We start from the raw sequence: 54,252 nt of genomic DNA on the forward strand, positions 1-54,252 counted from the left end.
AAACTACGGTGCTCAACCACCCGGATCACCAAACTCGTCCAGGCTGTCCTGACCCTTCATCTGACCAGCTCAGGGTAAGGATGGAAAAGGCTCACTGAATGTCTTCCAACCTTGTTTCTGTGAAGGTCAGTTGGGCCGACAGCGCGGTGAAGCCCCTGGTAGATGGGTTTTCGACCAAGAGAACCATCTCCACCAGAGGCTTCACATGCTTGTCTACCCGTCGGGGATCGACGTGTCGAGCTCCGCTCTGCGCTTGCTGTCCGCACAGCTGCGTGCCCACCGTCGCCAGCGCGGCACCCGCTGGCGACGGCTGACCACAGGCCGCCAGGCCCTGTTGGCCCTGGCCCACCTGCGGTGCGGTCACACCTATGCCCAACTTGCGGCCGGCTTCGGCGTAGGCATTACCACCGCCTACCGGTACATCGCCGAGGCCGTCGAGGTCCTGGCCGCGCTCGCCCCCGATCTGGCGAGTGCGGTCAAGGCCGCATCCCGCAAGGCGTTCGTGATCCTCGACGGGACACTGCTGGCGATCGACCGGATCGTCGCCGACCGCCCGTTCTACTCCGGGAAGCACACGAAGCACGGCATGAACGTGCAGGTCCTCGCCGATCCGTTCGGCCGCCTGCTATGGGCCTCGCCCGCTCTGCCCGGCGCCGTCCACGACATCAAAGCGGCCCGCAGCCACGGCATCATCGATGCCCTTACCGACGCCGGCCTGGCCTGCTGGGCCGACAAGGCCTACCAAGGCGCCGGCGGCACCGTCCGGGTGCCTTCCGCGGCGGGTGGGAGCGACTATCCGCAGGACAGCAAGCCGTCAACATTGCCCACGCGCGCATCCGGGCCCTGGGCGAGCACGCCATGGCCACCCTCAAGACCTGGCGCCTGCTACGCAAACTCCGCTGCAGCACCAATCGCACCACCAGGCTCGTCCGGGCCATCCTCACCGTGCACCTGAACTGCACCAACTGAGGTAGGCCGTCGTCCTTCACCACGCCTCGACCTGAGGATAGAAAAGACTCCATGAGTTTCGACATCTTCGTGCGCCGGTTCGAGAACGGTGAGCCGGCACCGTTGGACATGAGTGCTGCGCACGAGGTCCTCGACCCCTATGGGGTGGCACGGGATCCCCGGACGAACTTCCTGCAGATCCGTACGGCGGAAAGGGAGGAGGCGGATGTGTTCTTCTCCAGCCCGGACAACATCACCTTCAACCACTTCGGAGGCGACGGAATCACGGACCTTATAGCCGTCCTGCTGCGCCGACTGGACGCCGTGCTCGTCGTCCCGGGCGGACCAACCATGATTCAGCGAGACGAGGACCGCGACCTGCTGACTGCCGCTCTCAGGGACGAGTAGCCCGTCGTCGTGGCCCTCACCGGCGCGGAGATCGATTGGGCAATCCGGGCTTCCTGAACGAACGGACGATGGGCCCACCCCTGGTACGTACCACCGGGAACGGCCTCGTGAAGACCACTCTCGTCCTTCACCGACCTGAGGTTGGAAAAGGCGCTCTGTCGCGACTGAGAACCCACCCTCCACAGGTATTGACGATTGCTCATGGTGGGGAGCCATTTGGCCTGGGAGGTTGTGCCACGGGGTCGGGTCGGGATGCTGCATGTCGTTGGAAGTCGCGTGGAGTGCTGTTGCGAGGGTGTCCACGTCGTTCGTTATAGGACGAAAATTGGACGCACTCGTTCTCGTCTCCGCAGGCACCCCTTGGATCACACCACCAGGAGGAACCAGTGTCGTCACACCCGCAACCGCTCACCCCCGAGGAAAAGCTCGCCGACGCGAAGGAGCAGCTGGGCCTCCCGCGTATCGTCGTGATCTGCGGCTCCACCCGTTTCATGACCGAGATGACTGAGGCTGATCTGCGGGAGACCACAGCCGGAAAGATCGTTGTCAAGCCGGGTTGCGACATGAAGTCGCCGCACGCACTTTGGTCCGATCCTGTCGAGGCCGAGGCGCTGAAGGTTCGACTCGACGATCTGCACCGAGCGAAGATCCGGCTCGCTGATGAGGTGCTCGTGGTCGGCGACTACATCGGAGACAGCACCCGAGCCGAAATCGCCTACGCCCGGTCGCTGGGCAAGCCCGTGCGGTTCACGCACCCCGAAGTCGACCCCGACGCCTGACCGCCCACCCCGCACGCACCGCAGGCACCCCTTGGAATCGATCACCGAGGGGCCATCCCGGAAATGATCCACGACATGCAGTTCGACCAGCGACGCTGCGCCTCATCCGGCGGGGGCGGGGCGCGACCGAGATACGCGCCAAGGGGGCAACGGGACGATCTCAGCTCCCTGAGCGTCGGTCCCGCCCCGTATGTCAGTGGGACACCTGCGCCGTTCTGCCAGCGGCAGAACACCGGCCGGTCCAGGCTCGACGATCACTACAGTCCAGTCTCATGGCGACGACGATTACGACGCGTACGGTCGAGTACCCGGCCGACGGTTTGACGATGATCGGGTACCTCGCGCTCCCGGCCGGTGTCGACCGCCGGCCCGCAGTGCTGCTCGGACCAGAGGGCATGGGGCTCAGCGACGTCGAGCGCCGCCGCGCCGATGCCCTTGCCGAGCTCGGATACGTAGCGCTGGCCTTCGACCTTCACGGCGGGCGCTATTTGGGCGACCCCGAGGAGATGCTGGCCCGTTGCATGCCGCTGCTCGCTGATCCCGACCGGATGCGGCGTATCGGCCACGCGGCACTCGACGAGTTGCGCACCGAACCGCGGACCGACCCCGACCGGATCGCCGCCATCGGCTACGGCACCGGGGGTGCCATCGCGCTGGAACTCGGCCGCGACGGCGTCAACCTGCGTGCGATCGGGACCGTCAACGCAACTACCACCGGCCGACCGGGCGAGGCAGCGCGCATCCGCTGCCCGGTGTGGGCCGGGGTCGGGTCGGAAGACCCGATCATGCCGCCCGCGCAACGAAACGCGTTCACCGCCGAGATGCAGACCGCGGGCGTCGACTGGCGCCTCTCGGTCTACGGCGGCGCCTTGCACGCCTTCCACCACCCGCCGGTCGACCACCCGACGGTCCCCGGTGTCGGCTACCACCCACAGCACGCGCAGCGAGCCTGGCGCGACGTCGTCGATCTGCTCGCCGAATGCCTGTCGTGACGGTGGACGAGGGGCATGACCCGGGCAGACATGCCGGTGTCAGGACTGGTCAGCGTCGCGCGCGCTGACAGTCTCCTCCCGCATGCCGAGCACGTTGCGGTGAGCGTCTTCGAGTTGAGGCGGCGGTCAGGGAGGATCTTGCAGAGAACGAAGGGGGCTGTCGCGACTGCGTGCCAGTGGGGATCCTCTGTCCCGCTTCGGGGAGGAGCAAGTCTGAGGCACCCCACCCACGTGCGGCATCGCGGATACTCCGAGAGTGCCGTTCGGGTCATCTCGTCACTTCCGCGGCAGCGCTCGCCTGCGGCCGGGTCCGCATACCCCAGCGGGCGAGAGACGGGCCGGCAGCGCCCAGCGCAGCGAAGAACAGCGCCAGCAGAAGCCACCCCGCCGTGCCGAGGCCGAGTACCACCGTGGTGAGGATCGCGGGGGCAAGAGCCTGGCCCGCGTTGAAGCCGAGGCCGAGGACACCTTGGTACTGGCCCTGGGCATGTTCGGGGGCAAGACCGAAGCCGAGAGCGAAGCCCGCCGAGGACTCCCAGACCTCTGCCAGGCTATGGACGAAGATCGCGGCCAGGATCAGCCCTGCTGCCGCCCAGACAGGGGTGTACGCCGCCAGCGCCATCATCGGGCAGCTAACGAGGAAGAGCAGTCCCGCGGTGCGGAACGCCCTGCCGCCGTCGTGCGGGGTTTCGATACGGGACCCGATCCTGGTCTGCATCAGCACGCAGAAGGCGGAATTGACGCCGAACAGCGCGGCCACCGTCCAGCGCGGCGCTTGCGTGTGTTCGGAGATCCAGATCGGCAGGAGCAGGGAGACCACCGGGTATTGCAGTCCCATGGCCCCGTAGAGGGCGGTGAACGTCAGGAACGGGCGGTCCGTGAGAGCGACCCAGCGACGCTGCTGCGACGGTGCGGCCAGCACCGGGTAGCGGGGGAGCAGGAGCAACAGCACCGCGCACAGGGCGAAGCTCGCCGCGTTGCCGAGGATGAGCGTGACATAGGCGCCGCGGGTGTCCACGGCCAGGGCCAGCCCTGCACCCACCGTTCCGAGAATGACGCCCAGGTTGACGAACGTGCGCAGCTTCGCCCGGAACATGGCCGGGCGCTCACCCCCGACCCGGGCCACCAGGGCGCCCGCCGCCGCCCCGCCGGCCGCCGCGGCGATCTGGTCGACCGTCGCGATGATCGTGAGCGCGGTCCAGCTCTCGACGAGGACGAGGGCCGCCATCGAGATCGCCTGAACGACGAGGGCCAGCATCATGATCGTGCGCGCCCCGCGTCGATCGGCGAGCTGCCCTCCGGGTATCCCCGCGCAGAGGCCGATCACTCCGGCGATGGTGAGCGCGGCGCCGACCTGCACCGCGGGCAGGCCCACGACCGAGGTGAAATAGAGTGCCGACGCCGCATTGAACAGACCGTTGCCGACCCGGTTGACGAAAGTGGCGGCGATCAGCACGCGCTCCGGCCTGCTGTCCCCCGCCATGCGGCCTATTCGGCCTGCCAGACTGCCCTTGATCATGGACGCACGCTAGCAGCGGTCGCACAACCCGCCGCCGTTGTACCAAGATCGCGTGCCTGGATTGCGACGTGACCCTGACGCGTGTTCCTTCCCCCAGAAGGCCGGTGTCGTCAAACGAACGAATGCCGACAGGCGCGCCTGGCGTCCAATGAACCCGCACTTACCGGGCCCGACGGCGGCGCCGATCCAAAGACCGACGCCGTGCGCACCGCCTATCTGGAGCGCCGCTCCACCGCAGCCCTCGCCCGCGACCACGACGTCAGCCGCGGGGCCATCCGCACAGCCGTCGCGGACCTCCTGCCCGACCGCACCGTCGCCGCCGAGGACTCCCCGGCCTCGGAGCTGCTGGTCACGCTCGATATGCCAGGCAAGAGGTCGCCCCCGGCGCATGCGAGCGATGGGGCCTATTTGCGGGTGCTGCTGAGTTGCAGGCCGGCGAGGACGACGGTCTGGGCGATGATGAGGCGGCGGTCGAGTACGGGCTCGTCGATGTCCACGATGCAGCGTCCTTCGAGGATCGCCCATTTCCTGTGACCGTGAATCCTGCGCCCAGCTTGCCGGTGAAGACGAAGACGTAAGGGAGGTCGCTGCCGCCGACCCAGCTGGAGTTCGAGAACAGGGACCAGATGCGGCGGACGGAGCCCATCGCGGGGTTGTCCTCGCGTCCCTGGAAGCGGCCGAGTCCGGGCTGCTCGAGCTGCCAGGTCGCGGTCACGACGGACCGCTTCAGGTCCCGGCCGAACGTGCCGACCGGCTGCTCCGCGGTGTCGGTGCGGAGGTGGTGCTCACGTCGTAGACGAGGCCGGCGTGGTGTCCGTCCTCGCCGTTGCTGAGGGTCGTGATGCCGGTGAATCCGGCTTGCACACCGTCCTCGGGGTGGGGGCGAGGACGCGCAGAACTTCGTATGGACGGCGCCGTGCGGCTTGCCTTGCTCGGCCGCTCGGCGAACGCCTGCGTAAGCCACTGCTGTGCGGCGACGTCGCTCACGTGCGTACTCCTGCCGGCGTCGTGCGCCCTTCCCTACGAAACAATGAGGGCATTCGGGCGGCGACCGGGGTGCGCCATGCGCGGGTGGGGGAGTACTGAGCTGACCTCGCTCAGCGGCAGCCCCGTACGCTCAGTCACTCAGGGGAGTGCGAGTGAGAGCTCGGTCCGGCGCCCTGCCGACTGGTCGCTGAGCGGCTCGCGGCTTGTTTCGAGGGCTGCAGACGGATGATAAGCGCGGGCGATGGAGCAGTGCTTTCGTTGAGGAGAGCATCGCCTCGACTGCGTGGAGACGCACGAAAAAAGGAACGCGCACCTCAGGCCACCCGGCCCTGTGCCACGCCCTCATCCAGTACCGGTGGATCGACGTCTGTGACCCGGCTGTACGGGCACGCAGTCCGTCATGCTTCCCGTGATCCGGACTGGCATCGGCATCGGTGGTGGGCGTCGACATCAACGCGCTGCAGATCCGGAAGGCTCGCGATGTGTGGGCTCGATTTCGGTCGGCTGCACCAGTTTCCAGCTCTCGCGAGCAGCGACGATTGCCACTGTGGCGGCGAACACCGAGAAGAGGCCAGCCGAGATGGGGCTCCTGCACATGGCCGCGGTCGCGGCCATGTAGGCGCTGACGGCCCAGTCCGCCCAGTTCTGCCTCAAGATCATCACCACGCCGCTCACGGCACCTCCCGGCGGGATAGACCATGGGGCGAAGCACGCCACTCAATGAGTGCAGCCCGGCGTCGGTGCTGGGGGCGGGACGCTGTAGAGGAATGGACGGGGGCTGCGCTGCCGGGCCGTCGCATGGGAACGGTCACGGGTGAAACCGAGTGTCCGTGTGGTGCGTCGTACCGGCAGCGCCCCTCACCCGCGACAGCCGGTTCTTACAGCCGTTCAGGTATGCGGGTGCTCGTCATCGGTGCGGTTCTTGGACGACTGCCCCCGGCCGGGGGTACGCGATCCGGCCGGGCCAGAGCGGGTCAGACGGTTGCGGCGAGCCAACCGATGGTCTCGGTGGTGTGCTTCCCGTCGCTCTTGGTGGCACCGGCGTACACCTCGTTCAGGCGGATGAGGAAGCCGGTCGTTGTGACGTCGTGGATGCGGATACCAGGCGTTTCAGGACCGTTGAAGGTTTGGGTCAGCGGCAGAACGACGACGCTGGAGCCAGGCGGGAACGGGGTCGGGAACGTGACGCGGGTGAAGGTCGACGTGTTGCCGCCGGCCGTCTCGATCGCGTTGTCGGACTTCAGGTCGATCTTGCCGGTCTGGATGAAGCTCATCACTGACTTCCTGATCTAGGGGGTTGCTCGGCCGACGTCGTCGGCCGACACAAGGCTTGTCCGGTGACCGACCATGTATGCCGAAGTCCTGCGGACGAGTGATCGCGTTTCAGCCACAGCCCAAGTGCGCCGAGGGGCGGGCCGGACGACGCGGCGACCGACTCGGATGTGGACGTGCATATCTGTCACTCACCGCGTCCGACGCTCGGAAGTCGTGCCAGAACATGTCGTGAAAAAAGCCAGGCTTCTGAACCTTGACTGAGTGAAGTCGGTGCCGTTCGCCTGACGGCTGGATGTCCGTGCCGGTAGAGCTCTGGGGCGTGAGGACGCGCAGGGCGGTGGGCTGACCGATGCCGAGAGAGCCACACGCGAGCGGTTACGGCTCCGGGCCGTGGAGCGTTTCGAGGGCGGGCAGAAGAATGCTGAGATTGCCGCTGCCCTGCGAATCAGTGTGCGGTCCGTCGAGCGGTGGCGCCTAGCCCGGCGCGAGAACGGCGAGGCTGGGGTTGTCGCAGGGATCTCCGCGGAGACCACGGCTCAGCGAAGCCCAGATCACCAGGCTGGAGCGCGAGTTGGAGCGCGGACCACTGGCGCACGGCTGGGCGGACCAGAGGTGGACGCTGGCACGAATCAAGACTCTGATCGGTCGGCTGTTCCATACCTCCTACACGGTCGAAAGCACCTGACGACTGGTGAAGCGACACGGCTGGAGCTGGCAGCAGCCGTGTCGCCGGGCGATCGAGCGCGATGACGACGCCATCGAGGTCTGGAAGAAGGAGACCTGGCAGCGGGTGAGACCAACCGCGGCGGAGCGCGGGGCCTGGATCGTCTTCGAGGACGAAGGCGGGCAGTCGATGATTCCGCCGCGCGCCAGGACCTGGGGCCGGATAGGCCGGACCCCGGTCGTGAAGGTGAGAGGTCGGGGCTCTGGGCGGGTGTCGATGGCGGGCATGGCCTGCTACAAGCACGGCGAGAGGTCCCGGCTGATCTACACGATCCGCGAGTACCGGGGCCGCGAGGACGAACCGAAGGGCTTCGGCCGGCGCGACTTCCGCGACCTGATCGCCGGCGCACGCATCCAGCACGGCGGCCCGATCGTGCTTGTCCGGGACAACGTCCGCCTGCACCTCACTGTCGGCATGCGGGAGTTCATCGACGCAAACGCCGAGTGGCTCACTGTGTTCCAGCTGCCCACTTAGAGGTCATCTCATTTGGCCGACTCTGTAGGCTGCGGGCCGTGGTCGGGATCGTTGAACGGCTGGTGCCGGACGAGTTGTGGGAGCTGTTCCAGCGGGTGGTGCCGGAGGCACCGTCGCGGCCCCAGGGTGGTGGCCGGCGTCGGCACGGTGACCGGGAAGTGCTGGCGGCGATCGTGTTCGTGGCCACGTCGGGCTGCACGTGGCAGCAGCTGCCATCCGCATCGTTCGGACCATCAGGAGCGACGGCCCACCGGCGCTTCGCCGAGTGGACGAAGGCCAGGGTATGGGCCAAGCTCTACCGCCTGGTCCTCGACGAACTCGGCTCCCGAGGCGAGCTGGACTGGTCCCGCTGCGCGATCGACTCGGTGAACATGCGGGCCTTGAAAAGGGGGACCTGACGGGTCCGAATCCTGTGGACCGGGGCAAGTTCGGCTCGAAGATCGACTTGATCACTGAGCGGACGGGTCTGCCCATCTCTGTCGGGATCTCGGCGGTGAACCTGTACGACAGCCAGGCCCTGATCCCGCTGGTGAAGGGTATCCCGCCGATACGGTCCCGCCGCGGGCCCCGGCGGCGCAAGCCGGGCAAGCTCCACGGTGACAAGGGCTACGACTACTCTCACCTGCGGCAATGGTTGCGCAAGCGCGGTATCTCGCACCGCATCGCCCGCAAGGGTGTCGAGTCCTCGCAGCGGCTGTGCCGTCATCGCTGGACCATCGAACGCACCATGGCCTGGCTCGCCGGCTGCCGGCGCCTCCACCGACGCTACGAGCGCAAGGCCGACCACTTCCTCGCCTTCACCAGCATCGCCTGCACTCTCATCTGCTACCGCAGGCTCATGCCCACCTGGGGCGGCAAGGCTCAGGTGTTCGCGGCGCCATAGTGCAGGACGTCGCCTTGTGGAAGCAGGTATCCGATGTCACGCGTCTGCGGCAGCCTTCCCGCCAGCGTCGATACGTCAGTGCAGCCGGAGACCTCGAAACCGATGACCCCCAGGCTGAAGGAGGCGCTCTTGAAGGTTTCGGCCCCGATGGCAGCCAGCCATTCGTCCATCACGTCAGACCTGAAGAACGGCCGACCGCCCCAGTAGGCAAGGCCCGCCTGATCCAGCGCGCCGACGGGGACGTAAAAGTCCAGCCAGTCGCTGCTTTCATCGCCGCCCCGGATCGCCACACAACCGCAGACGACCAGTTGGCCCGTCGGTAGGCGGACCTGACCGTGCAGGTGTCCGAACTCGGCCAGTGATCCGACGGTGCACGGCATGGGATCCTGCTCCTCAGGTTCACGGTCTCTCCGCCCGAAGCACCCGTGAACGTCTGCGGCGGACCACAGAGCACTCAGGACGGCTTGAACCTGGAAATCATCACTCGATCCCACTTCTATGGCCAGCTCGTAGTAGCCGTCGGACCAGTTGGTCTGGTCCCGGAAGGCGGCAGGACTCGTCATGGCGTGATCATGCGGCAGTGCCATCCCTCAATGCCACCCGCATTCAGCGCGGCCGGACCAATTGAGATGGCCTCTTACGCACCCCACCTCAAGCCGGCCGAGGGCGTCTGGTCGGTGGTCAAGCGCGACATCGGAAACCGCGCCGCGGCCGACCTCGGCCAGATCACCGGGGCCGTGAAGCGCCGACTCAAACAGATCCAGTACCGGCCGCACGTGGTCGACGGCTGCTTCGCCGGCACGGGCCTCGGCTTCGGTACGGACGACCCGGAGAACCACGGTCAGCGCCCACCCCGCCGCCCCCCCGGATGAGCGGGCCACTGGTAGCGAACAGTTTGCTGCGCTTGTATAGGCGCCGTGAGCCCAGAACCCGCCTTCGAAGATGTAGCCAATCCCACGCCTGAGGAGATGACCGCCTGGGCCTACGCGCCCGGAGCGCAGTCCCCGGTCTCCCAGGACTGGGACCTCCTCGCAACACGCCCAGCCTTCGGCTCACTCTTCGTGACCCTGGCCGCCGACGGGCAGTGCCCCCACCGCCAGTTCTTCCTCGGTTGCCTGTATCTCCTGGCTGGCGACGCCGTGCGCACGCGCTTCCGGACGATGCCTGAAGCAGGCCTGCGCGCGCTGACCGACGAGGCAACGTCGACCGGAGAAGCCTGGGTCAGCACCTGGGCAGCACGCACTCGAGCCCTGTGTCGTACCCCTGAGTCCTTCGACTACGAGGACTGGTGCGAGTCACGCGGTCTGGCCAGCACGCCGACGTGATCAACTCGGCGCCGACATCACCAGTTCAACCTCAGTTGCTTACCGCCACACTCACGACGGCGTGGTTCCACCGTGTGCGGCTGCTCCGCTAGTTCTGTGACCGCGTTCCTTTGCCGGGTGGCCCGTTGAGCTGGTGACGACTTCGGCCGGCATGGGGAGGCGGGATGGCAGCACCGGTGAGGGTTCGTGGACTGTCTGAGCAGGAGGGGCAGAGGCTGCAGCAGATCGTGCGGCGGGGCAGTACCAACTCGGTGCGGTTCCGTCGGGCGATGATGCTGCTGGCCTCGGCCGGCGGCAGCACGGTTCCGGTCATCGCACGGCTGGTCCAAGCGGACGAGGACTCCGTCCGCGACGCGATCCACAAGTTCAACGAGATTCGGCTCGCATGCCTGGACCCTCGCTGGGCGGGAGGCCGTCCCCGCCTGCTCAGCCGTGACGACGAAGACTTCGTTGTGGCGACGGCCACCACCCGCCCCACCTCACTGGGCAAGCCCTTCACCCGCTGGTCGAACCGCAAGCTCGCCGATCACCCGCGAAGCAACATCGCTCGGCCCGTCCGGATCGGCCGTGAGGCCCTGCGCTGCTGTCACAGCCGGCCTGACCCTTCCCTGGAGCTCAGGCGTTGTGGAAGGCCACGCCAACCGCATCCAAATGATCAAGCGACAGATGTACGGACGCGCTGGCTTCAAACTCCTGCGCAAGCGGGTGCTGCTTGCCTCGTGACCACGTTGTCGGTGGCCAGTGCGACGATCCTCCAGACGGCCACGCAAGGAGAGACATGGGCACCTGGGATACCGGCCCCTTCGACAACGACACTGCCGCCGACTTCGGAGGTGATCTGGACGAGGCAGCGCGGGAAGAACGCGAACCCATGATCCGCGGCGTGCTCGTACGCGCCGCCAGCCTCGTGGACTTCCTCGGTATCTACGACGGCGAGCGGGCAGTGGCCGCAGCGGCCCTGGTCGTCGCCCAACTTCCTGACGGCGAGCCGGCGTGTTTGAACTATGGCCCATCAGAGCGGGTGCCGGAGTTGCCCGCAGACCTTCGAATGCTCGCCGTCGACGCCCTGGACCAAGTGGTCTCCGACCGGTCTGAACTCGCCGAACAGTGGGCCGAAGCTGCGAACTGGTCGAAGTGGCGTCAGGAGATCACCCGCCTCCGCGACCTCCTTGACCCTCCGATCCCGCCACAAGAGGAAGCCCTGTTCGAGATCTAATCGGTTATTCAAAGTCACAGACCATAGAAGTTGAGCCAGAACCCGAATTCCGGGAACACCTCGGTGCTTGCTTCGGGACCATGGTTGTGCCGCACCGACTCCTACCGCCTCGCCACCACTCGCGCTCGCGCAGAACAACAGTCCCTGGGCTGAGGGAACCGATCGAAGAGGCGAGAACGGTCAGGACTGCGCGGTCCGGAACGCGAGATACCGGTTGAAGGCCTCATGGCTGTCGGGAGTGAAGCGCCACTCCAACAGGGCCGAGTGAAGCTCTGACTCGGTCAGCCAGCCATGCCAGGCGACCTCGTCGGGGTCGCGGGTCACAGCGTCCGGAACCACGGCTTCATGCACGCCGAGCCAGTGAGGGCTCAGGCCGCTGCGGTTGATGAACGTGAACAGCAAGCGCGGCAGGCCACGAATGCCCAGCTCTTCGGCCAGCTCCCGCCCAGCAGCCTGCTCATAGGATTCACTGACACCCACGGCGCCACCGACCATGACCTCATAGAGCCCAGGGAAGCGCGACAGCTGCTCCGACCGCCGGTGGACGAGGAACCGGCCACGCTCATCACGACACACCGTCGAGGCGATTCGATGCAGCCAGCCCTCCCGGACCGCCTGTCGACGGCTGACCACCCCCAGGACACGATCTTGACGGTCGACACGCTCCACAAGTTCATCCATGAAACACACCCTGGCAGAACCCACTGACAACGCTGCTTCCCGGCGAACCGTTCTCAGACCCTCCTGGCGGAGCAGATTGCGCACGCCCTCGTGTCTGATGTCGTGGACCACCTCCTCGGCAATGAGGAAGTCGGCCAGGGCCATGCTCCAGGTCGAAAACGGCAGGACGTGCCCAGCCGGTCTCGATCTGGCGATCTCCTTGATCTCCCGGCGCTCCGGCAGGGTGAATTGCTTGGGCCGGCCGCCCCTGTACCTCGGGTGCAAGGAGTCGAAGTCGCCGGCATTGAAGTTGTGGATCACATCGCGGATCCGGTCGTCGCTGGTGAACGTCACCTCGGCGATCTTCGACACAGCCAATTCTTGCGTGGACAACAGCACGATCCGAGCCCGCCGCGACGTCACCACCGAGCCCGTGCCCCGGCGAATGATGCACGGCAGACGCCGCCCTTCGTCGTCATGGAGCTCCCGAACCCGCACTCGTACTGCCATCAAGGCAGCATGGTGCTCTGGCCAGAACCCAGTCCGCACGGCGCGACGGCGAGGCCGGATCTGATCCGACTACGCCCGGCGGGCGATCGTGATGATCTCGCCGCTCGTAGTGGTGACGGGCCCCCGATTCCAGTCTCCATAGCGGGCCTCGACCTCGAAGCCCGCCTCCGCGAGGAACGCGTCAAGAGCCGCAACGCCAAGGAAGCGCAGACTCGTGCGGTCGACGCGGAGCACGGCGCCGTCGGGCCCGGCAGTCGTCGTAGTGAAGGTGACCACGTCGCCGACGGCAGACTCGATCTCGTGCCAGACGCGCAAGGCACGGCCGGACGCGTCGATAACGTCAGAGGCGTTCGAAGGACTCCACTTTTCCCAGGCCCGCATCTGCGGGTGGCGGGTCTCGAAGGCCAAGTGGCCGTCTTCGCGCAGCGCGGCATGGATCGCCGCGAGCGAGGCGCGCAACTCGTGATCGGTGACGAGGCATTGGAACGCGTGGCTGACCAGCGTCACGAGGTCGAACTCAGCGGTCCACCTCGCCTCCGCCGCATGGCCCTCGACCCACTCGATGTCGGTACGTCGCCGTGCGCGGGCAAGTGCGGCACAGTCCGGGTCGAGGCCGATGAGGCGTCCGGCATGGCCGCCTTCGCGCGCACGGTGCAGCATGGAGCCGGTTCCGCAGCCCACGTCCAGGACTGCGCCTGCGGCCATCACCAGCTCCTCATAGAAACCGTCACTGGGCCACCGTTCAGGGTCCCACGGATTCAGCAGGTCATACAGGGCGGCGGCATCAGCGTCTGAGAACACTGCGAAAGTATCCACGCACCGATGACAGCTACCAACAGGCCGTCCACACCACACGGCCAACGTTGCCTGATGCGGCACTTGGCCGGAGGGGACCGGCTGTCGGTCAGTCCGTATCGACGTCCTGAGATGCAGGGTCGTCGCCGCGCTGGACAGTCGGGTGGGAGCGGCTCATGCTCACCGTGATCAGAACGGCTCCCAGCGGCCCGATGCCGTAGAGCACGGGGAAGTCCTTGCTGAATCTGATGATGAGGACGGCCAGTCCTACGAGGGCGAGGATCAGGAGAGGACGCCTGATGACGTGACGGCAAATGACGGCCAGTCGGTGCTTGGCTTCCCGTGCTTCGGTGAGGCGTGTTCGGCCTGACGGTGACATGACGTCAGCGTAGTCCGCTGGAGGCCGGTCAGACAGATTTGCATGCACCAGGGGGAAGACCACGCGTCCTTGCCCTCGGGCTGGTGCACTCTCGGGCGGTTGCTGCCTTGTGTCGCGCGGTGATGCCGGCGAGGCGGGAAGGCCTCGGCCGGTCCCGATGATGCGGGCTTCGAAGATGAGCCGGTCGACGATGACCCGGCAGACCTGCTTGTCGGTGAAGGTCTGATTCCACTCGGCGAATGGCGTGTTCGATGAGTTCGCGACCAGGTGCTGTACCTCGCGTTCGGTGAAGATCTGGAAGAGCGTCTCTGCGCCGAGCCAATCCAGGATGACGCAGCCGCGCTCGCCGAGGCGGAGCAGGTCCACTCGGCCGTACGTCTTGATCGGGCGGCCCAACTGCTTGTCGCTGGCGGCCCTGGCCAGCGCGCTCACCAGGTTCGCCACGGTCGTGCAGCGGACGCGAGGGCCTGCCTTGCGATGGCGGTTCCCAGCCCGATCAGCCGTTGGTTGTTGCGGCGCCAAAGTCGCCCACCAGGGCTCGGCCAGGAAGTCCGCGTAGGACACCTCTCGCCCAGGGCCTGGGCGGCGAAGTCCGTGGACAGGCCCAGGCTCCGGCAGGTCGCGTCGATCGTGGCCGACGGGTCGGCGTTGTAGGGGCCGGAGTCGCCAGCCTGCTGATCATGGGCCATGGCGAACTACGGCTCGCGGTTGAGGGGGGGCGGCATCCCTTCGTGACGGTCGGTGCGAAATGAGTGACGCTCGGATCGCGGTGATCGGCAGCTGACTGGTGATCTTGAAGTCGTCGCGCCCTCCCTGGGCAGGACCGATTCGCGTGCGTGCGCTGCGCAGACCTGGTCTGCGGCATGCGTCGCGGCTTTTGATCAAGCTTGCCGCCGACGGGTTCCCTCGTGGAGCCTCCCTCGCAGCACTCCTGGACGGATGTCCATGTATTATGGACACTCGTCCAGGAACTTATTGAGAAGTGAGGAACAAACTCATGGGGACAATCGCGAACGTGCTGGTCGCGCTCGTAGCCGCGCTGCACGCGTACATCCTGGTTCTCGAGATGTTCCTCTGGGAGAAGAAGCCGGGCCGCAGCCTCTCCGGCTTCGATGCGGACATGGCCCGCGCCACCGCCGGGCTCGCCGCGAACCAGGGCCTCTACAACGGATTCCTGGCCGCCGGACTGGTCTGGGGCCTGATCGCAGAGGATCCGACCGGGTTCCGGGTCCAGGTGTTCTTCCTCTCCTGCGTGCTCATCGCCGGGCTGTACGGCGGATTCACCGCCAATCGGCGCATCTTCATCGCCCAGGCGCTGCCCGGGGCGCTGGCGCTGGCCGCCGTCCTGCTGGCCCGATGACCAGCGTGCAGGCCGATCCCCGTACGGCGCGGACCCGGGCCAAGCTGCGCAAGGCGCTGCTGGAAGAGTGCGCCCTGCGCCCCCTGGGGGAGATCAGCGTTGCCGCGCTGGTGCGCCGGGCGGGAGTCGGCCGCGCGACGTTCTACCTCCACTACGCCGACCTGGAGGCGCTCGCCGTCGACGCCTGCGCCGACATCGTCCGCGAAGCCGTGGACGCCCTCCACGCGTGGCGCGGCGTGCCCGATCCCAAGACGCCGCCGCCGGCCCTGCCCGCCTTCTTCGAGAGTCTCACCCCCCATGCGGGCCTCTACCGGGAGCTGCTGCGACCGGGCGGCAGCGGCCCTCTCGGCCGAGTACTGCACGAGGATCTGCGCGCTCGCAGCCGTACCGAACGTGCCCTGGCCGGTGCGCCGGAGCCCGATCTGGTTGCCTCGGCCGTGGCGGCGACCTTCGCCGGGGTTCTCGCCGACTGGCTGCACGGCCTCATCGAGGCCACCCCTGCCGAGATCGCCCAGCGGGTCTGGCGCCTGCTCGTCAACCTGCATCGCACGCCTCTGACCTGACGGCCGTGCGGCCCGCGTCCGGACCAGGTGTGGAATGCGAGTCTGTGACCTGTCGTTCTATTGATCCGGACACCGCCATCGCCGAGTGGGACATGTACTTCGAGGCGCCTTCGACCGAGACCCCGCGGCCTGAGCAGCTCTGTGCGTGGCGGCCATGGACGGAGTGAGTCACCGCACCCTCGAATGACGGCATTGAGGTGTTCGCTCTACCGAAGCGGCTGACCCAAGCGCTCGGCAAGGCGAGTCCCGCCCAACTCGAAGAGCTCGCAAGCCGCTGGATCGCCCGGCTCCGCTCCGAGGACAGCACCAATATGACCGGCGATGACCTCCTGGTGGCCCCCACGCGAGGGCCGCTCGTTCCTGACGCCCTGAACGTCATCGGTCCCGGTGGCGTCGAAGTGCTGGGTGAACAGCCGAGATCGGTTGGCTGCGGCGATGTTGCCGGTACGCAGTTACTCGTCGCGGTGCTGAGTGCGGTGGATTCCGGTGACCATGTGGCCCCGCTCTCGTCCGTGCGGGCGCAGCCGCTGTGACTACGGCCTGCCGCGCCGAACGCGGCGAGAACCGCGCGGCCTGAGGAGAATGCGTTGATGACCCTCTACGACACCTACGGCACGAACTCCTACACCGTCAAGGAGTTGTCCAGCCTGCTCGCCGACCGACTCGCCGTGACTTTCGTGGAACGCGAGAGTGACTACCGCGGCGTCTACTTCGTCGCCACCCTCGCCGACACGACGGATCTCCAGGTCCAGTCGAACGCCATTCCCGGAGACGACGGGGAGGACGATCTGTATGAGGACGAGTACCCCGACGTGCCGGTACTCCTGCTCGTCACCTCACCGGCCGCCTCCGAGCCCCTCCGTGACGAGCTCTTGACGGTTGAAGGACTCATCCGTCTCAGGGCCGCTGGAAGCTGAGCAACCTCTGTGGGCAGGTCTTGACCATTGCTCGCATCGCAGACATCGATGAGGCAACCAAACATCACCCACGATAGGCCCCGCGAGTGAACGACAACCGCGTCGACGCCGAGACCGGCGAGCGCAGGCGGTTCTCCTCGGCGATCCTGCCGCCGTGGTGTCGCGAGTCGCCGAAGATCGGCGAGGCGGTGCCGCCGCTGCTGTACCTGCACGGCCTGTCGTCCGGCGACTTCGTGCCCGCCCTGGAGCCGTTCCTCGGCTCGGCGGCCGGTCTCTCCGTGGACACGGTCACGCGCCTGCTCCAGCAGTGGCAGGCCGACCACGACGCCTTCATGGACCGCGACCTGTCAGAGGCCGACTACGTGTACGTGTGGGCCGACGGCATCCACCTCAACGTCCGCCTGGAGGGGGCCACAGCCCGTGTGCTCGTGCTCGTGCTCGTGGGCGTGCGGGCGGACGCACCAAGGAACGCCGAGGACAAGCAGCACGCCGAGGCGGCGATCAAGACGTTCGCGTTCGCCCAGCTCTACAGCGCGAAGTTCCCCAAGGGCCGTCAAGACCGCTTTCGCACCACCGCCATGGTCTTCAAAATCGTCGAGTCCGCCCAGCAGCGGTGGCGGGCCGTGAACGCACCCCACCTTGCCGCCCTGGCCCGCGCCGGCGCCGCTTCGAACGCGGCCACCTCGCCGAACACCCCGAGGATCACGCGGCGTGAAGGGAATGCCAGACTTTGCCGATGATCAACGCCAAGGACACAGTCCGCGAGTTTCTTCTGCAGGTGCGATCAGGGCTGCACCCTGACCGAGCCAGTCGCTTCATGGCCGGCCGGGTACGAGCCCACCAGGTCGTCTCGGAGGCGCCGGTGGTCGTGGAGCGAACACCGCAACAGTACGCCGAGCACGTCCAGGAGATGCTCGACGCATACGGCGCCTTCACGCTGACCGTGGACGAGCTCATCGCCGAAGGCGATCGCGTCTATGCCCGCTGGACCCAAATCGGGCGGCATGTCGGATCGGTCGACCACTACCCACCGACCGGTGCGCAGCTCACAGCGACGACCAGTGCGGTCTATCGCGTTGAGGACGGCCTGATCGTCGAGTACTGGATCCAGATCGACCGGCAGGGAATCACCGCCCAGCTGGAGCAAGCCGCTGCCGAGCACTGATTTCAGACCCGATCCACAGGTATTGACACTTACTCTCCTGGCCTTCGTTCAAGGCGGCTACTTGTCGTGGCCGCCCTCGCCCCGGCTCGCGGACCTCGCTGGAGGTCTGCTCCTGGAGCGAGGAGATCGAGGTGCATCTGACTGCGGCGCGTCGCTGGCTGCGACCATCCGCGTGAGCCCGCGTGGCCGGCCCCGCCAGGCTCTGATGAGGTCGTCACCAAGATCCAGCCGACATGACGCGTTCGCGTTCGGTTGCCACCGCGCTGGGGTCCAGGTGAGTGTCGCCGACGCGGTGGACGGCCCTGCCGGCGGCGTATCGCGCGCTCACCTGTTCTTCAGATAGTTGGCCCTTACGGCATCAACAGCCCGTGCCGGCCCGCATCATGCGCGGCCAAACGCACCAGCACGCTCGTCGGGGCGGCCGGGTTCCGCCCCAGCCCTGACAACTGCGGCTGCTTGAGATGGACCATGGGCTCACGCTAGCCGAGCCGCAACAACGGCCAGTGCTCTGATTGTTCAGACCGCCGGCTCTCGCCACACACATGGCGGTGCGACGCTGAGCGGCGGATCGCCGCGTGGCCTGAACGCAATCGCAGCGGCTACGACTTCCAGTACGTACCGGCGTCTGTGAAGCCGACTGGGCCTGCCGCCGAGTCCCGGGGACGGCGCTGTTCAGGCCTGAAGTGGTGCCGGGCTCGCGCAACGCCTTCCGTGCCCTCCCTCGTCGGTGGACCAAGACCTTCACAGATCTCCCTTGGTGCGGCCCTTGTCGACCGCCTTTACCTGCAACGGCACGAGCATCGAGACCGGCACTGACTGCTCCTGCCTCGAGGCCTCCGGGACCGCGCCGAGGAACCCGGCTGGGGCCTGTCTCTTGGATCCGTTCGTGAGATCGTCGTGCTCGTGATCGAGTCTTGGGTGATCAATGACGACAGCCCTGTCCCTGTGGCATCAGCGGGGGTCGTGGAGGCTCTTCGGACGAGGATCGACAGCGGGCAGCTTGAGACCTGGCTGACCAGTTCGTCTGGACGGTTTCTGGCCTTCGTGACGAATGCCGAGCGAGCGATGCTGGTGCTGCTCGAAGGCGAGGGTGATCCCGGCGAGCATGCTGTGGACCCCGGAACTGCGGGGTCGAGCGACGGGTTCATCCTCTCCAACGGGCAGGGCGACGAGTATCCGGATGAGGACACCGTCCCCATCCGGGAGGCATTCAGGCTCGTGGAGCACATTGTTGGCACGGGCTCTTGGCCTGCGGACGCACGTTGGGTGGTCGATCGCTGAGCGGGCTATCGCCGTGCCCAGATGAGGATCGCGGCGAGGTGGAGCGCGGCCTGGTAGGCGATGGCGGGCTTGTCGGTCCGCATGGCCAGGCCGCGCCACTGCTTGAGCCGGTTGATGCAGCGTTCGACCGCGTTGCGCTGCTTGTCTGCCTCGGCGTCGAAGGCGGGCGGTCGACCTCCGGCACTGCCTCGCCGCAGCCGGTGGCTTATCTGGTCCGAGGGCCGGGGGATGACAGCGCGGATTCCGCGTTGGCGGAGGTGACTTCGGATCGCGCGGGATGAGTACGCGCGGTCCGCGAGGACGGCATCTGGGCGGGTCCTTGGTCGTCCGGGACCGCTTCGCGGAACGCGGATGGCGGCCATGACGGTCTCGAAGGCCGGGGCGTCGCCCGCCTGGCCTGCGGTGACGCGGAGGGTCAGGGGCCCGTGCACGGGCGTCACTGGGGAGATGGACCTTAGTGCTCAGGCCGCCGCGCGAGCGTGCGAGCGCGTCGTCGTCGGGTTCGGCCCGGCCTGGAGCCCCTTTTTCCTGGCGCAGGCGGAACGCTGGTGAGCCCGGCAGACGGTGGAGTCCACCGACACGGTCCAGCCGATGTCGTCAACGTCGTCGGCCGCTGCCAGGACCGCGGCAAGGATGCGTTCCCAGGTACCGTCCACGGCCCGCCTGAGCAGCCGTTTTGTGGGCGGTCTGGAACGAGCCGAGCTCGTCGGGCAGATCCCGCCAGGGCGAGCAGGTGCGGTACTTCCACGCGATGGCCTCCAGGGTTCGTCGGTGATCGACCCACCGCCGACCGCGGACCAGATCGGCCGGCATCATCGGCTCGAGCCGGTCCCACATCGCATCAGTGATCACTAACCGGACGGACACATCCGATCAAGTGACCAATCGATCAAAGAGACACGCTCTAGGTGTATTGATCACGAGCGTTGTTAACGCCGGCCAGGTCTTGATCATGGCGAAGACCTCCGGTGTGGTGGAGGTGTCTAGGACTACACCGCACGGAGGTCTTCGTGTCCCACCGTAATGCCCGGCTGACCGTTCACGGCAGGCGGATCCTGGTCGAACGCGTCCTGTCCGGCCGTCCTGTCGCGCATGTGGCCGCGGAGATGGGCATATCCCGCCCCACGGCCCACAAATGGGTCCGCCGCTGGCGGATCGAGGGTGACGCGGGCCTCGCCGATCGTTCCAGCCGACCCCACACCACCCCGCACCGCACACCGCCGGCGGTGGAGACCCGGGTCTGCCGCCTGCGGACCGACCGCAAGCTCGGCCCGGCACGGATCGGCCCGATCCTTGGCCTTCCCACCTCGACCGTGCACCGGATCCTGGTCCGGCACGGCCTGAACCGGCCGGCCTGGCTCGACCGACCCACCGGCGAGCCGATCCGCCGCTACGAACGCGACCGGCCCGGCGAACTGGTCCACGTCGACATCAAGAAGCTCGGCAACATCCCCGACGGCGGTGGATGGCGGACCGTCGGCCGCGTAGCCGGCGACCGCAACCGTCAGGCCACCACGACCGAGCGCAAGAGCTCCACGCCGGTGATCGGCTACAGCTACATCCACTCCGCCGTCGACGACCACTCCCGCCTGGCCTACAGCGAGGTCCTGCCCGACGAACGCCAGCACACCGCCATCGCCTTCTGGCAGCGGGCGAACGCGTTCTTCGCCGGCCACGGCATCACCGTCGAACGCGTCCTGACCGACAACGGCTCCTGCTACAAGTCCAAACTCTTCACCCAGAGTCTCACCGCGGCCGGCATCGCGCACAAGAAGATCCGGCCCTACCGGCCGCAGACCAATGGCAAGGTCGAACGCTTCAACCGCACCCTGCTGGACGAGTGGGCCTACCTGAGGCCCTACACCTCGAACACCGAGCGGACAGCGGCCCTGGCAGACTTCCTCCACACCTACAACCACCACCGCTGCCACACCGCCTTGGGCGGACACCCGCCCATCACCCGCGTCAACAACGCTTCGGGTCAATACATCTAGGCCACCTGACCTCCCGAACTCGTCCCGACGGCCCGGCCGGTCCCGGTCTCGGCGTCCTTCAGGATGCCGATTCATCCGACTCAGAAGACTCACTGTCGCGGGCTCGTCGCACGAGGTGCCTCGCCAGCAACACCACCCAGGCCACCAGCATCAGCGTCGCGGCGACCCTCAGCCAGGGCGGGGTGCCGCTACTGGCCGCTGTCCACCCGAAGACCAGGATGCTCAAGCCCATCCAAGCCGGGCCATCAAGGAAATCGCGACTCGAGTGTCGTGACACCCCTGCCTCCCCTCCCCGCAACCGTGGTCTGTTCGCCACGGCAGAAGGAGATGGCAGGCGCATCGAGCGGGCCCCGGGCACGGCAGAACACTCTGTCGGCACAACGCGCCCCACGGTGACGTCATTGCTCGTGTCCATGGGTCTCAATACTGCCACCGCTGTCGGTCGCCCCCGGCTTCGGTGGCTCGCCTATCCGGCGAGCTTTGGGCCAAGGCCGTCGATGACGCGGTCGGCTGCTGACTTCGACACCCAGAACAGCGGGGCGGGTTGGCGCAGCGGGAGGTTCGTTCGCCAGTGCGGGGCCACCAGCAGCACCCGTTCCTCCAGGGCTGACTTCTGCGGCCGCCCCCTGCCAGGGGCGTCGACACCCTCACGCCGCAGCTGCGTCACCAGCTTCGCGAAAGCCCGTGGGTGCAGCCCGGTGAACGGGGCCAGTCAGTGTCCCGTGGATCAACACATGAGGTAATTGCTCAATGAGCTACTTCATGTACGACGTCATGGGTGGCACGGTCGACGAGCCTGATCCGGTGACGATGAGGCGAGTGCTCGACGGTCTGGCACGGGCCGATGACGAGCACCCCGATGTCTCACTCACCCATGAGAGCGGGTGGTGCCTCAGCGCCTTCGGCGACGGTCTGCTGGTCTGGGAGAATCCGGACGAGGAATCGTTGGCTCCGGGGGAGCTGCGCGACGTCGGCCGCGAGGAGGTTCTCCGGCTCTTCGGACTGCTGGCGGTGGGTGACATCGCATCGGTTGAGGCGCTCTCCTGGCAGAGGTGACAGGGCCTGCGCGTGAGGTTCGGGCCCGGAGGAAAAATGCAGCGACCTGACGTGCCGCGAGGTAGTACCCGACAAGCGTGTTGGTGCGCATGGCGATACCGCGCCACTGCTTGAGCCGGTTGATGCATTGCTCGACAGTATTGCGGTGCCTGTACGCCTGGCGGTCCGGTGCCGTCCTTCGCGCGACGCCGGAAGCGTTGAAAACCGTTTGCCAGGGACCGAACCGCTCAGAAGGTCCCACCATGCGTTGTTGCCCCGGTACTTCCATGCCACCGCGTCGATGATCACCCGATGGTCCCGCCATCGGCCATCACACGGCGGATCCGGCGGCAGCAGTCGCCGGATCCGCTACCAGCCCTCATCGCTCGACCCGCCCCTGGACTCCACGTCGGATCAAACGATCACCTGATCCACGGAACGCTGCCCGACCAGGACGGCTCCGGCGCCGTGATCACACCAAACACGACGAAGGCCATCTCATTCGTGAACTGCGGCCACCGCCCGGCATTGGTCGTGTCCGGCCACGCGGGTGGCGGCATCTCGTAGCCTCGGCATCATGAAGCTGGTGCGTAACGTGATCGTGTTCGACGCAGCCGACCTGGCTACCGAAAGCGCGTTCTGGGCTGGGATCTTCGGCGGTCACGTCCTTGAGGATGAGACATGGCACGGCGTTGTCGACGCCGACGGCGAGTGGCGGATCGGCGTACAGCTGGCACCGAACCACGTTCCTCCCGAGTGGCCACACGGAGTCCCTCAGCAAGTGCATCTCGACCTCCACGTCGATGACCCACGAGCCGCGCACAAAGAGGCGATCTCCCTCGGCGCCCGGCTGCTCCAGCCGGCGCCCGACCTCGACAGCGACGAAGGCCATCAGGTGTACGCCGACCCGGCCGGACACCCGTTCTGTATCGGCTGGGGGCACCCGTCCCACGAGGCGCTCGCCGCGTTCGTCGCCAACCGGCTCGAACGAAGGAACCACGCTGATCCAGCCAGGTAGCAACGGACTCGGCACGCCTCCCCGGAGGACTCCTTTTTAGGCCTGTCCGGCGGATCTCCGAGGGTGTGGGGAAGGAGCTGCCGGGGCGTTGCGGCGACGCGGCGAGGTGCCGTGCCGGGCGCCGCGGCTCCGCGGCTCCGCCGCTCCGGCCATGATCCGCCGGACAGGTCCTAGCCGTGGCGCCGTGCGCCGGTGACGACGAGTGAGACGTTCTGTCCGCCGAAGCCGAAGGAGTTGCTGAGCACCGCCTCCTGGGGGGCGTCCCGTCGCTCTGCGACGACATCGAGATCGATGTCGGGATCGACACCGGCCGCGGTGAGGTTGCGAGTCGGCGGGATGACGCCGTGCTCCACGCTGAGGACGGCGATGAGCGCCTCGATCGCACCGGCCGCGCCGAAGAGATGGCCGAGTGCCGCCTTGGGGGCGGTCACGGTGGCGCGGCCGAAGACCTCCCTGATCGCGTGGGCCTCGGCGACGTCGCCGACCGGAGTTCCGGTGGCGTGGGCGTTGATGTGGCTGATCCGCTCGGAAGCCAGGCCGGCTTGCGCGAGGGCTTTGCGCATGGCGGAGATCTGACCTGAGCCGTCGGGGGCGGGTGCCGTGATGTGGTGGGCGTCGGCGGCGATGCCGGCGCCCGCGAGCACCGCGTGGACCCGTGCGCCCCGGGCTGCGGCGTGTTCGGCGCTTTCGAGTACCACGACGGCGGCGCCTTCGCCGAGGACGAATCCGCTGCGATCGGCGGCGAACGGCCGTGACGCCGACTCCGGTTCGCCGGCATGCCGCGACAGTGCCTGCGCCTGGACGAAGCCGGCGACGGTGATCGGGGTGATCGCCGCCTCGGTCCCGCCGGCGATGACCACGTCCACCTCACCGGCACGGATCAGTCTGGCCCCCAGGGCGATCGCCTCGGCACCGGAGGAGCACGCCGAGACGGGCGTGTAGACCCCGGCCCGTGCGCTGTACTCGATGCTGATCAGCGCCGCCGCCGCATTGGGCATGAGCATCGGGACCGTGCGGGGCGAGACGCGCCGGATCCCGGCCGCCTCCAGTGCGTCGTCTTCCTTCAGCAGGGTCCGTACGCCACCTATGCCGGTCCCGATCGCCGATGCGAGCCGGTCGGGGTCCACCTCCGGGGCGCCCGCGTCGGCCCAGGCTTCGGCTGCCGCGACGAGGGCCGCCTGCTGCGAGCGGTCGAGCCGCCTGGCCCGTACCGGCGGCAGCAAGTCGGCGGGGTCGACCGCCATCGTCCCCGCGACGGTGTCGGGAAGGCCGACGTCCTCGTGGCCGCGCAGGGCTCCGCCACGAAGGCCGGACCCGCCTGCCAGGAGGGCCTCCCAGGTGGACGCCACGTCTGCCCCGAGTGGCGTGATCGCGCCGAGTCCGGTCACGACGACTTCATTGCGGTGCATGCCCTTTCAGCCTTTCTTGTATGCGATACAAGTGAACAGAATCAATGTTGTATCACATACAATTCGTATGTGGAGAAGAAGCCGACCGAAGCCCGCTCGACGTCGACCCGGCCGCGGGACCGCGGTCGCGCGACGAGACGCCGACTGATCGAGACGACCGCACGGCTCTGCAAGGAGCGGCCCGGCGCCGAGGTGAGCGTCGCGGAGATCGTGAACGCGGCAGGCGTCTTCCCCAATCAGGTCACCTACTACTTCGGCTCCAAGGACTCACTGCTCGTGCACGCCGCGTTCCTCGGCCTGCTGCACGACGCCCGACGGGTCGAGCGCATCGGCCGCCAGGCGCTCGACGCGGCGACGTTCCGCCGCAACATCGCCCGCGCCGTACTGGCCATGCCCTCGCTCCCGTCAGTGGCGCGGGCACTCGCCGCCGGGATCTCCAAGCCCGAACTGGCCCCCGTGGTCGACCGGCACCTGCAGTTGCTGTTCCGGCAGTCAGAGCGCTTCGTGAGCCTGCTCCTAGACGCTCGCGGCTGGGAGGTCCGTCGACCGCTCGACGTGGAGGTCAGGACGTTCTGGAGCACCGCGCTCGGCGCGGTGCTGCTCGTCCGTGCCGGAGCACACGGCACCGTCGCCGACCTCGACCTCGCCGGAGCGTTGACGATCCACGACGAAGCCGAGCGCGGCTAGCTAGTACTCCAGCAGGACTTCGGTGTCTGACCTGGGGCGATGCCGGGCGGCTGGAGTGACGGAAGCTGGTCAGGGGCGGTCTCGAAGAGACCGCCCCGCGATCGTGCGACAGCGTCGCTGGTAGTGACAGTGGCGGGCGACCGCTTGGCGTCGGTGGCGCCAGTTCGACCAGTTCAACGCGTGGCGTCGTCCGCGGTGTCCCCTCAGGTGCGGTTGCTGGGCACGACAAGCTGCCAGGAGTCGCCGAACCGCCGCCACTGTGAGCCCGACAGCCCCGAGTGCCTCACCTGTTCCACCCCCTTTCCAGGTCCCACTGCTCGGCAGCATGCTCGGTGATCACGCGAGGAGGCTGCCCCGCCGCTGTCACTACCAGCGACGCTGTCGCACGATCGAGGGGCGGTCCCCTCGAGACCGCCCCTGACCAGCTTCCGTCCCGCTACACTCCAGCCGCCCGGCATCGCTCCAGGTCAGACACCAAAGTCCTGCTGGAGTAGTAGGCGCTTCGACCCCCGCGGCCAGCAGTCACGGGACAAGCCTTCGCCCGACTCACCCCAAAGGGCTCTCAGATGCTGCCCGCATCCCAGCTTTTGTGGAGTGCAGGTGGTCGTCGCGCTCCGCTCCGTACCCCCGCACACTCCGCTGCGCGCAGCCACCACGTGTTTACGCCTATGTCGTGCCGTGTCACCCGCGCCCCGTCCACCTCGCCGGGAACTCGTTCGGCGTAGCCGGGGCGTCTCCGAGGTCATGGTCCGCACTAACCGACTCTGGGACGGAGTCGGCTGACCGGCGGCACCGGGTAGAGGCCGTGGGAGCGGACCTTCACGTGATTCTCCATGGACGGCGACTTTCACATCTCCGTGAGGCGTTACGGCTCCACCGTGCACCCTGCACCTCACACGCCGGGGCGAATTCGACACGGAAGCCAAGCCGGCATTCGGCCGATGGCGTGAATCCTTGGACTCTCCTGTCGACCTGGTGGCCGTCGACATGCGGCGAGTCACCTTCATGGGCATGGCGGGCCTGGATTGCCTTCTCGGCCTCGGGGCCTACACGGAGTCACAGTGCATCGCCCTGTTCATGGAGAACCAGCGCCGTCAGCCCGTCAGCCTGCTCGAACTTCTCGAACGGATGGAAGGTGGGTGCGGGACCGGTGGCGGCAGCCCCGAGTACGCCACTCGCTCCATTCGCCGCAGCCTGCCGGCACACGCCACGCGCCACCGCAAGAGCGGTGCTCCGGGCGCTCGCGCTGCTGCACCGCGCTCGGCCGTATTCCTGCCGTGAAACCTGGCCTCGGGGACCCGCAGCGCGCAGCCACGATCAGAGCGAGCCGAGAACCACGGGGTCTACGGCACCCCACCCGCTGCGGTCCCGCTCCGTGTGTTTCGGTGGATAATGGACGCACCGCATTCTGTCGCGCTCACTCTCCGATTGAGCGTCCTCCGACCGTGTGCGGCACGGCAGCGCCCAGGCGCGGGAGGAGGCTCCATGCTCATTAGGCATGCGTTCGAAGACGGAGTCCTGCACCTAGCGCTTCTGCACGATCTCGACGTCCCCAGCCGCGCGGCCGCCGCGATGCAGATCGAAGCGCTCCTTTTCAGTCACCAGCCTCGGCACGTCCGGGTGCAGCTGCCGACCGCCGACCCGACCCCGGCGTCTCTCAGCGCGCTGGCCCGTACTCGTCGGCTCTGTGAAGGCCTGGGAATCCCGTTGTCGGTCGTCGGTCCCGTGGTCGCCCCACCGCCCAATCCCGCGGCGGCATGACGAAGCCGCCACACAGGGGTGGGCCAGGCCTCATTGCGAGGACCTCTACGTGTCGGCCGGCCCGCACCTCATCGTGGGCCGCTCTGGACGGCCGGCGTACGGGGGCACCGCCGCGCACCGGATGTTCCGTGGAGGCACTGGAATCGGTGGCGCCTTGACGCGCCTCCGCGTAAGCGATTGACGTGACTTGGTTCGGGTAGGCGCGGAATGCCAGGAACCGTCTGCGCGGGAGTTCGCTGTGAGCACGGTGAAGCAGTCCATTGATGTGGATGCGCCGCTGAGGCATGTCTACAACCAGTGGACGCAGTTCGAGGATTTCCCGAACTTCATGGCCGGCGTGGAAGACGTTCGCCAACTGGATGACCGGCACTGTCACTGGCATACCAAAGTCGGCGGCGCCGAGCGAGAGTTCGACACGGAGATAGTCGATCAGCGCCCGGACGACCGCATTGCCTGGCGCACGGTCGGTGGCGACGTCAAGCAGAAGGGCGTGGTCAGCTTCGAACGGCTGGATGAGATGCACACGCGGGTGAGCCTCGCCATGGACGTGGAGTCCGAAGGCGTGGCCGAGAGGGCTGCGGACGCCCTCGGCGTCCTCGGCCGCAGGGTCAAGGGCGACCTGAAACGCTTCAAAGGCTTCATGGAGGAACGCGGACAGGAGACGGGCGGCTGGCGAGGTCGGATCGCACCGTCCGACAGTATGCCGCCAGACGAGCAGGCCAGCGGGATCAGCGCGCCGACGCCGAGCGATGCGGCGGTGCGCGGCGAGCCCCTCGACGAGCTCCCGGTGGATCCCGCCGACATGCGTCATCCGTGAGACAGGTCAGAAGGGAGAGCCATCATGCCCCGTGGGTCCAGTTCCAAGCGTGAACGACAGTACGAGCACATCAAGGAGAGCGCAGAGAGCCGCGGAGAGAGCACGAAGCGGGCGAAGGAGATCGCGGCCCGTACGGTGAACAAGGAACGGGCGCGCTCGGGAGAGTCCAAGACATCGAGCAAGAGCTCGACCCAGGACAAGTCCTCCTCCAAGCGCGGTGGAGAGCGGTCCCACAGCGGCTCGGAAGGCCCCACGTACGACCAGCTCTACAACGAGGCCAAGCGCCGCAACCTGCACGGCCGATCCAACATGAACAAGGCTGAGCTGAAGCGCAAGCTCGGCCACTGACACCGACCCGGAAGCCTTCAGCTCCCGGGAAGCCCTCAGGTCCGCCGGGCCTTGGTTGCCTGTTGGACCGGACCGGACCGGACCGGACCGGGGCATCGGTTGCCTGCCGACGGCCGGTGCGCCCGTCTTGGCCGGAGCCCGGCCTGTGTGCACGCGCGCGTCTCCAACGCGTAGGCACTATGAGGCGGCGGCCTGTCGTGCGTCCGCCACTCACCACCGAGCATCACTTCTTGGGGGAGAGGGAGTCCTTGCCCTTTGCCTTGAGTCTCCTGGCCTTGCCCACGGCCTCCAAGGTCCCGCCCATGGCCGCGATTATGTCGTGGCGCCTCGCATGGGCGGCTTTTCGGATCGCTTTTCCGGCAGCTTGCTCGACCCTGCCTCGAACTTTCGCCTTGCGGCTCATTGCTGCGCGTCCTCTGTCGTTCCATTTCCGCCGATGGGCCTCGGGAGAACAACTCCCACTCGCGAGGCTCCAGCTCGCTAGTGCCCGCTCCCGCAGCGGGGCATGCCTTCCGTCGACAGGCGCGCGGTCCGCTACGAAACGACCGCCCGTCAGGGCGGCAGGAGCGTGCCGAGGGGGCCGAGGTCGAGGTTGAGGTCGTCCAGGGTCAGGCCGTAGTGCTCGCAGAGTTCGATCATCCGGTCGTGGAGGAGCATCAGCGTCAGGCCGAGCCTTTCCTCCTGCTCCTCCGTGAGGTCGCCTTGGTCCACGCGGTGCAGTGCTTGGCGTTCCATGAGCTGGCGCAGCAGCTCGACGATGGTCAGCACGAGGGTGACGAGGTCCCGCTCCACGGTTTCGGGGTCTGCGCGGAGACGGCGGGCGGGCTCCTGTGTACGGCGGTTGACGCTCGACAGGTCGTCCGCGCGCGCCGGCAGCAGGGCGAAGGCCCGCCGCGCGGCGTCGGCGACCTCGCGCCGCCGGTCGGGCTCGGCGCGTACGGTGCGGTCACGGGGTTCGGTCACCGTTGGCGCCCCCCGACTCGTGCGCGGCACCCGGCATGGTGCTGGTGAGGGCCCATCGTCCGTCCTCCTGGACGGCGACGATGACGGCCCGCAAGGCGATTCTCACCAGGTCGATGTCCGCGATCGACAGGACCAGATCGCCGCTCAGGACGACGCCCCCGCTCAGCAGCCGGTCCAGGAGGTCGATCAGGGCCACCTGCCGCTGGGGGAGACCCGCCTCGTCGTGAGCCGTCACGGCCTTCGCGCCTCCCCTTGCGCCTCAGGTTCCGTGAGCACCGCGAAGGAGTACGGCGCCCATGGCCCGGTGATCTCGACCCGTACGCCTCGAAGATCCCGCGTCGCACGCCGGACGCGTTCACAGAACTCGTCGGACCGGCGGTCCGGCACGAGGTACGAGTCGTTGGCGACGTTCTCCCCTGGGCCGACCGCCAGTTGACCCTGCTGCGGGCGGTGCCGTGCCAGCTCCACGGCGACCTCGCCCGCCTCTGCCTCGATCCTGCGCACAGCTTCGGCCGCTTCGGACCAGGCAGCTCCGCGCTCCTCGCGCTGCTGCCGGCGCCGGCGCAGGTAGGCGCGCCCGGGGTCGGCGACCTCTTGGTCGGCGTCGTCGGGTGCAGCAGGGCCCCGCGGGGCCTCGGCATAGACCTTCACTCCCCACTCCACGTGATCGGCGAACCGGTCCAGCATGTGCGTGAACGTGTCCTCGCCCTGCTGAAGTACGCCGCGTACCCGGTCGTCGTCCATGTAGACCGTCGCAAGTCGGAGGGGCAGCACGGTGGTGCGCGCTGCGAGGAACTCCACGACTCCGTGGTGAGCCCTGGCCACCTGCTCGAGCCAGTCCAGGTCCTCCAAGCGGACCTTCAGAGCCGCCTCGGAGAAGTCGCTCTGCGGCACGGAACCGACAGCGGCAGCCAGGGGTCCCGCCCCCACCAGTCGCACCTCGCCGGAGGCGACGCCGGTGATGCCTGTCAAAGGGCCCTCCGCCAGGGTCGCGGTCGGGCGTACTACGGCGTACGCGTAGCTGAGCTCTCCGTCCATGACGTCAGTCCCGGCGCTTCTCTGACTCGGTATCGGTATCGGTATCCGTTTCGATGTCCGTCTCGACGTCCACGTCAGCGTCCCTGCGGGGCCGGGCCCTCCTGCCTTCCGTCTCCCGCCGTTTGGTCCTGCGCTCGCCTGCAGCCCGGGGTTCTGTCTCCGGGGCGGGCGCACGCCGCCGACGGCCTGTGGACCCCTCCGGCAGTTCGGACCGGGACCTGGGCCGCGCGCGAAGTGCCTCGACCTCGGCGCGCAGCCGTGCGTTCTCCTCCTCCAGTTCCTGCCGGGGTTCGGCCCGCGAGGAGAGGGCGGGATCGCGCTCCCACCAGTCGATGCCGATCTCCCTCGCCTTGTCGATCGAGGCGACCAGAAGTCGGAGCCGGATGGTCAGTAGCTCGATGTCGAGCAGGTTGATCCTGATGTCCCCGACGATGACGATGCCTTTGTCGAGTACTCGTTCGAGGATGTCCGCGAGGTTTGCGCCCTGTGTCTGCCCGTACGGGGACAACGGGCGTGCGACCGAGGGGCCGGCGGGGTCCGATGCAGCCACGACGGATTCGACCTCGCTCCCTGGACGTCAGCTCTTGCGGCTTCGACGGGCGCGGGGTTCTTCGTCCGCTTCCTCGTCGTCCTCGTATTGGGCCTCCGTGTCCTCCGCTTCGTCGTCGTACTCATCCGCCTCGTCTTCCTCGTCCTCCTCGTCCTCCTCCTCTTCGGGTTCCCCGGCCTCGTACTCGTCCTCGTACTCGTCCCCGTCCTCGTCGTACCCGTCGGTGTCCTCGTAGGCGGACTCGCCCTCCGTCTCGTCCTCCTCGTCCTCGGGGGTCGCGTCCCGCGGGCCCTCGTCCTCCTCGTCTTCGGAGGCCGCCTCCCGCGGGCTCTCGTCCTCCTCCTCGTCCGGGCCGGCGACGACCTTGCCGCCGTGGACCTCACCGCGCCAGCTGCCCGTCGCCTCGCCCTTCATCATCACGAACGTGCGGAAGGCCTTGAGGTCGAGCCTGGCCCGTCGGCCCTGTGCCCGCACCAGACTGCCCGCCTTCTCGACGATCCCCTTCGGGTAGTACTCCATGACCAGCAGGACCTTCGTCAGGTTCTCGCCCAGCGGGTGGAACGTGACCACGCCCCTGGTGGTGCCCTTGGCGCCCTCCGCCGTCCAGGCGATGCGCTCGTCGGGGACCTGCTCAGTGATGGTCGCCTTCCAGGCACGGTTCGACTTGGCGACCTTCACTTGCCACTGGGTGGTCGTGTCGTCCTGCTGATCGACGGAGACGACGCCCTTGGCGAACCGGCTGAACTCCTGGAACTGGGTCCACTGGTTGTACGCCTCTTCGACCGGGACCCCGATGTCGATGTCCTCGATGATCGTCAAACTTTTCTGACCCGCGTTCGCGGCGGAGGAGCGCGGCTCGTCCGAGCTGCCGGGAGTCACCTTGTCCACCAGCAGGTCCTTGGTGTGCGCGGCGGTGTCCTTGGCATGGGACAGTCGGTCCTTGGCGTGGGAAGCCGTTTCCGCGATGTGGGAGGCCTTCGAGACGAGCGACGCCTTGTCAGGCGTGACGTGCTCGACCAGCTTCCTGCCTTGGCCGCCGGCCCCGTGGAGGAGGGCGCGTGGGCCGATGTGCCCTGAGCCCACCTTTCCCGCCGCTCCGCTGATGCGGTGACCGACACCGGTGAGTGCCCGCTCGATGCGTGCCTGTACGTAGGACTCGAACTCCTCCGCCAGGCGGTTGGCGCCGGGGTTCCGCTCCAACATCCCCTGCGCTCCGGATCCGCCGGATGCACGGGTGGCGTCCCTGCCGCTCTTCGCTCCCCGTTCCGCAGCCCTTCCCTCGTCAACCATCGTCCCGCCTCCCGGTGCCGCCGGAACGGGCGCTCTTCGATGCTCCGGACGAGGACGTCCTGTGCGTCGATCGCTTCGCCGTTCCTTCTGCCTTCTTCGCCGGCGTGGCGGTGCTGCGGCTCGAGGAGGAGGCCGTGCGCCGCGCACGGGGCTTGCTGCCCTCTTCCCGTTCCCCGGTCTTGCCCTTCTCTGCGCGGGGCGGAGGCTCGGAGTCGTCGGCCGCGTTCTCCTCAACGGCGCCGTTCTCGCCGTCCCCCGGCTCTGCCCGCTCCTCGTCCGGTACGTCTGCTTCGTCCTGCGGGGGCTCAGCGCGGTCTTCCTCGTCCGCGTGCTGCTTCCCGCCGCGTATGCCTTCGGTCCGGTTGTGCAGCGCGTCGGCCAGGTGCTCGGCCTTGGCGTTGAGCACTGTTGTGGCCGCCGCCTTTCCCGCTGTCACCAGTTCGCCTCGGACCTGCTGGTTGACGTTGTTGAGGAACGGTGAGTGCGCGAGCGATCTCCCCAACTGTCCGGGCTTGATCCGCGACCCCGCCAACGCCATCGCAAGCCCGAGCGCGAGCTTCGCCTTCTTCGTGCGCCCCAGCACGTAACCACCGATCAGAGCGGTGCCGATCTTGGCGTTGTCCATGATGACGCTTCTCTCCTCACCTCAGCTGGGCCCGCGCCCTGTTCTGAGCCGGGCCCATCGCTACATGCCGTCCGATCCGGCCTGGCCGAGCTGGTAGGCCCGGATCTCCTCGAGACGCTTCATGAGTTGCTGTTCGCGCTCCTCGAACTCCTCGTCGTCGATGCTGCCCTCCTGCCGTTCCCGTTCGAGAGCGGCGAGTGCGTCCTGGACCGGGCCGGGGTCGTAGTACTCCCGCTCAGCGGCGCGCACCACTTTGTCCAGCACCCACGACACAGCTCGGAACGGCGCGGCCGGCAGTGCCACGATCTCCGTCACCAATCCCACGGTCTCTCCCTGCGGTTCTTCCAGTGCCCGGCCCCTGCGGTTCGTCCAGCGCCCGACCCCTGGCGGTGCTTCCAGTGCCCGGCGCCTGCGGTTCGTCCAGTGCCCGGACCCTGCGGTTCGTCCAGTGCCCGGCCGGTCAGGCGAAGCTGTACGGAGGAAGCGGTCCCCGGATGCGGACCTCGACTCCCTCGGGCAGCTCCTCCGTTGCGTCCTCAGCCGCCTGCGTGAATTCCTCCACCCCCTGCCGGTCGACCAAGAACGAGGCGCTCAGGAAGTACTGCTGGGACGGTTCCGCCAAGCGTTCCGCATAGGCGTGCGGCCTCAACGCTGCCAGAACGTTCTCGGCGAGTGCCGTCTGGCGGGCCAGTACTTCGTCATTGAGCAGTCTGCCGAGTTCCAGCCGCTCCTCGTAGGTGCCGCCGCCTTCACGCGTCGTCTCGTTGAGTTGCCGGATCTGCTCCGACTCGTCCACGATCTGCCGCAGGATCGCCTCCTCTTCCTGGACCCCTTTGGCGTTGAACTCCACACGATCGGTCAGCTCTTCGAGGCGCTCCTCGAACTGTTCGGCTCCTTCCCCGAGTACGGCGAGGACGGCGTCCTCGTCCTCGGCGACGAAGCCGAAACCCAAAGGCAGCATGGTGCCGTCGTTCCACAACCGCTCCTGCACCGCGTGATGGGCCTCGAGGTCGGAGCGGGAGACGGTGACGTCCTCCGGTGCTTGGCTCACCACGGCGCAGAGCTTGGTCCCGCGTACTGCCCGGACGGGCGACTCGCCCTCGCCGACGCCGTTCAGACCGTCCAGGCGGAGGGGGTGCGACGACTTCGTGATGGCATAGACGTAGAGAGACATCGTCACTCTCCGTCCTCGGAAGATCGCCGAGCGGAACTTCGCTCAGAGCTGCGAGGGCGGTCATCCCGCTTCTCGCTGCGGCGGCGAGGCTCCTTCTCCCGCTCCTCGCTGTCACGACCGGTGAGGGATTCCGTGAAGGCCTCCACGGCCCCCGTCAGCGCACCCTTGGTTTTGCCCTTCGCTCCGCCCTCTGCCGTCTTCTCCATGACATCCGAGAGTTGGGCAGGGGCCTTCCTCCCGCTTTCCAGGTCCAGGCGGTTGCAGGCCTCTGCGAAGCGGAGATAGGTGTCGACACTCGCCACGACGACACGTGCGTCGATTTTCGCGATCTCGATCCCGACCAGGGACACGCGCACGAATGCGTCGATGACCAGGCCCCGATCGAGGATCAGGTCCAGTACGTCGTAGAGATTTCCCGTACCGCCGCCTTGGCCCGGCATCCCGCCGCCCTGCTGCACTACAGACACGATCTCCTCCCTCGGCTTGAGGGGCGGCAGGCTCAGTTGCCGTTGTCGTCGACCTGAGCACGCGTGTATCGCTTGCCGCGTTCGTATCCCAGCAACTGCCCGTCCGCGCCGAGCGCAACCTCGTAACTTGCCAGGACGCTGGTGGTCTCCGGAATTCGTTCGATCTCGAGCACTTCGACCTGTGCGGTCCATCCGTCCTTCGTCGGCCTCAGGGCCGACACGGATTCGGGGCTCCGGCCCAGCAGCTCGGTGAGCTGCTCGACGGCGTACCGTACGGCGTCCGCGGCGGGGACGCGGTCCACTCCTCGGGGGCCTTCGGGCTCCGCCTCCGAGTCCGGATCGTCTTCGGTTGTGGAATCGCTATCGGTTCCGGTGTCGGTTTCGGGCTCTCGCTCTTCGGGGTCGTCCCTCTTGCGCTTGCCGGTGTCATTCGTGACGGTTCACCGCCAAAGTAAGCTTGCATTTTTGTGCACTTATCTCAAATTCCACCATATCCCCTGCGTCCGAAGGTCACCACGACAGCTGCGGTGACGGAAAGTGGCCATTCGGTTACTGGTGCATGTTTCGCAATCTGCCGGGAAGTTGCGCCGTTAACCAGTGAGCAGGAGAGAGGTGGGCTCATGGAGGTCTCGGGCATCCTCAGCGCACTTGTGATTGGAACGATCATCGGCGTGCTCGGGCGGCTGCTACTGCCTGGTCGGCAGCACGTGCCGATCTGGCTGACGATCCTGATCGGCATAGGTGCGGCTCTGGGCGGTTCGGCCATCGCCCATGCGGCGGGGGTCGACGACACGAGTGGGGTGGACTGGATCGAGTGGCTCATCCAGATCGGGCTGGCCGCCGTCGGCGTCGGGTTGGTGAGCAAGCTTCGAACCAGATAGGCGCGTCCATGGTGGCGCGGCGTGCGAGTCGGTCAAGAGCGTGGATGACGCGAAAGGGCCGCGTCGTAATCCAGTGGGTTCATCGCAGGAATTCGACCGTTACAGGTGGGCGCCTCCGGGAAGCGATTACAGCGCCCGGAGGCGTTCACACTCGACACATTCCTGATCGCGGGGGACTGGACCTGAAATGTTCGACATGACGAACGGCACGGCGAGGTCACGCCGAGCCGGCTGAGGGCGAGGCCGGTGCGCAGGCCCTCATCGAGAGCGCGATGGCGCCCACGCCGGTTCGGGACAGCGGGTCAGGACGTCCTTGAGGCTGACGCCGGTTCTCCGCGCTCAGGGTGGCGCAGGGGCGGGTGAGCGGGCCGGCCACCTGCCATACCCTCGGCGGAGGCGGCGACGAGCCGGACGGCGCGGTCGTCGATGAAGCAGGCACCGTCGTGTCACGTTCTCGCGGTGCGGGGCGTCATAGCGGCATGACTGCAAAGAAGCTTCTCGTCGCCCTCCCGCTGACCGCCGTCCTGATGACTGCCGCCGTGCCTGCCGTCGCCGCCCCCGGCGACTCGACTGCGTTCACCCCCTGGCGCAGTGCCTGGGCGACCGCCCCGCAGGCCCCCACCCACACCGACTGGTACGCCAACTGGTCCGAGGAGGGGTTCGACAACCAGTCCGTACGGCAGGTGATCCGCGTCGGCGCGGAGGGATCCCGGCTGCGCATCCGCCTCTCCAACGTGTACGGGACGGCCCCGCTGCGCGTGACCGGCGCGACCATCGCCCGCAGTGCCGGCGGCGCGGCGGCGCGGGCCGAGTCGGTGCGGACGGTGCGGTTCGGCGGGGCGCAGGGGGTGAGCGTCCCGGCCGGCGGTGAGTTGTCGAGCGATGCGGTGGCCCTGCCCGTACGGGCTCTGGAGCAGCTCACCGTGACGCTGTACTTCAGGGGCCGTACGGGGCCGGCGACCTTCCACAACTTCGCCGACACGCTGACGTACCGGGCGTCGGGGGACCATCTGGACGACGCGGCGGGGGAGGCGTTCGCGGGGGAGCCGAGCCTGTCCTGGTACTACCTGGCCGGGGTGGACGTGAAGCCGTTGGAGTCGCCCGGCGGTGGCCGTGGCCGCGACGCGGTCGTCGCGTTCGGTGATTCCCTCACCGACGGCGTGGGCTCGACCTTCGGCGCCGACCGCCGCTACCCGGACGTGCTGGCCGATCGTCTCGTCGCCGAAGGCCGTACGCGCCCGGTGCTGAACCTGGGCATCGGCGGCAACAAGGTCCTCAACGACTCCCCGTGCTTCGGCGAGAGCGCCCTCGCCCGGTTCCGGCGCGACGTGCTGGGCCGCCGCGACGTGCGTACGGTCATCGTCCTGCAGGGCACCAACGACATCGTGCTGCCCGACAGCCCCCAGGACCGCTGCACCACGCCCAGTCCCTTCGTCACGTCGGCCCAGATCGTCGCCGGTCACCAGGAGCTCATCCGGGAGGCCCACGCCCGCGGCGTGAAGGTCATCGGCGCCACCCTCCCGCCGTACCAGGGGTTCGCGTACTGGACCGAGCGCGGCGACCGCGTGCGCAGCGAGGTCAACCAGTGGATCCGCACCAGCGGCGCGTACGACGGCGTGGTGGACTTCGACCGCGCGGTGGCCGACCCGGAGCACCCTGAGCGGATCGCGGCGCAGTACGTCTCCGCCGATCTGATCCACATGAAGGACGCCGGCTACAAGGCGATGGCCGACGCTGTCGACCTGAACTCCCTCTAGTGTCCTGACCGGCAAACCTCCTCGCCGGTTCCCCGCTTGGATCGCGTGACGGCCGCACCGCTCCCTCCCAGGGTGCGGCCGGACGTGGCCTCGTCGACTGCGGCGCCAGGAGCGAGGGGAACCGCCTGAGGATCTGCGACTGGGGGCACTCGTGCCGCATCAGGCACGGGCTCGCCCGCGTCTGTCGTGCTGCTGCGGGCGGGGAGGGGCTCTAGTAGCGGTCCAGGCGGTGTGCGTACGGTGTCGGCAGGGATGGGGTGCCGCCCCCTGGGAACCAGGTCGCGCAGATGTCCCCGTACTGTTCGGGGATCGACACACCGTGCGTGTATGCGTCATCGGTCGACCAGTGGCCGAGAAGCAGCCGGATGAGCACCTTGTCGTCGGGGAGCAGGGTGCCCCGCCGCAGCGCATCGGACGCCGTTTCGTACAGCTCATGCGGGTGATGTCCGGCGGCTCGGCGTCGCAGCTCTGGTTCGAGATCGTGGAGCAGAGCCCATCGGTTCAGGATCGCGGCCATCATCCCGCCGCTCTGCGGGAATCTCTGCTGGTAGGTGCAGCCCATGTGGCGTGCCACTCGACCGGCGAGGCTGTCGGCCGGCTCCCGTACGGTGAATTCGCCGAGCCGTCGCTGCCAGCAGAGTCGGGCGACCGCCACGAGGAGCAGGCGCGCCGCGGCAGCGTCCTTCGCTACCAGTTCGTCCACGGTCAGCGAACCGATGGGGTCGCCGAAGGCCCGGCCTTCGAGCACGGCATAGCCGACGGGGGTACTAGCGGTGCGCAGGACCAGGGTCCGCGATCCGGGCTTCCACGTGGCCTGGGGAACGAGCCGGTTCCAGCCTGAGTGCCGTTCATGGGTCCAGGGCCGCTCGGCATGCGCGGTGTTGTACAGGCGGATCATCGCCGGAAGATCGGCGGGCGAGCCCTCGTGGACGCCCGGGACAGCCGCACCCAGGCAGTCTCCCGCTGCGCGTTCGACGTTCCGTACGGGGACGAGCAGATGGCCTTCGGCGACAGCAGTGACGAACCCGAACTTCTCGTACACACCCTCGATGCCGTCGCAGACGAAGGCGACGTCCACCCTGTTCGCCATGCCGGCCAGGGCCTGGCTGAGGAGTCGGCTCATGTGGCCCCGGCGTCGGAACTCCGGCTGGGTCTCCACGCCGCCGATGCCTTCCGCGGCAACGGCCGACGCACCGAATCGCTGCCGGAAGGAGAGTGCTTCCAGCTCGGCGACCGGTTCGCCCGTGCCAGTCCGCAACCGGCAGTAGCGCACGGGCAGACTGCGCACATCCAGTTCTTCGGCTTCGGTGTAGCCGACTGCCGGCTCGGGGGCTGACATCGAGGCTCCTCAGTCACCCAACCGAACGGCAGTGCCGTGGCCGTTCTCGGTCAGCCAGTTGGTGGCGTCCACCACCTCGCGCGAGATGTCGCCGACGGACCGCCCGTCCGTGACGACGCGCAACACGTCCGCGGGTGCCTGCTCGTCCAGGAGCCGCGCCTTGCGGACACTGCTTGCCAGTTCCTGCTCCAGCTCCGAGCCCAGCTCCCGGCCCGTCAGCCGCTGCCGGGCCGTCTCGTCGGAGGCAGTGAGCAGCACGCGCACCATCCTCACCTGCGTGCCCATGGCCCGCCGGAACATGCCCTCGGTCATGGGGAGCACGCTCACGGTGTTCGTGTAGATCAAGCGGTGGTGCCCGAGTGCTGCGTAGTTCCCCCACAGTGCCGTGAGATTGCGCTCGGTGATCCTTTCCCGGTGCGGGTCCTCCTCCGGAGCTGGGTGCACCTGCCCCATGAAGTCGCCTTCGATCACACAGTGCGGGATCCTCGCGGCGCGCAGCCGCGCGGAGACCTCCCACCCCACCGTCGTCTTGCCGACACCGGCGCGCCCGCCGATGAGCAACACCTCTGCCTGGTTCATGCCCGCACATTGCCATGCGGCTGCCCCGGCGCGCGAGCGAGATCAGCCAGGTTGCCGACCGCGTATCCGCTGGGAAGTCCGCTCTCACATCCGCGCGGCCTTTCTCGGCCACGGCTGCGCGTGCATCTGCTGGCGGTGCGTCAAAGAACGGTGCTGATCCGGTCCTTCAGCCCGAACCGGCGACCAGTACCTCGCCGAGCGGGGTGCGCTGGTGTGGTGCGAGCCGAGCTGGATGGCGATGAACCTCGCCTGGTCAAACACATGGCCAGCGTCGAGGCCCGGTGCTTCGGCGAGGCTTTCGACCGGCCTTGCCCGGAGCCTCTGTGCCGGTGGCAGGACTCCGACGGCAGCGATCATTGGGCCTTCGGGGACGAGACCCGCGATCAGATCGTCGCGTTCTATCGGCGCACGTGGGAACACTCCGACGCGACGATCGACGCGCCTTCCCTCGACGCCCCGAGCCACGTGCCGTGGTGGTCGGAGCCGTGCCCCCACACGAACCTGTTCGCCATCATGGTGCACGTCCTCGGCGAGACCAACCGGCACGCCGGACGCGCCGGCATCCTGCGCGAGGGTGTCGACGGCCGGACCGGGATGCGCCCCGAACACGCGAGGCGGATCGACGAGGAAGCCCGTGCGGGTCACCGCGCGAAGAACGAGCTGGCGCCGCCAGGTCGGCCGCACCGATCCAACCTCGGAGGTCGCCTCACGTGACCTGATGTTCGTACGGCACGATGCCGGCCGCGGGCGCTGTCCGCGACGGCTTCCCCTCACGCCACCCGGCCGCGGCATGACCGCCCTCCGGTCCCGCCGGGGGCCAGGGCGGCGCCGACCCGTCAAACTCTGCGCGGACAAGGCGTACTTCTCCCCCGAACACCTGGCCGGCTGCGTGAGCCCGGGCTCGTCGCGCGCGCCGCGCGCCCGGCATCCCCGGCGAGCGCCTCGGTCGGCACCGGCGGACCGCACGCGAGGCCCCTCCCGGGGAGCGTGGGGGGAGGCGCGGATCGCCCGACGTAAAATCGTCACATGAACGAGAACCTCCCTCCTTGTCCCGAGTGCTCCAGCGCCTACACCTACGAGATGGGCGCCCTCCTTGTCTGCCCCGAATGCGGCCATGAGTGGTCGGGGTCTTCCCAGGCCGCCGGTGAAGCGGCCGCACCCGGCGAGAAGGTGATCAAGGACTCCGTCGGCAACGTCCTCGCCGACGGTGACACGGTGACCGTCGTCAAGACGCTGAAGGTCAAGGGGAGCCCCAGCGGCATCAAGGCCGGCACCAAGGTGCGTAACATCCGCCTCGTCGACGGGGTCGACGGGCACGACATCGACTGCAAGGTCGACGGCTTCGGACCGATGCAGCTCAAGTCCAGCGTGGTCAAGAAGGCCTGATCGGCCCGCCATGGGCCATGGGCAAGACATCTCTATGAATTGCATAAATTGGCAATTCGATACATGATTGGTTGGCTGTGTCCGTAGGTAGCCGCGGGCACAGCCCCAGCCAAACGCGCCTCGCTCACGCGAGGTGATAAGGAGAGTGTGCGAGCGTGTCGGTTCCGCTGTACCAGGCCAAGGCCGAGTTCTTCCGGATGCTGGGGCACCCGGTGCGGATCCGCGTCCTCGAACTCCTCCAGGACGGGCCGATGGCGGTGCGGGACCTGCTTGCGGCGATAGAGGTGGAGCCGCCGGCCCTGTCACAGCAGCTGTCGGTGCTCCGGCGATCGGGGATCGTGGCCTCGACCCGCGAGGGGGCGACCGTGGTCTACCGGCTGGCGGGCGGGGACGTCGCCGACCTCATGCAGGCCGCCCGGCGCATCCTCACCGAGATGCTCGCCGGGCAGAACGAGCTCCTGCAGGAGCTGCGGGGGACCGAGGTCGCGACCCGGTGAACAGGTTCGTGAACAGGGCGCGTTCTCTCCTGCCCGTGCGTGCCGATCTCACCGCCATGGCCCGCAACCCGCGTCGTGATCTGCTGGCGGGACTGACGGTCGCCATCGTGGCGCTGCCGCTCGCCCTCGGCTTCGGGGTCTCCTCCGGGCTCGGCGCGGAGGCCGGACTCGCGACCGCGGTCGTGGCCGGGGCGCTCGCCGCGCTGTTCGGCGGCTCGAACCTCCAGGTGTCCGGGCCCACCGGCGCCATGACCGTGGTCCTGGTCCCGATCGTGGCGCAGTACGGTCCGAGCGGGGTTCTCACGGTCGGCCTCATCGCCGGCGTGATCGTGATCGGTCTCGCCGTGGCGAAAGCGGGCCGGTACATGGCGTACATCCCGGCCTCGGTGGTCGAAGGCTTCACGCTCGGGATCGCGCTGGTCATCGGGCTGCAGCAGGTGCCCGGCGCCCTGGGCGTCCCCAAACCTGAAGGCGACCGAGTCCTGGCGGTGACCTGGCGGGCGATCGAGGAGTTCGTGAAGGCCCCGAACTGGACGGCCCTCGGCCTCGCGCTCGGTGTCGCCGCCGTCATGCTGGTCGGCGCCCGGTGGCGGCCGACCGTCCCCTTCTCGATCGTGGCGGTGATCGCCGCGACCGTCCTCGCTCAGGTCTTCCACCTCGACAAGGCGGCGCCGATCGGCGATCTGCCGGCCGGGCTCCCCGCCCCGTCACTCGGCTTCGTCGACCTGTCCCAGCTGGGCTCGCTGCTCGCACCCGCGGCCGCCGTCGCCGCGCTCGCCGCCCTGGAGTCGCTGCTCTCGGCGCAGGTCGCCGACGGCATGACCGTGGGGCAGAAGCACGACCCGGACCGGGAGCTGTTCGGCCAGGGCCTGGCGAACCTCGCGGCGCCGCTGTTCGGCGGCGTCCCGGCGACGGGCGCCATCGCCCGTACGGCGGTGAACGTCCGTACCGGCGCGTCCTCGCGGCTCGCAGCCCTGACACACGCGGCGGTCCTCGCCGTCATCGTCTTCGCCGCCGCGCCGCTCGTGTCGAAGATCCCCCTCGCCGCGCTCGCCGGTGTCCTCCTCGCGACCGCTGTCCGCATGGTCGAGGTCGGCTCGCTGCGCGCCATGGCCAGGGCCACCCGCTCCGACGCGGTCGTCCTGGTCCTGACCGCCGTCGCCACCCTGGCCCTGGACCTCGTGTACGCGGTGGTCATCGGCTTTCTCGTCGCGGGTGCCCTCGCCCTGCGCGCGGTGGCCAAACAGGCCCGCCTGTCAGAGGTCGACTTCCGGGCCGATCTGCCGGGCGAGCACAGCGCGGAGGAGCACGCGCTGCTCGCCGAGCACATCGTGGCGTACCGGATCGACGGGCCGCTCTTCTTCGCCGCCGCCCACCGCTTCCTCCTGGAGCTGACCGAGGTGGCGGACGTCCGCGTGGTGATCCTGCGGATGTCTCGCGTCACGACCGTCGACGCGACCGGCGCGCTCGTCCTCAAGGACGCCGTCGAGAAGCTCAACCGGCGCGGGATCGTCGTGATGACCTCCGGGATACGACCCGGTCAGCGCCGGGCGTTCGACTCCGTCGGCGCTCTGGACCTGCTGCGTCTCGACGGACGCGAGTTCGCCGGCACGCCCGAGGCGATCGCAGCCGCCCGCGCCCACCTGCGGGGCGCCGGGATACTGCCCGCCGTGCCCGGGCGGCAGGGTGCGGGACATGTCGCTGGGGAGGCCGCGCGATGACGACCCCGACCAGCCGCCGTATGGCCGAGGTGTCGGGGGCGGAAGCACTCTGGCTCCTCGAAGGTGCCAGTCACGGACGCCTCGTCCACATGCAGCGCGACCAGGCCCTTGTCCGGCCCGCCGTCCACGTCCTGGAGTACGGGAGACTGATCGTCCGTACGCCGGTGCAGGCGGAGGTCGTCGGCGGCCGGCGGGTCCTGACGTACCAAGCGGACGAGATCCGGCTGCCCGCGGGCACGGGCTGGAGCGTCACGGTCTCGGGGCCGGCCGAGCCGGTGGACGACCCGGTCGAGGCCGCCCATTACCTCCGTACGCTCCCCGGCTGGGCGTACGGGCCGCACGACACCCTGTTGCGCATCACCCCGCAGACGGTGACCGGATACCGCCTGGGCACCGTGGAACCGCGGTGAACGCGGGCGTCGAGGCTCTCGCCCTGCGGCACGTTCTGACGGCTTCCACCGTGCCGGGGTCGGTGCGGCCGGTACGTGAGCCGGCGGACATGACGTTCGGCGCGTGGGGCATCGCGACCTCGCACCACGCGAAGGGTCCGGCCCTGCTCATCCCGAGCTCTCCGGTGAGCGGCAGCGTCCGGCACGCGGCAGTCGCCTCACCGGGCCTCACCGTCACGGTGGCCGCCGGCGAGTACACGCTCGCCTTCTCCGGCCACGACCGCCGTCCCCGGCATCCTCGCCGCCGCCGGCGGGACGGGCGGGCCGGCTTCCATCGCCGAGGTGATGGTCGAGGCGGACGGCACCTGTGTCGTGCGCCGTGACGCCGACGGCGGCGGCAAGAGCGTATTGATCATCCTCCCCCTGTGAAGACGAAGGCGACGACTATGACCATCGAATGGCGCTACACCACCCAGCCCGGCCTGAGCGTGCTCTCCCTGGCCGGACACCTCGGGGCGGACGCCGTCGCCCGGTTCGACGGCGCTGTGGGCTGGGTCGTCGCACGGGGGGACGGCCCCGTGATCCTCGACCTCACCGCCTTGCGAGGCTGGTCGGCCGGTGGGCAGCTGGCGGTTGTCGAGGCCGCTCGCCGGCTCGGGGCCAGTGGACGGACTCTCGAACTCGCCGCGATCCCCGCCGACGGATCGCTCGTGCCCCGTGGCGACCATCCCCAGATCACGGTCCACTGCGACTTGCCCGCAGCCCTGGCCGCCCATCGGGGCGTCACCGGGCAGCGACGGGAGTGGTGCAGCGACGAGTGGCCCGGCGGGCGGACGACCGCGCACGCGCCCCAGGGCTGACCTCGCCGGGCGACCGATAGTCCTGGGTCCCGCCCCCGCCTGTGCGGCAGGTGGTGGGGCGCAGGAGCTGTCTCCAGCCTTGCGGCTGTCCGCGAGTGTGCGTTCCCGCCGACAGCTCCCGGCCGCGGTGTCGAGCACCGCCTTCTCGCCTTCGAAGGTCCCAGACCTCCCTCCCACTCCTTGTGCATTGCCAACCTTGGCAACTGCCGACACCATTGAGCCGGCATGGAGCCGCGAGGATGGTCCCCATGGCGAAGACTTCTGAATGGATGCGACGGGCACGGTGGCGGTCTCACGGCGAGGCGACGGGCGCCCGTGCGGATCGGCGGTGGGGCAGGTGAGCGCGCCGCTGTACCAATTGAAGGCGGAGTTCTTCAAGACGCTCGGCCACCCCGTGCGCATCCGGGTCCTGGAGCTGCTGAGTCAGCGCGAACACGGAGTCTCCGAGATGCTTTCCGAGGTCGGGGTCGAGCCCGCACATCTGTCACAGCAGCTCGCGGTACTGCGTCGGTCGAACCTGGTCGTCGCGCGTCGCGAAGGTTCGACGGTGTACTACTCGCTGACCGATCCTCAGGTCGCCGAGCTGCTGGCGGTGGCGAGATCGATTCTCTCCGGCGTGCTCGCCGGCCAGGCCGAGCTGCTTGCCGACCTTCGCGCCGCCGCGCCGGAAGCGGCGCCGCCGGCCTGACGGCGGCGACGAGACCGGCGGCCGCCCCTGCCGCACATGGACAGCGCTCTGCGTGGCAGGGGCGGCCGCCCCCTTCGTACAGGCCCGCGGCCCGGGCGGTTCCGCCAGGCGCGGTGCGGGGACGCGGGTCGTGCGAGGGTGGCGAGATCGAGATCGCGGCGGCTCCCGCGTCACGCGGACGCGGCTCTGGTGACCGGTGTCGTGACCCGCAGCGTGGCGTGCCCGCCGAGACGCACCGTCCAGGCGATACCCGAGCCGCCGATCGCCGTGGCATTCGGCGACTGCGCGACCGGCCCGGTATCGCGCGTGGAAGCCTGTCCGCATGGATACATTCGCGGACCGACTCGACGGCGGGTGGAAGTGGTGGGAGGCCGCCATTGAAGAAGCGCAGGAGGGGCGCTGGGTCCGTGACGCCGTGGAACGGCAGGTCATCAAGGACATCGGCGCCGCCACAAACCCTCTCCATGGCGGACGGATGGCCCCGTTCACCGAGGACTCGTGGCACGTACGCATCGGGAGGATCGCGAACTGGGCCGGGGTACTGCGGCTCGCGGCCCGATCAGGCGGATGGGTGCTCCAACCCGTTACCGGACGCGTCCCGCCAAACCCTGCTGGCATGGCCGAGCTGCTGTCTGGCATCTACGCGGTCGGCGAGCAAGGAGAAATCTGGATGCGGCAGCTCCTGACGGGTGAGCTGCCACCCGAAGACGAGATCGCGAAGGCTGAGGGCTTCCTCACCGGGCCGGGATCCGTCGAGGACCTTGAGCTCTTCTTCTACGACTGAAAAGCCGTCGCTTCGACGTCACCGCCGTGCCCAGATGAGGATGGAGGCGAGGTGGAGTGCGGCCTGGTAGGCGATGGCGAGCTTGTCCGTTCGCATGGCCAGGCCGCGCCACTGCTTCAGCCGGTTGATGCATCGCTCGACCGCGTTGCGTTGCCGATACGCCTCGGCGTCGAAAGCCGGTGGGCGACCGCCGGCGCGGCCTCGCCGCAGACGGTGGCCGATCTGGTCGGACGGCTGGGGGATGACAGCGCGGATTCCACGTCGGCGGAGGTGATTTCGGATCCGCGCGGGATGAGTACGCGCGGTCCGCCAGGACGGCATCAGGTCGGGTCCTCGGTCTTCCCGGCCCGCTTCGTGGAACACGGATGCCGGCCATGACGGTCTCGAAGGCTGGGGCGTCGCCAGCCTGGCCTGCGGTGACGCGAAGGACCAGAGGTCGTGCATGGCTGTCGCTGGCAAGGTGGACCTTCGTGCTCAGGCCGCCGCGGGAGCGTCCAAGCGCATGGTCGTCGGGTTCGGCCCGACCTGGAGCCCCTTTTTCCTGGCTCCGGCGGCGTGCTGGTGAGCCCGGCAGACGGTGGAGTCCACCGACACGGTCCACCCGATGTCGTCAGCACCCTCGGCCGCTGCCAGGAATGCGGCAAGGATGCGTTCCCAGGTGCCGTCCACGGCCCACCTGATCAGCCGTTTGTGGGCGGTCTGGAACGAGCCGAGCTCGTCGGGCAGGTCTCGCCAGGGCGAGCAGGTTCGGTACTTCCACGCGATGGCTTCCAGGGTGCGGCGGTGATCGGCCCACCGCCGACCGCGGACCGGATCGGCCGGCATCAGCGGCTCGATCCGGTCCCACATCGCATCACTGATCACTAATCGGACGGACACATCCGATCAACAGACCAACCGATCAAAGAGACACGCTCTAGGTCCTGTCTGACGAATGATCACCGAGCGGGGAGGTACGTGCTCGGTCCAATTGCCTTGCCGCCCTGACGCCGGCCGGTGATTCTGGGCAGGTGCCAGGACAGGGGAAAAGAAGGCGGCGGCAAGAGGACGCGCGGCAGCGGCTTGCTGCTCGCACCGCGCCGGACACAGGACAGTGGGAAGTGGTCGTTGAGACTCGGGACCAGGCGGAGATGCGTACGCGGTTGGGCCGTCTGCGGGAGGCAGGAGTCGACGGGTCGATGATCCGGATCGACACGCTGTGCGGGCGCCTGGGTCTGCCGACCACCTACCGGCTGAGCCGTTTCGTGACGGACCCCGCGCGGTATTCCGAGCACGAGCACTCTGACCATTGATCTTGTGGCAGGTCGAGGTGAGTTGACGGATGCGGCGTGGGAGCGAAGAGAGACCCTGTTGCCGCGGGGGCCCCAATCTCTTTGGTCAAGGTGGATGGGTGCTGGTTCGGACGTCTGGAACGATGTGCCTGTGCATGCTGATGATCAGGTTGGCGAGGGAGTCTCTGCGGACCTCGCGGCGTTTCTCCGGAACGCTGCCGACGACCGTCCGGTGAAGATCGTTCCTTCTGTCTGTGCCGGGTGCGGCGGGCGAGTGTTCTTCGTGCTCGTTGACGATGTCGAGGGCGGAGCCCAGCGGGAGTGCACTGGTTGCGGCGGCCCCGCGCTCATCGCGGATAGCGAGGAGTTCTGGGAGGACGCGGATCCTGGCGAGGCTGGCTGCCCGTGCGGGAGCGAGGAGTTCGAGGCGGCAGTCGCGTTCTCGCTCGCCGGCGACGGGTTGGTCCGCTGGGTGACGATTGGGCTGCGGTGCCAGAAGGACGGCGCCGTGGGGGTCTATGCCGACTGGAAGATCGACTACGGCCCCACGGATCACCTCCTGACCATGGTCTAGGTCTGCGGAGCGACCGCCCGAACAGGCTGCGGTTCGTAGAAGGTGCCGTCCCGGAGCATCGTGAAGAGCACATCCGCCCGGCGCCGGGCGAGGCAGAGCAGGGCGATCAACCGCCTGAAGCAGTTCCGGGCGGTCGCCACTCGCTACGACAAGCGCGGCTACGTCTTCCTCGGCACCGCCATAGCGGCAGCCCTTGCTATCTGGCTCCGAACGGGATCAGTCGGACAAATTCCTGGTGGTGGTCGAGCCAGCGGCGTGCCGCCACGCTCAGCGGCAGGTCGTTCGGATCGCCCATGTCATCCATGGAGCCGTCCGTCAGCCCCTCCGCCCAGTGGCGGAGGACCTGCGAACGGTGCGGCGCCTTCAGCACCGAGGTGCTGATCGCGTGCTCCCACGTCGTGGCGAAGCACAGCACGTTCCCGTCGAGCGACAGCATGCTGAACTCGGGCCGGTAGGGGCGCTGCCGAGCAGCCCGTCAGCGCCCTTGCCCATGATGTCCCACTCGCTCTGCAGCTCGACGCAGTGCCATCGCGAGAGGCGGTCCCGGCCGGGGCTGAGGGCGATCAGGAACCTGCGGTCGGTCTCGGAGAAGAGTCCTCCTTCGACCGCCAGCCGGTACCAGTCGGCGTTCGCCTTCTCCTGGAGGAGCGGATCGAGGAAGTCCCTCGAGACCTCGACGCGCCCGTCCTCGAACGGGACGCTCGGCGCCTGGCCGATGACGGTGGGCGGAACGAGCCCGTCGGGCGCGGTCCACTCCTCCACGATGCGCAGCCCCGCCGCGGTGAGAGGCTTCATAAACCCCATCATGCAGTCTCCGCTGATCAGCACGCGGGGCAGGGCGGTGCTTGGGTTCGCGCCTGGGCCGTTGCCGCCCGTTGCAGCAGACGCGGCTATGCGTTCCTCGGTACCACCATCGCAGCGATTGGGGGCGGTCAGACTCGGAGGAGCAAGTCTGCGAGTTCCCTGACGCGGCCGGTCGTGATGCCTTCGCGCTGCTCGATCGCGAGGGGGTGATCGGTTGGTTCCAGTTCGATCAGTGGACGCTGACCGACGGAGCGGGTGTGGACGTGGGTCTTGAGCAGGAGGGTGGACTGCTGATAGACCGGCAACTCGGTGGAGAGCCAGCCAAAGTACGGGGGTTCCTGCTCGCGTGCCGGGTCGTCCCACAGGTCGTGCGTCCGGGCGAAGTTCCCCTCGCTCAAGGAGACCCAGACACCCCAGGAGAACGTGTCGCCACTGTCGCGCAGAGGTATCTCGATCAGGCCGTGGACGAAGAAGTGCCGTCCTTTGATGATGCACTGGTCGGCGGTCAGCTCGCTGTCCCGGCGCCGTGAGTACCGGGGTTTCCAGCCCACCGGAGCCGGAGCCCCATAAGACAGCGGCGGCCCGTCCTGGTCTTCTGCGCAGCACGCGCACGTGTGGTGGTGATCGGCAGACACGGTGCTGAGCTTAACGAGTTGGTCAGACACATCTTCGGGTGCCCAGGAAGAACCGCTTCCGGAGCTCGGCGCGGCGCAATTCCCTAGGCGTAGCCGCTGCCTCCCGTGACGCCCCAGTGGCAAACCCCCGTGGTCTCGCGACGCTCGGTGACGACCTCACACGACTTGCGCCAGACCCCGATTCGAATCGTCCATGCCAGTTCTGTCGGGCAGCATGGGGGCGATGGACGTCGAACAGTCACTGCCGCACGAGGTGAAGGTCATCGATTCGGCCTCGTTGTTCCGGCTTGGGGAGCGCGCGGGTGACCTCGGCCTGAGCCGGCGGTTGGACCCGGAGTGGCTGCGGGCGAATGCCGCCCCCGACGGCAACCACTACCTCTGGCCGGCCCTGTGGCACACCCTGTCCCACCGCCCGGACGTCCCCTGTCACGTGCGGTGGGAACTACTGATCACTCTTCGTACGGGAGACCGTGTGGTGAGCTTGCTGGACGCGATTCCCGACGACTTCACCCCGCTGCCGAAGGTGACCTCACGCGAAGAGGGGATGCAGGTCAGACGGCTTCTTGACGAAGCTCCTTCGGTCCGGGATTGGCTACTGCGAGAGGACGAGGGACCGGGTGGCGCGACCAGCGGTTTCAGTCACAGCTCCCAGATCAGGTGGTGACTCTCGTCGTGGGTCGTACCCGCCGTCGGCGAGGACGACATCGGGGCGCCGCCGCGGACAGCCGCGCTGGCCCCGCACAGGCGGCACCGCTTCCAGGAGCGGGATGAGCTGGGTGGTGTCGTTGCGGTTCCCGCCGGTCGGCGTGGCAGCGAGTGGGACACCGGTCTTTGCTGCCCGTCCTGCGCCGGTCAACGGGGCTTCGTCCCGTCTTGGGGCCCCTTCAGTGGGGGTTGTTCGGGTCGAGGAGACGGATGCCCGTGACCAGGTCGGGGTGGATGCGTACGACCTGGTCCATGTGCTGGTCCGACCACGGGTGGAGCAGTGCTTGGTAGCGGGCGATGTCCGCCGGGTCCGTCACCAGGCGGCAGTATCCGGTGACGACGGCACTCCAGCCGAGGCGGGCGGCGGTGTCGATGGCGTCGGCCTCGTACGCGACGACGACGCCGGGGCTGTCGGCCTCGCGGGTGCTCAGTGTCAGCGCGGCGCCTTCGTGGATGCGGATGACGATCTGGCCCTCGTCGAGGATGTGGTTCACCGGGCGGATGGCCGGCAGCGCCTGTCGGGTGAAGACGATCCGGCCCATGGGGACACTGCCCAGCAGGCGCAGGGCCTCGTCGGGATCGAGTTGCACGGTGCGGCGCGGGGCGGCGGACGCCGCGCATGCCCGGTGGGCCGGAGTGTCGTTCATCGGGAGTGTCCTGTTGAGCGGGAGGCGGAGGAGTTTCAGTAGACGCCTGGGCGGGGCGTCACGAAAGGGTCGTTCGGCCCCTGTGCCTGCCCGACCGGGCGTCCAGTACGCGGAAGCCGGTGACGGAGGTGCCCGGTGGGATCGCCGACATCGTCAAGGCACGCGCCCCGCCCACCGGAAAGCCGCCGGACGGCGCCCCCAGCGCCCGGCGGGCCTTCCGCCGACCGTACGGGCGGGGTTGGCGGGCGATCCCCGGCACGGCCCGCCCGGGCCCGGCCGTCCCTCAGGCCGGCCGTCCAGCCGGTCGGCGGCGTGAACGCGGCCCGCGCCGGGCTTCGCGTGGCGGGCCGTCAGCCGTTGCAGCCCCGGGCGGCGTCCCGTCGCGCCAGGAGCGCGGCCCTGCGCTCCTCGAAACGGGTGGCCTGGGTGTCCAACGACGTGAGGAACTCGCCCAGTTCCTGCTGGGCCTTGAGACCCTCCGGGCCGAGTCCGGAGAGGTCCATGACCTTGAGGTGACGCAGTACGGGTTGCAGGACGTCGTCGTGGTGGATGCGCAGGTCGTACACACCTCCGAGGGCGATGCGGGCCGCGGCCCGCTCGAAACCTGGCAGCCCGTGGCCCGGCATCCGGAAGCCCGAGACCACGTCGGCGACGGCGCGCATGGCGTCGTCGGGGGCGATCTCCAGGGCCGCCTTGAGGAGGTTGCGGTAGAAGATCATGTGCAGGTTCTCGTCGAGGGCGACCCTCGCGAGCAGCCGGTCGCACACGGGGTCCCCCGAGTTGTGACCGGTGTTGCGGTGCGAGATCCGGGTGGCAAGTTCCTGGAAGGCGACATAGGCCACCGTGTGCAGGGGCGAGTGGCGGTTGTCCGACTCGAAGCCCGTGGACATGTGGGTCATCCGGGCGCGCTCCAGCGCCGCGGGATCCACCGCACGCGAGGCGAGGAGGTAGTCCCGCATCACGATCGAGTGCCGGGCTTCCTCCGCCGTCCAGCGGTGCACCCACGTGCCCCACGCTCCGTCACGCCCGAACAGGGTGGCGATCTCGTGGTGGTAGCTGGGCAGGTTGTCCTCGGTCAGGAGGTTCACCACCATCGACACCCGGCCCACGTCGGACAGGGGAGACTGCTCCGGAGCCCAGGGCTCACCTTTCAGAGGCCCGTCGAAGTCCCGCCCGCTGGACCAGGGAACGTACTCGTGGGGCATCCACTCCTTGAAGACGCGCAAGTGGCGGTCGAGTTCGTGCTCCACGACTTCCTCGAGCGCGTGCAGGATGCGGATGTCCGACCTGGAATCGGACGTGCGGGGAGACGGCATGGTCACGGCGAGCGGGCCTTTCACGGGAGCTGTCGTACCTACGGGTCCGTAAGTTACGGGCCCGCGGTGATGTTCCGATGGGGCCGTTCGGCCCCTTTTGCCGGTGCGGAGCGCTCCCGTTCACTGCTCATGGACCTCCGGCCCACCGACGCTCCGGGACCCGGCCGGAGGTCCGCCGAGCAGTTCTCGCGCGAAAGGAACGCACATGCGTGGTCAGGCCACACCGGGACACGTCGTCGTGGTGGGAGGAGGTGTCTCCGGTCTCGCGGCCGCCCACCGGCTCGTCGAATCGGGCGCCCGCGTGACGCTCCTCGAGGCCTCCGGGCGGCTGGGCGGCAAGCTGTGGGCCGGGGAGATCGCGGGCGTGCCCGTCGACCTGGGCGCGGAGGCCCTGTTCGCGCTGCGACCCGAGGCGGTCGAGCTGGCCCGGGCCGTAGGACTCGGGGAATGCCTGGAGCCGGCCGTGACGACCTCGGCCTCCGTGTGGAGCCGCGGCGCGCTGCGCGTCATGCCCCGTGGCCACGTCCTCGGGGTGCCGGGGGACTGGGCGGCACTGGAGGGCCTGGTCTCCCCGGAGGGCGTCGCGCGCATGAAGCAGGACCGCGCCCTGCCGCGTACCCCCGTCGGGGAGGACGTCGCGATCGGCGCGTACGTGGCCGAACGGTACGGCAAGGAGGTCGTCGACCGGCTCCTGGAGCCCCTGCTCGACGGCGTGTACGCGGGGGACGCCTACCGCATCTCGATGCGCGCGACGCTTCCCGCCCTCTACGAGGCGGCCCGGCAGCACGGCTCACTGCTCGACGCCGTCGCCTCCCTGCACCGCACGCCCGCGCCGGACGCGCCCGCAGGCCCGGTGTTCATGGGGATCACGGGCGGTGTCGGCCGGCTGCCGGGTGCCGTCGCCGACGCCGTACGAGCCCGGGGCGGGGAGATCCTTATCGACTCCCCGGTCCTCGCGCTGACCCGTACCGAGGACGGCTGGCAGATCCGTACGGCCGATCGCTTCCTTGCCGCGGACGCCGTGGTCGTCGCCGCGCCGGCGTGGAATGCCGCGAGACTCCTCGAGGCCGAGAGCCCGACGGCGGCGGCCGAACTGTCGGGCATCGAGTACGCCTCGCCCGCGCTGGTGACGCTGGCCTTCCGCCGGGCGGACCTGCCCGTCCTGCCCGGCGGCAGCGGATTCCTCGTGCCACCGGTGGAGGGGCGCACGATCAAGGCAGCCACCCTGCTGACGCACAAGTGGCGTTGGCTGAGGGAGAACGCCACCGGTCTCTTCGTCCTGCGGGCATCGATCGGACGGCACGGGGACGAACAGGCCTTGTACCTGGACGACGCGGAACTCATCGAGGTCGCGCGCCGCGACCTGGGCGAGATCCTGGGACTCACCGCCGCGCCCGTCGCGGCGAAGGTCAGCCGTTGGCACGACGGGCTGCCTCAGTACTTGGTCGGGCACACGGCACGGATCGAGCGGATCAGGGAAGCGGTCGCGAAGCTGCCGGCGATACGTGTGTGCGGAGCGGCCTACGACGGTGTCGGCATCGCCCACTGCGTGGCGAGCGGGCAGCGTGCCGCAGACGAACTGCTGGGCGCGGTGTAAGGCGCTGCCCCCCCCGCAGAGCCGTGGGGCCGACCGGGCGGACGCGGTGCGTCCGTCTTCTCTCCGGCATCCGGAGCACGTGACGCGGTCGCCCCGCATCCGGAGCGCTCCGAGGCACGGGAGTCCCGGAGCGCCCGGATGCCGACGGGGCGTGGATGACGACGTCGTCCGCGTCGACGATGCGGGGGAGGGGGCGGATTACGGGGTTCCGGTTGCCGGTTGCGTGTGAAGGCGAGCCGCCTCGCACCGCGGAGGGGCCGTTCGGCCCCTGTCGGCGCGCCGGGCCATGTCTGTTCACTGTGCTGCGGGCGCCGGTTCGGGCTCATGTCGGTTGCGCCGGCGCCCGAGCCGGTCCCGTGCGGAGCACGTCGACGTAGCGCCCCAGGGCAGAAAGGTGAGGGGAACGATGATCACGGCGGTGGGACACGCCGACCTGGCACCGGACACGCGGAGAGCGGTCGAGCGTGAGTTCCTTGTGCGGTTGGAGCGCCTCGGGGACCCGGCAGTCGGTCTGGTCCGCGGTGGTACGGCGCTGTCCGCGGCCTTCGGCCGGGCGGTGCACGCGTCGGGCCGGCGGCTCGTCGTCCTCCTGCCCGCGCAGGGAGCGGTGCCCGCAGCGCTGCCGCCGACCGACCGGGAACCGGCCCGGGAGGTGATCGCCCTGGCCCAGGAGGTGCGGCTCCTCGCCTACGACCCCGGCTCCCGCGACGCCTGCGTGAGCGCGGACGAGGCGCTCATCAGCCAGTGCTCCCGGCTCCTCGCGGTCTGGGACGGTTCCCCTACCGACGGGAGGGACGCCACCGCACACCTGGTGGCGTACGCACGTGCCCGAGGCGTGCCGGTGGATGTGGTGTGGCCGGTCGCGGCGGTCCGTGAGCCGATACGCGACGCGACGAGCCCGCGCCGGCCCACGGCTCTGTTCCCTTCCCCGTTCGTTCCCAGGAAAAGCCGAGATGACCAACGCTCTTCGTAGTTCCGCCGCCATCCGCGCGACCACTCCGGCCGATCGTACGATCGGAGCTTCCCGCGCCTTCGCGTGGCTCCTGATCGTCACCGGTGGGTTGGGCCTCCTCGCCTCGTGGGTGATCACGCTCGACAAGTTCCTCCTCCTGGAGGACCCGGCGTTCGTGCCGTCCTGCACGATCAACCCCGTCCTGTCCTGCACGAACGTGATGCGCAGCGAGCAGGCGTCGGTGTTCGGCTTCCCGAACCCGATGCTCGGTCTCGTCACGTACGGCGTCGTCGTCGCGATCGGCGCGGGCGCTCTCGCCGGGGCCCGCCACCACCGCTGGTTCTGGCTCGGCCTCAACGCCGGGATGCTGTTCGGTGTGGGCTTCTGCATGTGGCTGATGAGCCAGGCACTGTACGAGATCGGTGCCCTGTGCCTGTGGTGCTGTCTCGCCTGGGCGGCGACCGTCGTCATGTTCTGGTACACCACGGTGCACAACCTGCGGCACCGGATTCTGCGCGCGCCCAGGCCGCTGGT

At 68.5% G+C, this 54,252-nt stretch carries 61 protein-coding genes and 11 pseudogenes (1 of these 72 only partly in view); 40 read left to right on the forward strand and 32 right to left on the reverse strand.

All coding sequences use genetic code 11. From position 1 onward, the window contains the following. The first annotated feature begins 205 nt into the window (after window positions 1-205). The 4 genes and pseudogenes from ABT041_RS16270 to ABT041_RS16285 all read left to right on the forward strand — a co-directional run bounded on the left by ABT041_RS16270 (window position 206) and on the right by ABT041_RS16285 (window position 3,127). A pseudogene (locus tag ABT041_RS16270) lies at window positions 206-969 on the forward strand (transposase family protein). Window positions 970-1,020: 51 nt separating this feature from the next. Beyond that, the gene (locus ABT041_RS16275) at window positions 1,021-1,356 is read left to right on the forward strand and encodes a hypothetical protein (protein ID WP_351184494.1); all 336 of its coding nucleotides are present in this window, start codon (window positions 1,021-1,023) and stop codon (window positions 1,354-1,356) included. Window positions 1,357-1,742: 386 nt separating this feature from the next. Beyond that, window positions 1,743-2,135, forward strand: coding sequence for a hypothetical protein (locus tag ABT041_RS16280; RefSeq protein ID WP_351184496.1), 393 nt, complete (start codon window positions 1,743-1,745; stop codon window positions 2,133-2,135). Between the two features lie 272 nt (window positions 2,136-2,407). Then, window positions 2,408-3,127 carry a dienelactone hydrolase family protein gene (locus ABT041_RS16285; protein WP_351184498.1) on the forward strand — a complete coding sequence of 240 codons (720 nt, stop codon included), beginning with the start codon at window positions 2,408-2,410 and terminating at the stop codon, window positions 3,125-3,127. A gap of 268 nt (window positions 3,128-3,395) precedes the next feature. Here the strand turns inward: ABT041_RS16285 and ABT041_RS16290 are convergent, their stop codons facing one another. From ABT041_RS16290 to ABT041_RS16305, 4 genes are all read right to left on the reverse strand, one after another. Further along, window positions 3,396-4,646, reverse strand: a complete 1,251-nt coding sequence (locus ABT041_RS16290) for an MFS transporter (RefSeq protein WP_351184500.1) — start codon at window positions 4,644-4,646, stop codon at window positions 3,396-3,398. A 726-nt stretch (window positions 4,647-5,372) separates the two neighbouring features. Continuing rightward, window positions 5,373-5,633, reverse strand: coding sequence for a hypothetical protein (locus tag ABT041_RS16295; RefSeq protein WP_351184502.1), 261 nt, complete (start codon window positions 5,631-5,633; stop codon window positions 5,373-5,375). 450 nt (window positions 5,634-6,083) lie between these two features. Beyond that, complete coding sequence (locus ABT041_RS16300) at window positions 6,084-6,308, reverse strand: hypothetical protein (RefSeq protein ID WP_351184504.1); 225 nt, start codon at window positions 6,306-6,308, stop codon at window positions 6,084-6,086. Window positions 6,309-6,607: 299 nt separating this feature from the next. Then, window positions 6,608-6,907 (reverse strand): hypothetical protein, encoded by a 300-nt coding sequence (locus ABT041_RS16305; protein ID WP_225802736.1) that lies wholly within the window; start codon window positions 6,905-6,907, stop codon window positions 6,608-6,610. 313 nt (window positions 6,908-7,220) lie between these two features. Here ABT041_RS16305 and ABT041_RS39035 point away from each other — a divergent pair. Together ABT041_RS39035 and ABT041_RS16320 are read left to right on the forward strand one after the other, a co-directional pair. Then, window positions 7,221-8,103: pseudogene (locus ABT041_RS39035) on the forward strand (IS630 family transposase); the annotation flags it as partial. A 41-nt stretch (window positions 8,104-8,144) separates the two neighbouring features. Beyond that, a protein-coding gene (locus tag ABT041_RS16320) for an IS5 family transposase (RefSeq protein ID WP_351184508.1) occupies window positions 8,145-8,989 on the forward strand; the annotation gives its coding sequence in 2 pieces (ribosomal slippage) (window positions 8,145-8,489 and window positions 8,492-8,989; 843 coding nt in all). Here the strand turns inward: ABT041_RS16320 and ABT041_RS16325 are convergent. Beyond that, entirely contained in the window at window positions 8,968-9,552 is a 585-nt protein-coding gene (locus ABT041_RS16325) for a hypothetical protein (protein WP_351184510.1), read from the reverse strand. The two genes, ABT041_RS16320 and ABT041_RS16325, sit on opposite strands and share 22 nt — an antisense overlap. A gap of 66 nt (window positions 9,553-9,618) precedes the next feature. On the opposite strand from ABT041_RS16325, the pseudogene ABT041_RS16330 reads away from it, so the two are divergent. From ABT041_RS16330 to ABT041_RS16345, 4 genes and pseudogenes are all read left to right on the forward strand, one after another. Beyond that, window positions 9,619-9,861: pseudogene (locus ABT041_RS16330) on the forward strand (hypothetical protein); the annotation flags it as partial. A gap of 45 nt (window positions 9,862-9,906) precedes the next feature. After that, window positions 9,907-10,314, forward strand: a complete 408-nt coding sequence (locus tag ABT041_RS16335; RefSeq protein WP_351184514.1) for a hypothetical protein — start codon at window positions 9,907-9,909, stop codon at window positions 10,312-10,314. Window positions 10,315-10,478: 164 nt separating this feature from the next. Next, window positions 10,479-10,910, forward strand: a pseudogene (locus ABT041_RS16340) (helix-turn-helix domain-containing protein); the annotation flags it as partial. A 182-nt stretch (window positions 10,911-11,092) separates the two neighbouring features. Beyond that, window positions 11,093-11,530 (forward strand): DUF4259 domain-containing protein, encoded by a 438-nt coding sequence (locus ABT041_RS16345; RefSeq protein ID WP_351184516.1) that lies wholly within the window; start codon window positions 11,093-11,095, stop codon window positions 11,528-11,530. A 180-nt stretch (window positions 11,531-11,710) separates the two neighbouring features. On the opposite strand, the gene ABT041_RS16350 is transcribed toward ABT041_RS16345, so the two are convergent. The 4 genes and pseudogenes from ABT041_RS16350 to ABT041_RS16365 form a co-directional block, all read right to left on the reverse strand. Further along, a complete protein-coding gene (locus ABT041_RS16350) occupies window positions 11,711-12,211 on the reverse strand; it encodes an NUDIX hydrolase (RefSeq protein ID WP_351184808.1) in 501 nt (166 codons plus the stop codon). Between the two features lie 54 nt (window positions 12,212-12,265). Then, window positions 12,266-12,700 (reverse strand): annotated as a pseudogene (locus ABT041_RS16355) (helix-turn-helix domain-containing protein); the annotation flags it as partial. Between the two features lie 69 nt (window positions 12,701-12,769). Then, complete coding sequence (locus ABT041_RS16360) at window positions 12,770-13,516, reverse strand: class I SAM-dependent methyltransferase (RefSeq protein WP_351184518.1); 747 nt, start codon at window positions 13,514-13,516, stop codon at window positions 12,770-12,772. A gap of 88 nt (window positions 13,517-13,604) precedes the next feature. After that, on the reverse strand, window positions 13,605-14,438 hold the full coding sequence (locus ABT041_RS16365) for an ATP-binding protein (protein WP_351184519.1): 834 nt from the start codon (window positions 14,436-14,438) through the stop codon (window positions 13,605-13,607). 433 nt (window positions 14,439-14,871) lie between these two features. On the opposite strand from ABT041_RS16365, the gene ABT041_RS16370 reads away from it, so the two are divergent. The 7 genes and pseudogenes from ABT041_RS16370 to ABT041_RS16400 all read left to right on the forward strand — a co-directional run bounded on the left by ABT041_RS16370 (window position 14,872) and on the right by ABT041_RS16400 (window position 19,160). Further along, complete coding sequence (locus tag ABT041_RS16370) at window positions 14,872-15,234, forward strand: DUF1304 domain-containing protein (protein ID WP_351184521.1); 363 nt, start codon at window positions 14,872-14,874, stop codon at window positions 15,232-15,234. Then, window positions 15,231-15,797: a TetR/AcrR family transcriptional regulator gene (locus ABT041_RS16375; protein ID WP_351184523.1), complete on the forward strand. Its 567-nt coding sequence runs from the start codon at window positions 15,231-15,233 to the stop codon at window positions 15,795-15,797. Before ABT041_RS16370 ends, ABT041_RS16375 begins: the two co-directional genes overlap by 4 nt. A gap of 197 nt (window positions 15,798-15,994) precedes the next feature. Beyond that, a complete protein-coding gene (locus ABT041_RS16380; protein WP_351184525.1) occupies window positions 15,995-16,330 on the forward strand; it encodes a hypothetical protein in 336 nt (111 codons plus the stop codon). 57 nt (window positions 16,331-16,387) lie between these two features. Then, a complete protein-coding gene (locus ABT041_RS16385) occupies window positions 16,388-16,714 on the forward strand; it encodes a hypothetical protein (RefSeq protein ID WP_351184527.1) in 327 nt (108 codons plus the stop codon). Between the two features lie 77 nt (window positions 16,715-16,791). Further along, a pseudogene (locus ABT041_RS16390) lies at window positions 16,792-17,429 on the forward strand (transposase); the annotation flags it as partial. A 21-nt stretch (window positions 17,430-17,450) separates the two neighbouring features. Further along, window positions 17,451-17,879 (forward strand): ester cyclase, encoded by a 429-nt coding sequence (locus tag ABT041_RS16395; RefSeq protein ID WP_351184529.1) that lies wholly within the window; start codon window positions 17,451-17,453, stop codon window positions 17,877-17,879. Between the two features lie 897 nt (window positions 17,880-18,776). Beyond that, window positions 18,777-19,160: a hypothetical protein gene (locus ABT041_RS16400; RefSeq protein ID WP_351184531.1), complete on the forward strand. Its 384-nt coding sequence runs from the start codon at window positions 18,777-18,779 to the stop codon at window positions 19,158-19,160. 5 nt (window positions 19,161-19,165) lie between these two features. On the opposite strand, the pseudogene ABT041_RS16405 reads toward ABT041_RS16400, so the two are convergent. Next, a pseudogene (locus ABT041_RS16405) lies at window positions 19,166-20,027 on the reverse strand (IS5 family transposase). A 143-nt stretch (window positions 20,028-20,170) separates the two neighbouring features. Between ABT041_RS16405 and ABT041_RS16410 the strand changes: the two are divergent. Beyond that, window positions 20,171-21,154: an IS481 family transposase gene (locus ABT041_RS16410; protein WP_351184533.1), complete on the forward strand. Its 984-nt coding sequence runs from the start codon at window positions 20,171-20,173 to the stop codon at window positions 21,152-21,154. A gap of 472 nt (window positions 21,155-21,626) precedes the next feature. Here the strand turns inward: ABT041_RS16410 and ABT041_RS16415 are convergent. Continuing rightward, window positions 21,627-21,866, reverse strand: a pseudogene (locus tag ABT041_RS16415) (transposase family protein); the annotation flags it as partial. A 38-nt stretch (window positions 21,867-21,904) separates the two neighbouring features. On the opposite strand from ABT041_RS16415, the gene ABT041_RS16420 reads away from it, so the two are divergent. Then, complete coding sequence (locus ABT041_RS16420) at window positions 21,905-22,210, forward strand: hypothetical protein (RefSeq protein ID WP_351184826.1); 306 nt, start codon at window positions 21,905-21,907, stop codon at window positions 22,208-22,210. 556 nt (window positions 22,211-22,766) lie between these two features. Next, complete coding sequence (locus tag ABT041_RS16435) at window positions 22,767-23,207, forward strand: VOC family protein (protein ID WP_351184535.1); 441 nt, start codon at window positions 22,767-22,769, stop codon at window positions 23,205-23,207. 170 nt (window positions 23,208-23,377) lie between these two features. Here ABT041_RS16435 and ABT041_RS16440 read toward each other — a convergent pair whose 3' ends face one another. After that, the gene (locus ABT041_RS16440; protein WP_351184537.1) at window positions 23,378-24,616 is read right to left on the reverse strand and encodes a beta-ketoacyl-[acyl-carrier-protein] synthase family protein; all 1,239 of its coding nucleotides are present in this window, start codon (window positions 24,614-24,616) and stop codon (window positions 23,378-23,380) included. 69 nt (window positions 24,617-24,685) lie between these two features. On the opposite strand from ABT041_RS16440, the gene ABT041_RS16445 reads away from it, so the two are divergent. From ABT041_RS16445 to ABT041_RS16460, 4 genes are all read left to right on the forward strand, one after another. Continuing rightward, on the forward strand, window positions 24,686-25,303 hold the full coding sequence (locus tag ABT041_RS16445; protein ID WP_351184539.1) for a TetR/AcrR family transcriptional regulator C-terminal domain-containing protein: 618 nt from the start codon (window positions 24,686-24,688) through the stop codon (window positions 25,301-25,303). A 975-nt stretch (window positions 25,304-26,278) separates the two neighbouring features. Continuing rightward, window positions 26,279-26,584 carry a hypothetical protein gene (locus ABT041_RS16450; RefSeq protein ID WP_351184541.1) on the forward strand — a complete coding sequence of 102 codons (306 nt, stop codon included), beginning with the start codon at window positions 26,279-26,281 and terminating at the stop codon, window positions 26,582-26,584. 718 nt (window positions 26,585-27,302) lie between these two features. Then, on the forward strand, window positions 27,303-27,881 hold the full coding sequence (locus ABT041_RS16455) for an SRPBCC family protein (RefSeq protein WP_351184543.1): 579 nt from the start codon (window positions 27,303-27,305) through the stop codon (window positions 27,879-27,881). Window positions 27,882-27,905: 24 nt separating this feature from the next. Next, complete coding sequence (locus ABT041_RS16460) at window positions 27,906-28,229, forward strand: plasmid stabilization protein (protein WP_351184545.1); 324 nt, start codon at window positions 27,906-27,908, stop codon at window positions 28,227-28,229. A gap of 223 nt (window positions 28,230-28,452) precedes the next feature. Here ABT041_RS16460 and ABT041_RS16465 read toward each other — a convergent pair whose 3' ends face one another. The 11 genes from ABT041_RS16465 to ABT041_RS16515 all read right to left on the reverse strand — a co-directional run bounded on the left by ABT041_RS16465 (window position 28,453) and on the right by ABT041_RS16515 (window position 34,638). After that, window positions 28,453-28,632: a hypothetical protein gene (locus tag ABT041_RS16465; RefSeq protein WP_351184547.1), complete on the reverse strand. Its 180-nt coding sequence runs from the start codon at window positions 28,630-28,632 to the stop codon at window positions 28,453-28,455. A 149-nt stretch (window positions 28,633-28,781) separates the two neighbouring features. Then, window positions 28,782-29,192 (reverse strand): gas vesicle protein K, encoded by a 411-nt coding sequence (locus ABT041_RS16470; protein ID WP_351184549.1) that lies wholly within the window; start codon window positions 29,190-29,192, stop codon window positions 28,782-28,784. Continuing rightward, window positions 29,176-29,427 carry a gas vesicle protein gene (locus ABT041_RS16475; RefSeq protein WP_351184551.1) on the reverse strand — a complete coding sequence of 84 codons (252 nt, stop codon included), beginning with the start codon at window positions 29,425-29,427 and terminating at the stop codon, window positions 29,176-29,178. Before ABT041_RS16475 ends, ABT041_RS16470 begins: the two co-directional genes overlap by 17 nt. Next, window positions 29,424-30,230, reverse strand: coding sequence for a GvpL/GvpF family gas vesicle protein (locus ABT041_RS16480; RefSeq protein WP_351184553.1), 807 nt, complete (start codon window positions 30,228-30,230; stop codon window positions 29,424-29,426). Before ABT041_RS16480 ends, ABT041_RS16475 begins: the two co-directional genes overlap by 4 nt. A 4-nt stretch (window positions 30,231-30,234) precedes the next feature. Beyond that, complete coding sequence (locus tag ABT041_RS16485) at window positions 30,235-30,780, reverse strand: gas vesicle protein (protein ID WP_502976498.1); 546 nt, start codon at window positions 30,778-30,780, stop codon at window positions 30,235-30,237. A gap of 27 nt (window positions 30,781-30,807) precedes the next feature. Next, on the reverse strand, window positions 30,808-31,983 hold the full coding sequence (locus ABT041_RS16490; protein ID WP_351184555.1) for an SRPBCC family protein: 1,176 nt from the start codon (window positions 31,981-31,983) through the stop codon (window positions 30,808-30,810). 79 nt (window positions 31,984-32,062) lie between these two features. After that, on the reverse strand, window positions 32,063-32,695 hold the full coding sequence (locus ABT041_RS16495) for an ABC transporter substrate-binding protein (RefSeq protein ID WP_351184557.1): 633 nt from the start codon (window positions 32,693-32,695) through the stop codon (window positions 32,063-32,065). A 60-nt stretch (window positions 32,696-32,755) separates the two neighbouring features. Continuing rightward, entirely contained in the window at window positions 32,756-33,019 is a 264-nt protein-coding gene (locus ABT041_RS16500; protein ID WP_351184559.1) for a gas vesicle protein GvpG, read from the reverse strand. A 136-nt stretch (window positions 33,020-33,155) separates the two neighbouring features. Then, window positions 33,156-33,869, reverse strand: a complete 714-nt coding sequence (locus tag ABT041_RS16505; RefSeq protein ID WP_351184561.1) for a GvpL/GvpF family gas vesicle protein — start codon at window positions 33,867-33,869, stop codon at window positions 33,156-33,158. A 2-nt stretch (window positions 33,870-33,871) separates the two neighbouring features. After that, entirely contained in the window at window positions 33,872-34,336 is a 465-nt protein-coding gene (gene gvpJ / locus ABT041_RS16510) for a gas vesicle protein GvpJ (protein WP_502976499.1), read from the reverse strand. A 32-nt stretch (window positions 34,337-34,368) separates the two neighbouring features. Further along, on the reverse strand, window positions 34,369-34,638 hold the full coding sequence (locus ABT041_RS16515) for a gas vesicle protein GvpO (RefSeq protein WP_351184563.1): 270 nt from the start codon (window positions 34,636-34,638) through the stop codon (window positions 34,369-34,371). A 318-nt stretch (window positions 34,639-34,956) separates the two neighbouring features. Here ABT041_RS16515 and ABT041_RS16520 point away from each other — a divergent pair, with 318 nt between their 5' ends. Next, a complete protein-coding gene (locus ABT041_RS16520; protein WP_351184565.1) occupies window positions 34,957-35,217 on the forward strand; it encodes a GlsB/YeaQ/YmgE family stress response membrane protein in 261 nt (86 codons plus the stop codon). Between the two features lie 479 nt (window positions 35,218-35,696). Beyond that, the gene (locus ABT041_RS16525; RefSeq protein ID WP_351184567.1) at window positions 35,697-36,974 is read left to right on the forward strand and encodes an SGNH/GDSL hydrolase family protein; all 1,278 of its coding nucleotides are present in this window, start codon (window positions 35,697-35,699) and stop codon (window positions 36,972-36,974) included. A 211-nt stretch (window positions 36,975-37,185) separates the two neighbouring features. Here ABT041_RS16525 and ABT041_RS16530 read toward each other — a convergent pair whose 3' ends face one another. Beyond that, window positions 37,186-38,313, reverse strand: a complete 1,128-nt coding sequence (locus ABT041_RS16530) for a GNAT family N-acetyltransferase (RefSeq protein ID WP_351184569.1) — start codon at window positions 38,311-38,313, stop codon at window positions 37,186-37,188. 9 nt (window positions 38,314-38,322) lie between these two features. Then, a complete protein-coding gene (locus ABT041_RS16535; RefSeq protein ID WP_351184571.1) occupies window positions 38,323-38,892 on the reverse strand; it encodes a P-loop nucleotide/nucleoside kinase family protein in 570 nt (189 codons plus the stop codon). A 216-nt stretch (window positions 38,893-39,108) separates the two neighbouring features. Here ABT041_RS16535 and ABT041_RS16540 point away from each other — a divergent pair, with 216 nt between their 5' ends. The 8 genes from ABT041_RS16540 (at window position 39,109) to ABT041_RS16575 (ending at window position 45,217) form a co-directional block, all read left to right on the forward strand. Beyond that, window positions 39,109-39,606, forward strand: coding sequence for a mycothiol transferase (locus tag ABT041_RS16540; RefSeq protein WP_502976500.1), 498 nt, complete (start codon window positions 39,109-39,111; stop codon window positions 39,604-39,606). A 312-nt stretch (window positions 39,607-39,918) separates the two neighbouring features. Then, window positions 39,919-40,278, forward strand: a complete 360-nt coding sequence (locus tag ABT041_RS16545; protein ID WP_351184573.1) for a zinc ribbon domain-containing protein YjdM — start codon at window positions 39,919-39,921, stop codon at window positions 40,276-40,278. A gap of 155 nt (window positions 40,279-40,433) precedes the next feature. Then, complete coding sequence (locus ABT041_RS16550; protein ID WP_351184575.1) at window positions 40,434-40,775, forward strand: ArsR/SmtB family transcription factor; 342 nt, start codon at window positions 40,434-40,436, stop codon at window positions 40,773-40,775. A gap of 56 nt (window positions 40,776-40,831) precedes the next feature. Beyond that, window positions 40,832-42,496, forward strand: coding sequence for a SulP family inorganic anion transporter (locus ABT041_RS16555; RefSeq protein ID WP_351184816.1), 1,665 nt, complete (start codon window positions 40,832-40,834; stop codon window positions 42,494-42,496). Continuing rightward, on the forward strand, window positions 42,493-42,906 hold the full coding sequence (locus ABT041_RS16560) for a pyridoxamine 5'-phosphate oxidase family protein (protein ID WP_351184577.1): 414 nt from the start codon (window positions 42,493-42,495) through the stop codon (window positions 42,904-42,906). The genes ABT041_RS16555 and ABT041_RS16560 overlap by 4 nt, the downstream gene beginning before the upstream one ends. A 425-nt stretch (window positions 42,907-43,331) precedes the next feature. Continuing rightward, window positions 43,332-43,745: an STAS domain-containing protein gene (locus tag ABT041_RS16565; RefSeq protein ID WP_351184579.1), complete on the forward strand. Its 414-nt coding sequence runs from the start codon at window positions 43,332-43,334 to the stop codon at window positions 43,743-43,745. Between the two features lie 337 nt (window positions 43,746-44,082). Further along, entirely contained in the window at window positions 44,083-44,433 is a 351-nt protein-coding gene (locus ABT041_RS16570) for an ArsR/SmtB family transcription factor (protein ID WP_351184581.1), read from the forward strand. Window positions 44,434-44,755: 322 nt separating this feature from the next. Beyond that, a complete protein-coding gene (locus tag ABT041_RS16575) occupies window positions 44,756-45,217 on the forward strand; it encodes a hypothetical protein (protein WP_351184583.1) in 462 nt (153 codons plus the stop codon). Window positions 45,218-45,235: 18 nt separating this feature from the next. On the opposite strand, the pseudogene ABT041_RS16580 reads toward ABT041_RS16575, so the two are convergent. Further along, window positions 45,236-46,096: pseudogene (locus ABT041_RS16580) on the reverse strand (IS5 family transposase). 543 nt (window positions 46,097-46,639) lie between these two features. Between ABT041_RS16580 and ABT041_RS16585 the strand changes: the two are divergent. Together ABT041_RS16585 and ABT041_RS16590 are read left to right on the forward strand one after the other, a co-directional pair. Continuing rightward, window positions 46,640-47,062 carry a hypothetical protein gene (locus ABT041_RS16585; protein WP_351184585.1) on the forward strand — a complete coding sequence of 141 codons (423 nt, stop codon included), beginning with the start codon at window positions 46,640-46,642 and terminating at the stop codon, window positions 47,060-47,062. 78 nt (window positions 47,063-47,140) lie between these two features. Continuing rightward, a pseudogene (locus tag ABT041_RS16590) lies at window positions 47,141-47,272 on the forward strand (IS5/IS1182 family transposase); the annotation flags it as partial. Here ABT041_RS16590 and ABT041_RS16595 read toward each other — a convergent pair. The 3 genes from ABT041_RS16595 to ABT041_RS16605 all read right to left on the reverse strand — a co-directional run bounded on the left by ABT041_RS16595 (window position 47,259) and on the right by ABT041_RS16605 (window position 48,501). Further along, complete coding sequence (locus ABT041_RS16595; RefSeq protein WP_351184828.1) at window positions 47,259-47,498, reverse strand: hypothetical protein; 240 nt, start codon at window positions 47,496-47,498, stop codon at window positions 47,259-47,261. The pseudogene ABT041_RS16590 and the gene ABT041_RS16595 overlap by 14 nt on opposite strands. Continuing rightward, window positions 47,426-47,857 (reverse strand): hypothetical protein, encoded by a 432-nt coding sequence (locus ABT041_RS16600; protein WP_351184587.1) that lies wholly within the window; start codon window positions 47,855-47,857, stop codon window positions 47,426-47,428. Before ABT041_RS16600 ends, ABT041_RS16595 begins: the two co-directional genes overlap by 73 nt. A 137-nt stretch (window positions 47,858-47,994) precedes the next feature. Beyond that, window positions 47,995-48,501 (reverse strand): DUF2199 domain-containing protein, encoded by a 507-nt coding sequence (locus ABT041_RS16605; protein WP_351184589.1) that lies wholly within the window; start codon window positions 48,499-48,501, stop codon window positions 47,995-47,997. A 223-nt stretch (window positions 48,502-48,724) separates the two neighbouring features. On the opposite strand from ABT041_RS16605, the gene ABT041_RS16610 reads away from it, so the two are divergent. Next, window positions 48,725-49,165 (forward strand): hypothetical protein, encoded by a 441-nt coding sequence (locus ABT041_RS16610; protein WP_351184591.1) that lies wholly within the window; start codon window positions 48,725-48,727, stop codon window positions 49,163-49,165. Between the two features lie 12 nt (window positions 49,166-49,177). On the opposite strand, the pseudogene ABT041_RS16615 reads toward ABT041_RS16610, so the two are convergent. The 3 genes and pseudogenes from ABT041_RS16615 to ABT041_RS16625 all read right to left on the reverse strand — a co-directional run. Further along, window positions 49,178-49,385, reverse strand: a pseudogene (locus tag ABT041_RS16615) (transposase); the annotation flags it as partial. Beyond that, complete coding sequence (locus ABT041_RS16620; protein ID WP_351184593.1) at window positions 49,386-49,853, reverse strand: pyridoxamine 5'-phosphate oxidase family protein; 468 nt, start codon at window positions 49,851-49,853, stop codon at window positions 49,386-49,388. 350 nt (window positions 49,854-50,203) lie between these two features. Further along, window positions 50,204-51,169 carry an acyl-ACP desaturase gene (locus tag ABT041_RS16625; protein WP_351184818.1) on the reverse strand — a complete coding sequence of 322 codons (966 nt, stop codon included), beginning with the start codon at window positions 51,167-51,169 and terminating at the stop codon, window positions 50,204-50,206. 205 nt (window positions 51,170-51,374) lie between these two features. Here ABT041_RS16625 and hemG point away from each other — a divergent pair, with 205 nt between their 5' ends. The 3 genes from hemG to ABT041_RS16640 form a co-directional block, all read left to right on the forward strand. Beyond that, a complete protein-coding gene (gene hemG, locus ABT041_RS16630) occupies window positions 51,375-52,766 on the forward strand; it encodes a protoporphyrinogen oxidase (protein ID WP_351184595.1) in 1,392 nt (463 codons plus the stop codon). Between the two features lie 406 nt (window positions 52,767-53,172). Then, a complete protein-coding gene (locus ABT041_RS16635; protein WP_351184597.1) occupies window positions 53,173-53,739 on the forward strand; it encodes a hypothetical protein in 567 nt (188 codons plus the stop codon). Beyond that, on the forward strand, window positions 53,720-54,252 hold the 5' portion of the coding sequence (locus ABT041_RS16640) for a vitamin K epoxide reductase family protein (RefSeq protein WP_351184599.1). The gene runs 103 nt beyond the window's last position; the window shows 533 of its 636 coding nt (coding positions 1-533); it begins with the start codon at window positions 53,720-53,722; the stop codon falls past the right edge of the window. Before ABT041_RS16635 ends, ABT041_RS16640 begins: the two co-directional genes overlap by 20 nt.

The organism is Streptomyces sp. NPDC002825 (assembly GCF_040295385.1).
In the GTDB taxonomy this organism is placed as follows: Bacteria; Actinomycetota; Actinomycetes; order Streptomycetales; family Streptomycetaceae; genus Streptomyces.

Bases quoted from the DNA above. Each gene is read 5' to 3' on its own strand.
- ABT041_RS16555 (WP_351184816.1), top strand. From the start codon at position 40,832: ATGGCCCGCAACCCGCGTCGTGATCTGCTGGCGGGACTGACGGTCGCC.
- hemG (WP_351184595.1), top strand. From the start codon at position 51,375: ATGCGTGGTCAGGCCACACCGGGACACGTCGTCGTGGTGGGAGGAGGT.
- ABT041_RS16525 (WP_351184567.1), top strand. From the start codon at position 35,697: ATGACTGCAAAGAAGCTTCTCGTCGCCCTCCCGCTGACCGCCGTCCTG.
- ABT041_RS16305 (WP_225802736.1), bottom strand. From the start codon at position 6,907: ATGAGCTTCATCCAGACCGGCAAGATCGACCTGAAGTCCGACAACGCG.
- ABT041_RS16375 (WP_351184523.1), top strand. From the start codon at position 15,231: ATGACCAGCGTGCAGGCCGATCCCCGTACGGCGCGGACCCGGGCCAAG.
- ABT041_RS16490 (WP_351184555.1), bottom strand. From the start codon at position 31,983: ATGTTGGAGCGGAACCCCGGCGCCAACCGCCTGGCGGAGGAGTTCGAG.
- ABT041_RS16505 (WP_351184561.1), bottom strand. From the start codon at position 33,869: ATGTCTCTCTACGTCTATGCCATCACGAAGTCGTCGCACCCCCTCCGC.
- ABT041_RS16350 (WP_351184808.1), bottom strand. From the start codon at position 12,211: ATGGATGAACTTGTGGAGCGTGTCGACCGTCAAGATCGTGTCCTGGGG.
- ABT041_RS16575 (WP_351184583.1), top strand. From the start codon at position 44,756: ATGGATACATTCGCGGACCGACTCGACGGCGGGTGGAAGTGGTGGGAG.
- ABT041_RS16495 (WP_351184557.1), bottom strand. From the start codon at position 32,695: ATGGACAACGCCAAGATCGGCACCGCTCTGATCGGTGGTTACGTGCTG.
- ABT041_RS16635 (WP_351184597.1), top strand. From the start codon at position 53,173: ATGATCACGGCGGTGGGACACGCCGACCTGGCACCGGACACGCGGAGA.
- ABT041_RS16325 (WP_351184510.1), bottom strand. From the start codon at position 9,552: ATGACGAGTCCTGCCGCCTTCCGGGACCAGACCAACTGGTCCGACGGC.
- ABT041_RS16545 (WP_351184573.1), top strand. From the start codon at position 39,919: ATGAACGAGAACCTCCCTCCTTGTCCCGAGTGCTCCAGCGCCTACACC.
- ABT041_RS16275 (WP_351184494.1), top strand. From the start codon at position 1,021: ATGAGTTTCGACATCTTCGTGCGCCGGTTCGAGAACGGTGAGCCGGCA.
- ABT041_RS16595 (WP_351184828.1), bottom strand. From the start codon at position 47,498: ATGCTGTCGCTCGACGGGAACGTGCTGTGCTTCGCCACGACGTGGGAG.
- ABT041_RS16290 (WP_351184500.1), bottom strand. From the start codon at position 4,646: ATGATCAAGGGCAGTCTGGCAGGCCGAATAGGCCGCATGGCGGGGGAC.
- ABT041_RS16345 (WP_351184516.1), top strand. From the start codon at position 11,093: ATGGGCACCTGGGATACCGGCCCCTTCGACAACGACACTGCCGCCGAC.
- ABT041_RS16560 (WP_351184577.1), top strand. From the start codon at position 42,493: ATGACGACCCCGACCAGCCGCCGTATGGCCGAGGTGTCGGGGGCGGAA.
- ABT041_RS16420 (WP_351184826.1), top strand. From the start codon at position 21,905: ATGAGCTACTTCATGTACGACGTCATGGGTGGCACGGTCGACGAGCCT.
- ABT041_RS16285 (WP_351184498.1), top strand. From the start codon at position 2,408: ATGGCGACGACGATTACGACGCGTACGGTCGAGTACCCGGCCGACGGT.
- ABT041_RS16440 (WP_351184537.1), bottom strand. From the start codon at position 24,616: ATGCACCGCAATGAAGTCGTCGTGACCGGACTCGGCGCGATCACGCCA.
- ABT041_RS16370 (WP_351184521.1), top strand. From the start codon at position 14,872: ATGGGGACAATCGCGAACGTGCTGGTCGCGCTCGTAGCCGCGCTGCAC.
- ABT041_RS16480 (WP_351184553.1), bottom strand. From the start codon at position 30,230: ATGGACGGAGAGCTCAGCTACGCGTACGCCGTAGTACGCCCGACCGCG.
- ABT041_RS16395 (WP_351184529.1), top strand. From the start codon at position 17,451: ATGATCAACGCCAAGGACACAGTCCGCGAGTTTCTTCTGCAGGTGCGA.
- ABT041_RS16565 (WP_351184579.1), top strand. From the start codon at position 43,332: ATGACCATCGAATGGCGCTACACCACCCAGCCCGGCCTGAGCGTGCTC.
- ABT041_RS16530 (WP_351184569.1), bottom strand. From the start codon at position 38,313: ATGTCAGCCCCCGAGCCGGCAGTCGGCTACACCGAAGCCGAAGAACTG.
- ABT041_RS16620 (WP_351184593.1), bottom strand. From the start codon at position 49,853: ATGAACGACACTCCGGCCCACCGGGCATGCGCGGCGTCCGCCGCCCCG.
- ABT041_RS16385 (WP_351184527.1), top strand. From the start codon at position 16,388: ATGACCCTCTACGACACCTACGGCACGAACTCCTACACCGTCAAGGAG.
- ABT041_RS16610 (WP_351184591.1), top strand. From the start codon at position 48,725: ATGGACGTCGAACAGTCACTGCCGCACGAGGTGAAGGTCATCGATTCG.
- ABT041_RS16600 (WP_351184587.1), bottom strand. From the start codon at position 47,857: ATGAAGCCTCTCACCGCGGCGGGGCTGCGCATCGTGGAGGAGTGGACC.
- ABT041_RS16625 (WP_351184818.1), bottom strand. From the start codon at position 51,169: ATGCCGTCTCCCCGCACGTCCGATTCCAGGTCGGACATCCGCATCCTG.
- ABT041_RS16520 (WP_351184565.1), top strand. From the start codon at position 34,957: ATGGAGGTCTCGGGCATCCTCAGCGCACTTGTGATTGGAACGATCATC.
- ABT041_RS16460 (WP_351184545.1), top strand. From the start codon at position 27,906: ATGCCCCGTGGGTCCAGTTCCAAGCGTGAACGACAGTACGAGCACATC.
- ABT041_RS16535 (WP_351184571.1), bottom strand. From the start codon at position 38,892: ATGAACCAGGCAGAGGTGTTGCTCATCGGCGGGCGCGCCGGTGTCGGC.
- ABT041_RS16435 (WP_351184535.1), top strand. From the start codon at position 22,767: ATGAAGCTGGTGCGTAACGTGATCGTGTTCGACGCAGCCGACCTGGCT.
- ABT041_RS16465 (WP_351184547.1), bottom strand. From the start codon at position 28,632: ATGAGCCGCAAGGCGAAAGTTCGAGGCAGGGTCGAGCAAGCTGCCGGA.